Source organism: Neopararhizobium haloflavum, assembly GCF_002750855.1.
Classification (GTDB): Bacteria; Pseudomonadota; Alphaproteobacteria; order Rhizobiales; family Rhizobiaceae; genus Georhizobium; species Georhizobium haloflavum.
On the sequence record NZ_NWUC01000006.1, the window covers coordinates 56,798 to 111,743 of the forward strand.

Annotated in this window: 60 protein-coding genes (2 of these 60 cut by a window edge); 27 read left to right on the top strand and 33 right to left on the bottom strand. The window is 62.5% G+C overall.

The genetic code is table 11. The features are described from left to right. The 7 genes from CN673_RS13740 to CN673_RS13770 form a co-directional block, all read right to left on the bottom strand. Window positions 1-59, bottom strand: the start of a protein-coding gene (locus CN673_RS13740) for a chorismate mutase (RefSeq protein WP_099866955.1). The gene continues 274 nt to the left of window position 1, outside the view; the window shows 59 of its 333 coding nt (coding positions 1-59); its start codon is at window positions 57-59; its stop codon lies off the left edge, out of view. Next, window positions 60-1,613 carry a signal recognition particle protein gene (gene ffh / locus CN673_RS13745; protein ID WP_099866956.1) on the bottom strand — a complete coding sequence of 518 codons (1,554 nt, stop codon included), beginning with the start codon at window positions 1,611-1,613 and terminating at the stop codon, window positions 60-62. A 213-nt stretch (window positions 1,614-1,826) separates the two neighbouring features. Continuing rightward, window positions 1,827-2,339 carry a MarR family winged helix-turn-helix transcriptional regulator gene (locus tag CN673_RS13750; RefSeq protein WP_099866957.1) on the bottom strand — a complete coding sequence of 171 codons (513 nt, stop codon included), beginning with the start codon at window positions 2,337-2,339 and terminating at the stop codon, window positions 1,827-1,829. A 71-nt stretch (window positions 2,340-2,410) separates the two neighbouring features. Next, on the bottom strand, window positions 2,411-3,535 hold the full coding sequence (locus CN673_RS13755) for an ABC transporter permease (RefSeq protein ID WP_099866958.1): 1,125 nt from the start codon (window positions 3,533-3,535) through the stop codon (window positions 2,411-2,413). Beyond that, window positions 3,532-4,449 (bottom strand): ABC transporter ATP-binding protein, encoded by a 918-nt coding sequence (locus tag CN673_RS13760; protein WP_099866959.1) that lies wholly within the window; start codon window positions 4,447-4,449, stop codon window positions 3,532-3,534. The genes CN673_RS13755 and CN673_RS13760 overlap by 4 nt, the downstream gene beginning before the upstream one ends. Then, window positions 4,446-5,402 (bottom strand): HlyD family secretion protein, encoded by a 957-nt coding sequence (locus CN673_RS13765; protein ID WP_099866960.1) that lies wholly within the window; start codon window positions 5,400-5,402, stop codon window positions 4,446-4,448. Before CN673_RS13765 ends, CN673_RS13760 begins: the two co-directional genes overlap by 4 nt. Then, window positions 5,399-6,064, bottom strand: a complete 666-nt coding sequence (locus CN673_RS13770) for a CerR family C-terminal domain-containing protein (RefSeq protein ID WP_099866961.1) — start codon at window positions 6,062-6,064, stop codon at window positions 5,399-5,401. Before CN673_RS13770 ends, CN673_RS13765 begins: the two co-directional genes overlap by 4 nt. An 81-nt stretch (window positions 6,065-6,145) precedes the next feature. On the opposite strand from CN673_RS13770, the gene CN673_RS13775 reads away from it, so the two are divergent. The 5 genes from CN673_RS13775 to CN673_RS13795 all read left to right on the top strand — a co-directional run bounded on the left by CN673_RS13775 (window position 6,146) and on the right by CN673_RS13795 (window position 11,826). After that, complete coding sequence (locus tag CN673_RS13775; RefSeq protein ID WP_099866962.1) at window positions 6,146-7,225, top strand: MBL fold metallo-hydrolase; 1,080 nt, start codon at window positions 6,146-6,148, stop codon at window positions 7,223-7,225. 69 nt (window positions 7,226-7,294) lie between these two features. Further along, window positions 7,295-8,185: a diaminopimelate epimerase gene (gene dapF / locus CN673_RS13780; RefSeq protein ID WP_099866963.1), complete on the top strand. Its 891-nt coding sequence runs from the start codon at window positions 7,295-7,297 to the stop codon at window positions 8,183-8,185. After that, entirely contained in the window at window positions 8,182-9,465 is a 1,284-nt protein-coding gene (gene mtaB / locus CN673_RS13785) for a tRNA (N(6)-L-threonylcarbamoyladenosine(37)-C(2))-methylthiotransferase MtaB (RefSeq protein ID WP_099866964.1), read from the top strand. The genes dapF and mtaB overlap by 4 nt, the downstream gene beginning before the upstream one ends. A 250-nt stretch (window positions 9,466-9,715) precedes the next feature. Further along, entirely contained in the window at window positions 9,716-11,071 is a 1,356-nt protein-coding gene (ftsY, locus tag CN673_RS13790; RefSeq protein ID WP_442417534.1) for a signal recognition particle-docking protein FtsY, read from the top strand. A gap of 86 nt (window positions 11,072-11,157) precedes the next feature. After that, window positions 11,158-11,826 (top strand): septation protein A, encoded by a 669-nt coding sequence (locus CN673_RS13795; protein ID WP_099867173.1) that lies wholly within the window; start codon window positions 11,158-11,160, stop codon window positions 11,824-11,826. Here the strand turns inward: CN673_RS13795 and CN673_RS13800 are convergent. Genes CN673_RS13800 through ccmA form a run of 5 tightly spaced genes read right to left on the bottom strand, consistent with a single transcriptional unit; the run spans window position 11,823 to window position 14,725 of the window. After that, window positions 11,823-12,419, bottom strand: coding sequence for a DsbE family thiol:disulfide interchange protein (locus tag CN673_RS13800; protein ID WP_099867174.1), 597 nt, complete (start codon window positions 12,417-12,419; stop codon window positions 11,823-11,825). The genes CN673_RS13795 and CN673_RS13800 overlap by 4 nt on opposite strands. Window positions 12,420-12,453: 34 nt before the next feature. Beyond that, entirely contained in the window at window positions 12,454-12,621 is a 168-nt protein-coding gene (gene ccmD / locus CN673_RS13805) for a heme exporter protein CcmD (protein ID WP_099866966.1), read from the bottom strand. A gap of 8 nt (window positions 12,622-12,629) precedes the next feature. Continuing rightward, on the bottom strand, window positions 12,630-13,379 hold the full coding sequence (locus CN673_RS13810) for a heme ABC transporter permease (RefSeq protein WP_099866967.1): 750 nt from the start codon (window positions 13,377-13,379) through the stop codon (window positions 12,630-12,632). A 45-nt stretch (window positions 13,380-13,424) separates the two neighbouring features. Continuing rightward, entirely contained in the window at window positions 13,425-14,084 is a 660-nt protein-coding gene (gene ccmB / locus CN673_RS13815) for a heme exporter protein CcmB (protein WP_099866968.1), read from the bottom strand. After that, on the bottom strand, window positions 14,081-14,725 hold the full coding sequence (ccmA, locus tag CN673_RS13820; RefSeq protein WP_099866969.1) for a heme ABC exporter ATP-binding protein CcmA: 645 nt from the start codon (window positions 14,723-14,725) through the stop codon (window positions 14,081-14,083). The genes ccmB and ccmA overlap by 4 nt, the downstream gene beginning before the upstream one ends. A gap of 301 nt (window positions 14,726-15,026) precedes the next feature. Between ccmA and acnA the strand changes: the two genes are divergently transcribed. The 3 genes from acnA to CN673_RS13835 all read left to right on the top strand — a co-directional run bounded on the left by acnA (window position 15,027) and on the right by CN673_RS13835 (window position 19,439). Continuing rightward, the gene (gene acnA, locus CN673_RS13825) at window positions 15,027-17,717 is read left to right on the top strand and encodes an aconitate hydratase AcnA (protein WP_099867175.1); all 2,691 of its coding nucleotides are present in this window, start codon (window positions 15,027-15,029) and stop codon (window positions 17,715-17,717) included. A gap of 184 nt (window positions 17,718-17,901) precedes the next feature. Further along, the gene (locus CN673_RS13830) at window positions 17,902-18,639 is read left to right on the top strand and encodes a DUF1223 domain-containing protein (protein ID WP_245409911.1); all 738 of its coding nucleotides are present in this window, start codon (window positions 17,902-17,904) and stop codon (window positions 18,637-18,639) included. Window positions 18,640-19,037: 398 nt separating this feature from the next. Then, window positions 19,038-19,439, top strand: coding sequence for a DUF2794 domain-containing protein (locus CN673_RS13835; protein WP_099866970.1), 402 nt, complete (start codon window positions 19,038-19,040; stop codon window positions 19,437-19,439). Window positions 19,440-19,449: 10 nt separating this feature from the next. Here the strand turns inward: CN673_RS13835 and CN673_RS13840 are convergent, their stop codons facing one another. The 4 genes from CN673_RS13840 to CN673_RS13855 all read right to left on the bottom strand — a co-directional run bounded on the left by CN673_RS13840 (window position 19,450) and on the right by CN673_RS13855 (window position 24,393). Continuing rightward, window positions 19,450-20,022, bottom strand: coding sequence for a GNAT family N-acetyltransferase (locus tag CN673_RS13840; protein WP_245409912.1), 573 nt, complete (start codon window positions 20,020-20,022; stop codon window positions 19,450-19,452). 67 nt (window positions 20,023-20,089) lie between these two features. After that, on the bottom strand, window positions 20,090-20,824 hold the full coding sequence (locus CN673_RS13845; RefSeq protein ID WP_099867178.1) for a Bax inhibitor-1/YccA family protein: 735 nt from the start codon (window positions 20,822-20,824) through the stop codon (window positions 20,090-20,092). Window positions 20,825-21,082: 258 nt separating this feature from the next. Continuing rightward, window positions 21,083-23,662 carry an ABC transporter permease gene (locus CN673_RS13850; RefSeq protein ID WP_099867179.1) on the bottom strand — a complete coding sequence of 860 codons (2,580 nt, stop codon included), beginning with the start codon at window positions 23,660-23,662 and terminating at the stop codon, window positions 21,083-21,085. An 11-nt stretch (window positions 23,663-23,673) separates the two neighbouring features. Continuing rightward, window positions 23,674-24,393, bottom strand: a complete 720-nt coding sequence (locus tag CN673_RS13855; protein ID WP_099866971.1) for an ABC transporter ATP-binding protein — start codon at window positions 24,391-24,393, stop codon at window positions 23,674-23,676. Between the two features lie 88 nt (window positions 24,394-24,481). Between CN673_RS13855 and CN673_RS13860 the strand changes: the two genes are divergently transcribed. The 4 genes from CN673_RS13860 (at window position 24,482) to CN673_RS13875 (ending at window position 26,634) form a co-directional block, all read left to right on the top strand. After that, window positions 24,482-25,132 (top strand): arylesterase, encoded by a 651-nt coding sequence (locus tag CN673_RS13860; RefSeq protein WP_099866972.1) that lies wholly within the window; start codon window positions 24,482-24,484, stop codon window positions 25,130-25,132. Between the two features lie 102 nt (window positions 25,133-25,234). Continuing rightward, window positions 25,235-25,828 carry an RNA 2',3'-cyclic phosphodiesterase gene (gene thpR / locus CN673_RS13865; protein ID WP_099866973.1) on the top strand — a complete coding sequence of 198 codons (594 nt, stop codon included), beginning with the start codon at window positions 25,235-25,237 and terminating at the stop codon, window positions 25,826-25,828. 22 nt (window positions 25,829-25,850) lie between these two features. Then, window positions 25,851-26,153 (top strand): 4a-hydroxytetrahydrobiopterin dehydratase, encoded by a 303-nt coding sequence (locus tag CN673_RS13870; protein ID WP_099866974.1) that lies wholly within the window; start codon window positions 25,851-25,853, stop codon window positions 26,151-26,153. 76 nt (window positions 26,154-26,229) lie between these two features. Beyond that, window positions 26,230-26,634: a YkvA family protein gene (locus CN673_RS13875; protein ID WP_099866975.1), complete on the top strand. Its 405-nt coding sequence runs from the start codon at window positions 26,230-26,232 to the stop codon at window positions 26,632-26,634. A gap of 15 nt (window positions 26,635-26,649) precedes the next feature. On the opposite strand, the gene CN673_RS13880 is transcribed toward CN673_RS13875, so the two are convergent. Further along, window positions 26,650-27,228, bottom strand: coding sequence for a sigma-70 family RNA polymerase sigma factor (locus tag CN673_RS13880; protein WP_099866976.1), 579 nt, complete (start codon window positions 27,226-27,228; stop codon window positions 26,650-26,652). A gap of 360 nt (window positions 27,229-27,588) precedes the next feature. Here CN673_RS13880 and CN673_RS13885 point away from each other — a divergent pair, with 360 nt between their 5' ends. From CN673_RS13885 to CN673_RS13895, 3 genes are all read left to right on the top strand, one after another. Next, window positions 27,589-28,092: an invasion associated locus B family protein gene (locus CN673_RS13885; RefSeq protein WP_099866977.1), complete on the top strand. Its 504-nt coding sequence runs from the start codon at window positions 27,589-27,591 to the stop codon at window positions 28,090-28,092. Window positions 28,093-28,246: 154 nt separating this feature from the next. Beyond that, window positions 28,247-29,482, top strand: coding sequence for a dual-specificity RNA methyltransferase RlmN (gene rlmN, locus CN673_RS13890; RefSeq protein WP_099866978.1), 1,236 nt, complete (start codon window positions 28,247-28,249; stop codon window positions 29,480-29,482). A 9-nt stretch (window positions 29,483-29,491) separates the two neighbouring features. Then, window positions 29,492-29,998: a hypothetical protein gene (locus tag CN673_RS13895; RefSeq protein ID WP_099866979.1), complete on the top strand. Its 507-nt coding sequence runs from the start codon at window positions 29,492-29,494 to the stop codon at window positions 29,996-29,998. On the opposite strand, the gene CN673_RS13900 is transcribed toward CN673_RS13895, so the two are convergent. Continuing rightward, window positions 29,999-30,640, bottom strand: a complete 642-nt coding sequence (locus CN673_RS13900; RefSeq protein ID WP_099866980.1) for a LysE family translocator — start codon at window positions 30,638-30,640, stop codon at window positions 29,999-30,001. Between the two features lie 151 nt (window positions 30,641-30,791). On the opposite strand from CN673_RS13900, the gene CN673_RS13905 reads away from it, so the two are divergent. Further along, window positions 30,792-32,012 carry an argininosuccinate synthase gene (locus tag CN673_RS13905; protein WP_099866981.1) on the top strand — a complete coding sequence of 407 codons (1,221 nt, stop codon included), beginning with the start codon at window positions 30,792-30,794 and terminating at the stop codon, window positions 32,010-32,012. Window positions 32,013-32,021: 9 nt separating this feature from the next. Here the strand turns inward: CN673_RS13905 and CN673_RS13910 are convergent, their stop codons facing one another. Continuing rightward, window positions 32,022-33,257, bottom strand: coding sequence for a multidrug effflux MFS transporter (locus CN673_RS13910; protein ID WP_099867180.1), 1,236 nt, complete (start codon window positions 33,255-33,257; stop codon window positions 32,022-32,024). A gap of 11 nt (window positions 33,258-33,268) precedes the next feature. Next, window positions 33,269-33,751: a MarR family winged helix-turn-helix transcriptional regulator gene (locus CN673_RS13915; RefSeq protein ID WP_099866982.1), complete on the bottom strand. Its 483-nt coding sequence runs from the start codon at window positions 33,749-33,751 to the stop codon at window positions 33,269-33,271. A gap of 185 nt (window positions 33,752-33,936) precedes the next feature. Between CN673_RS13915 and typA the strand changes: the two genes are divergently transcribed. From typA to ppa, 3 genes are all read left to right on the top strand, one after another. Continuing rightward, window positions 33,937-35,757, top strand: a complete 1,821-nt coding sequence (typA, locus tag CN673_RS13920) for a translational GTPase TypA (RefSeq protein ID WP_099866983.1) — start codon at window positions 33,937-33,939, stop codon at window positions 35,755-35,757. 185 nt (window positions 35,758-35,942) lie between these two features. Continuing rightward, the gene (locus CN673_RS13925; RefSeq protein ID WP_099866984.1) at window positions 35,943-36,449 is read left to right on the top strand and encodes a GNAT family N-acetyltransferase; all 507 of its coding nucleotides are present in this window, start codon (window positions 35,943-35,945) and stop codon (window positions 36,447-36,449) included. A gap of 126 nt (window positions 36,450-36,575) precedes the next feature. After that, window positions 36,576-37,103: an inorganic diphosphatase gene (gene ppa / locus CN673_RS13930; RefSeq protein ID WP_099866985.1), complete on the top strand. Its 528-nt coding sequence runs from the start codon at window positions 36,576-36,578 to the stop codon at window positions 37,101-37,103. Window positions 37,104-37,190: 87 nt separating this feature from the next. On the opposite strand, the gene CN673_RS13935 is transcribed toward ppa, so the two are convergent. The 7 genes from CN673_RS13935 to hemC form a co-directional block, all read right to left on the bottom strand. Continuing rightward, window positions 37,191-37,481 (bottom strand): YggT family protein, encoded by a 291-nt coding sequence (locus CN673_RS13935; RefSeq protein WP_099866986.1) that lies wholly within the window; start codon window positions 37,479-37,481, stop codon window positions 37,191-37,193. A 90-nt stretch (window positions 37,482-37,571) separates the two neighbouring features. Then, entirely contained in the window at window positions 37,572-38,348 is a 777-nt protein-coding gene (locus tag CN673_RS13940) for a glutamine amidotransferase (protein WP_370853045.1), read from the bottom strand. Next, window positions 38,345-38,806 (bottom strand): tellurite resistance TerB family protein, encoded by a 462-nt coding sequence (locus tag CN673_RS13945; protein WP_099866987.1) that lies wholly within the window; start codon window positions 38,804-38,806, stop codon window positions 38,345-38,347. Before CN673_RS13945 ends, CN673_RS13940 begins: the two co-directional genes overlap by 4 nt. Before the next feature lie 191 nt (window positions 38,807-38,997). After that, window positions 38,998-40,941: a heme biosynthesis protein HemY gene (locus CN673_RS13950; protein ID WP_099866988.1), complete on the bottom strand. Its 1,944-nt coding sequence runs from the start codon at window positions 40,939-40,941 to the stop codon at window positions 38,998-39,000. 46 nt (window positions 40,942-40,987) lie between these two features. Beyond that, a complete protein-coding gene (locus CN673_RS13955) occupies window positions 40,988-42,199 on the bottom strand; it encodes a mitofilin family membrane protein (RefSeq protein WP_099866989.1) in 1,212 nt (403 codons plus the stop codon). A 78-nt stretch (window positions 42,200-42,277) separates the two neighbouring features. Then, a complete protein-coding gene (locus CN673_RS13960; protein WP_157928902.1) occupies window positions 42,278-42,997 on the bottom strand; it encodes a uroporphyrinogen-III synthase in 720 nt (239 codons plus the stop codon). A 4-nt stretch (window positions 42,998-43,001) separates the two neighbouring features. Continuing rightward, a complete protein-coding gene (hemC, locus tag CN673_RS13965) occupies window positions 43,002-43,931 on the bottom strand; it encodes a hydroxymethylbilane synthase (protein WP_099866991.1) in 930 nt (309 codons plus the stop codon). Window positions 43,932-44,027: 96 nt separating this feature from the next. Between hemC and tsaD the strand changes: the two genes are divergently transcribed. The 5 genes from tsaD to CN673_RS13990 all read left to right on the top strand — a co-directional run bounded on the left by tsaD (window position 44,028) and on the right by CN673_RS13990 (window position 47,609). After that, window positions 44,028-45,122: a tRNA (adenosine(37)-N6)-threonylcarbamoyltransferase complex transferase subunit TsaD gene (gene tsaD, locus CN673_RS13970; protein ID WP_099866992.1), complete on the top strand. Its 1,095-nt coding sequence runs from the start codon at window positions 44,028-44,030 to the stop codon at window positions 45,120-45,122. Next, window positions 45,119-46,120, top strand: coding sequence for an NAD(P)H-dependent glycerol-3-phosphate dehydrogenase (locus tag CN673_RS13975; RefSeq protein WP_099866993.1), 1,002 nt, complete (start codon window positions 45,119-45,121; stop codon window positions 46,118-46,120). Before tsaD ends, CN673_RS13975 begins: the two co-directional genes overlap by 4 nt. A gap of 65 nt (window positions 46,121-46,185) precedes the next feature. Beyond that, window positions 46,186-46,482 carry a YciI-like protein gene (locus CN673_RS13980; protein ID WP_099866994.1) on the top strand — a complete coding sequence of 99 codons (297 nt, stop codon included), beginning with the start codon at window positions 46,186-46,188 and terminating at the stop codon, window positions 46,480-46,482. A 2-nt stretch (window positions 46,483-46,484) separates the two neighbouring features. Further along, window positions 46,485-46,913: an EVE domain-containing protein gene (locus CN673_RS13985; protein ID WP_099866995.1), complete on the top strand. Its 429-nt coding sequence runs from the start codon at window positions 46,485-46,487 to the stop codon at window positions 46,911-46,913. Window positions 46,914-46,934: 21 nt separating this feature from the next. Next, complete coding sequence (locus CN673_RS13990) at window positions 46,935-47,609, top strand: class I SAM-dependent methyltransferase (RefSeq protein ID WP_099866996.1); 675 nt, start codon at window positions 46,935-46,937, stop codon at window positions 47,607-47,609. Here CN673_RS13990 and CN673_RS13995 read toward each other — a convergent pair. Next, window positions 47,600-48,145, bottom strand: coding sequence for a L,D-transpeptidase family protein (locus CN673_RS13995; RefSeq protein ID WP_099866997.1), 546 nt, complete (start codon window positions 48,143-48,145; stop codon window positions 47,600-47,602). The genes CN673_RS13990 and CN673_RS13995 overlap by 10 nt on opposite strands. Window positions 48,146-48,310: 165 nt before the next feature. Here CN673_RS13995 and CN673_RS14000 point away from each other — a divergent pair, with 165 nt between their 5' ends. The 3 genes from CN673_RS14000 to CN673_RS14010 all read left to right on the top strand — a co-directional run bounded on the left by CN673_RS14000 (window position 48,311) and on the right by CN673_RS14010 (window position 49,935). Beyond that, window positions 48,311-48,994 (top strand): response regulator transcription factor, encoded by a 684-nt coding sequence (locus tag CN673_RS14000; protein WP_099866998.1) that lies wholly within the window; start codon window positions 48,311-48,313, stop codon window positions 48,992-48,994. Window positions 48,995-49,013: 19 nt separating this feature from the next. Beyond that, window positions 49,014-49,472 (top strand): cyclic nucleotide-binding domain-containing protein, encoded by a 459-nt coding sequence (locus CN673_RS14005; protein WP_099866999.1) that lies wholly within the window; start codon window positions 49,014-49,016, stop codon window positions 49,470-49,472. Between the two features lie 73 nt (window positions 49,473-49,545). After that, entirely contained in the window at window positions 49,546-49,935 is a 390-nt protein-coding gene (locus CN673_RS14010) for a hypothetical protein (protein ID WP_157928903.1), read from the top strand. Window positions 49,936-49,997: 62 nt separating this feature from the next. On the opposite strand, the gene CN673_RS14015 is transcribed toward CN673_RS14010, so the two are convergent. From CN673_RS14015 to CN673_RS14035, 5 genes are all read right to left on the bottom strand, one after another. Next, window positions 49,998-50,186: a hypothetical protein gene (locus CN673_RS14015; protein ID WP_099867001.1), complete on the bottom strand. Its 189-nt coding sequence runs from the start codon at window positions 50,184-50,186 to the stop codon at window positions 49,998-50,000. Between the two features lie 63 nt (window positions 50,187-50,249). After that, entirely contained in the window at window positions 50,250-50,900 is a 651-nt protein-coding gene (locus tag CN673_RS14020; RefSeq protein ID WP_099867002.1) for an exopolysaccharide biosynthesis protein, read from the bottom strand. A gap of 60 nt (window positions 50,901-50,960) precedes the next feature. After that, window positions 50,961-51,770, bottom strand: coding sequence for an exodeoxyribonuclease III (locus CN673_RS14025; RefSeq protein ID WP_099867182.1), 810 nt, complete (start codon window positions 51,768-51,770; stop codon window positions 50,961-50,963). 66 nt (window positions 51,771-51,836) lie between these two features. Further along, window positions 51,837-52,526, bottom strand: coding sequence for an outer membrane lipoprotein carrier protein LolA (locus CN673_RS14030; protein ID WP_099867003.1), 690 nt, complete (start codon window positions 52,524-52,526; stop codon window positions 51,837-51,839). A gap of 65 nt (window positions 52,527-52,591) precedes the next feature. Further along, window positions 52,592-54,946, bottom strand: the 3' portion of a protein-coding gene (locus CN673_RS14035) for a DNA translocase FtsK 4TM domain-containing protein (RefSeq protein WP_370853046.1). 249 nt of this gene lie beyond the right edge of the window; 2,355 of the gene's 2,604 nt are visible here — the last part of the coding sequence; its start codon lies off the right edge, out of view — the gene reads right to left on this strand; the stop codon is at window positions 52,592-52,594.

Consider the following 54,946-nt stretch of genomic DNA (forward strand, 5'->3'; position numbering starts at 1 on the left):
TCGATCGAGCGCCGCAACTCACCGAGCTGCTCGACTGCTGATTTGCCGTTCACTGCCATCTATTTTTTCCTCCCCGGCAGGCCGGGAAGCCCACCGCCGCCAAGGCCCGGCAAACGCGGTCCACCAAGGCCCGGCAAGCCACCGCCCATTCCGCCCATACCCTTGCCGAGCCCGGATGCTTCGGCCTGTCTCTGTAGTGCCTCGAGCTGCTTGGGATCCATCTTCGACAGATCCGGCATTCCCGCTCCCCCCATTCCACCCATGCCGCCACCGAGACCGCCCATCATCTTGCCGAAAAGGCCCGCCTTCTTGCCCTTGCCACCCATCGCCTTCATCATGTCCGCCATCTGGCGGTGCATCTTGAGCAGCTTGTTGATGTCGGCCGACGTCGTGCCGGAACCGCTGGCGATGCGCTTCTTGCGGCTGTGCTTCAAGATGTCGGGATTGGCACGCTCCCTGGCGGTCATCGAGGAAATGATCGCCTGCTGACGCGCGAAAATCTTGTCGTCGAACCCGGCCGCCGCCATCTGGTCCTTCATCTTGCCCATCCCGGGCATCATGCCCATGATGCCGCCCATTCCGCCCATCTTCGACATCTGCTTGATCTGGTCGGACAGGTCGTTCAGGTCGAACTTGCCGGCCTTCATCCGGTCGGCCATCGCCTGGGCTTTTTCCTGGTCGATGGTTTCCGCGGCCTTTTCGACCAGCGAGACGATATCGCCCATGCCGAGGATGCGGTCTGCGACGCGCTTGGGGTGGAATTCCTCCAGCGCGTCCATCTTTTCGCCGACGCCGATCAGCTTGATCGGCTTGCCGGTGACGGCGCGCATGGAAAGCGCGGCCCCGCCGCGCCCATCGCCATCCATACGTGTCAGGACGAGACCGGTGATCCCGACGCGGTCGTCGAAATTGCGCGCAAGATTGACAGCATCCTGGCCGGTCAGCGCATCCGCGACGAGCAGGATCTCGTGCGGATTGGCGCGCTTCTTGATGTCGGCCATCTCGACCATCAAGGGCTCGTCGATATGCGTGCGGCCGGCGGTGTCGAGAATGACGACGTCGTGCCCGCCGAGCTTGGCGGCCTGAACCGCACGCGCCGCGATATCGGTGGGCGACTGGCCGGCAATGATCGGCAAGGTGTCGACATCGGTCTGCGTGCCGAGTTGCTTGAGCTGCTCCTGGGCAGCCGGGCGCCGCGTGTCGAGCGAGGCCATCAGCACCTTATGCTTGTCGCGTCGGGTCAGGCGCCGAGCAAGCTTGCCGGAGGTGGTCGTCTTGCCCGAGCCCTGCAAGCCCACCATCATGATGACGACTGGCGCAGGGGCGTTGAGATCGATCGTCACGCCCTCCGAGCCGAGCATGGCGACGAGCTCGTCGTGAACGATCTTGACGACCATCTGGCCGGGCTTGATCGATTTCAGGATTTCCGCACCGACGGCCTTTTCGCGCACCCGATCCGTGAAGTCGCGGACGACTTCCAGCGCCACATCCGCTTCAAGAAGCGCCCGCCGGACCTCGCGCAGCGCCGCCGAGACATCCTTCTCGGAGAGCGAGCCGCGGCCGGTCAGGCCGTTCAGAATGGAACCTAGGCGATCCTGGAGATTATCGAACATCGGTCAGTCCTTCAGCCTTCGACATACAGCTCCGAAGGTCGCGATTGCAGCGCCTGAATGCAAGCCAAAGCACAAAATCACCCGAGGGCGCATCGCGCTGTCGGGTGTTGACCTCCGGGCTCGCTTTCAGACGTTCATGGCCCCGGTCGGCTGCTTGGAGCTTTCACTCGTCGCTGGAATTTCGCTGGCTTGAACAGGAATTGACGGCAAATGTCAAGCCGGAACCACTTCTTTGGCCGCAGCGGACTGAGGCATCGGAGTGGTGTTGATCGTGTCGGCGGCTGCAGCCTCGTAGGCGCCGGCAACACGCGCCAGAACACGCAGAGCAACAACGATTTCCGTGATGTTGATGTCGCCGAGACGCTGGCGCAGAAGTGCCATCTCCCGCTCGTGCACCGTCTGGAAGAGACGAGACCCCTTGTCCGTCAAGCGGCAGATATAGGCACGGCTGTGGCGGCTATCGCGGCGACGCTCCACCATGCCGAGCACGATGAGGTCACTCATCGTGCGCTGCACGAACTGTCGCTTCATTCCGAGCATCCGTGTCGCGGTCGGCACGGTGAGAGGCCCGCTGGTATAGAGCACTTCCATCACATCGCGCTGCGCCACGGAAATGCCAGTGCCGGCCAGTTGCACCTCAAGCGTGCGCTGGATGTTGAGGTGGATCGGCCGGATCAGTCGCACGGCCTGGTAAAGACGATCCTGCTTGTCGAAGCGGCTCTGCATGCTTGCAACCGTAGCAATGGCGTTGTCACCGGACAATGGTACGTTAGAAGCAGCGCATAAACTCTGCGTGATCAGTCGAGTGTGCGACGGAACCGGGTCAGCGCGACGGCGGAGTAGATCAAGACAAAGGCGGCCAGGATACCGGTTTCGAAGGCCACCGCCGAAAACTCGGCCCCTTTCAGCATCACCGCCCGTATGACCCGCAGGAAATGGGTCAGCGGAAAGACTTCGCCTATCCACTGCGCCCAGTCGGGCATGCCGCGAAACGGAAACATGAATCCCGACAGCAGGATCGACGGCAGAAAGAAGAAGAAGGTCAGTTGCAAGGCCTGCATCTGGGTACGGGCGATCGTGGAAATGGTGTAGCCGAGCAAAACCAGCGCGAACACGAATATCAGCACTGCCGAGAGCAGCAGCCCGACGCTGCCGATGAATGGAATGCCGAAAAGCAGTCGCGCGGCCGTCAGAACCACGGCCACCTGAACGGCGCCGACGATGAGATAGGGCAACACCTTGCCGAGCATGATCTCGATCGGGCTGGCGGGCATCGCCAGCAGGTTTTCCATCGTCCCGCGCTCGCTTTCCCGAGTGAGCGCGATCGAGGTCATCATCACCATGGTCATCTGCAGGATGACGCCGAGCAGTCCGGGCACGATGTTGTACTGCGATATGCCTTCCGGGTTGTAGCGGCGATGAACGACGATCTCGATGTCGGACGGACGCGCGTTGACCGTCCCACTCTCCCGGGCAAGGGCCGACGCCGCAACCGTGCCGAGCGTCGATATGGCGCCGGATGCGGCTGCGGGATCGGTTGCGTCCGCCTCGATCAGAATGGTCGGATCGTCGTCGCGATCGACGCGACGCGCGAAATCGGACGGGATGGTGACGAGAAAGACGACAGCTCCCGACGCCATGAGTCGTTCACCCTCTTCCACTGTGCGCACGACATGGTCGAAACGATAATATCCGGTGATCTCCAGCGCGGAGATGACGGCGCGCGTATAGCGATCCTGGCTGGTTGCCACCACCGCGGCGGGCAGGGCCTTGGGATCGTTGTTGATCGCATACCCGAAAAGGACGAGCTGCATCAGCGGGACAGCGAGCATCATCGCGAAGGTGATGCGGTCGCGGCGCATCTGGATGAATTCCTTGACGAGCAATGCTCCGAGCCGGGTGAATGAGAAGAGACCGCTCATCGCATGTTGTCCTCGGCGCGGGACATGAACTGGATGAAGACATCCTCCAGGCTGGTCTCGCCTTCTTGGACCCTGACGCCGTCACGTGCCGCGACAGGCTCCAACGATCTTTCCAGCGCCGCACGATCCGAGCCGACGACATGCAATGTCGCGCCGAAAGGAGCGACCTGCTCGACGCCCGGAGCCGCCTTCAGACTTGCGGCGATCGCGGCGAGATCAGCGCCGGAAACGACGTAGGTGGCAAGCTTTGCATCCCGCACGACCTCCACAACGGTCCCGCTGGCGATGAGCTTGCCATAGGAGATGTAGCTGATGCGGTGGCAGCGCTCGGCCTCATCCATGTAGTGAGTGGAGACGAGAACCGTGAGTCCGTCAGCTGCCAGTCGATGGATCTCGTCCCAGAATTCGCGGCGCGCCTGCGGATCGACCCCTGCCGTCGGCTCGTCGAGCAACAACAGCCTCGGCTTGTGCATGATGCAGGCCGCAAGGGCCATGCGCTGCTTCCACCCGCCCGACAGCGTGCCGGCCATCTGCCGACGCCGGCTCGTCATGCCGAGTTCCTCCAGCGCTCGCTCGACATGCGCCTTTGCCGGTGCAAGCTCGTAGAGCCGGGCCACGAAGGCGAGATTCTCCTCGATCGTCAGATCCTCGTAGAAGGAAAAGCGCTGGGTCATGTAGCCGACCTCGCGCTTGATCTTCCTCGCCTCGCGCAGCAAGTCGTAGCCGAGCACACGGCCCTGCCCCGCATCCGGCGTCAGCAGCCCGCACATCATTCGGATCGTCGTCGTCTTGCCCGAGCCGTTGGGACCAAGGAAACCGACGATCTCGCCGCCCGCCACCGTCATGGAAACATTGTCGACAACCGTCTTGCCCCCGAAGCGCTTGACCAGCCCGGCGACCTCGATCGCGTTCATGACGTCGGAGCTCCGGCAAACGAAACATCAACGATCTGGCCGGGCTTCAGACCGGCTGCGGTGCCGTCGGGTCGGGCTTCCACGAGGTAGACGAGCTTCTGGCGCGCATCGATCGAATAAAGCACCGGCGGGGTGAACTCCGGCTCGGAAGCGATATAGCTGACCTTGGCGGACAATCCGGACGGGCAACCGTCGCAAGACACGGAGAGCACCGTTCCAACGGAGACAGAGGAAAGAGAAGGTTCCGGCAGGTATAGCTTCAGCTTGACCGCGCCATCCGGCAGCATTGAAACGACGGGTGCCTGCGGTCCCGCAACGTCCCCCGCCGCCCGAACGATATCGTCGACGCGGCCGGCTGCGTCGGCGCGCAATGTGCGCTCCGAGAGCTGCCACTCGGCCTGCGCGAGCGCCGCCCTCGCCCCGTCGCGCCGCATCGTCGCGGCCTCGATCGCCTCGATCCGGGCCGGAAGACGGGCGACCTCGAGATTGGCACGGGCGGCCGCGACCTCGGCTGAGGCCGTGCGGCGGGCCGTTTCCGCCTTGTCGAGTTCGGCCCGCGTGGCGATGCCGCGAGCTTCCAGGTCTTGGGTCCGGCCAAGCACTCGCTCCGCTTCCGCCAGCGCCGCCTCTGCCGAGGACAGCGCGGCCGCAAGGACGGCAATCTCTTCCGGCCGCTTGCCCTTCTTCAGATCGGCCAGTTCTGCCTGCGCTTCGGCATGCGCGGCGCGGGCGGCCGATACGGCGAGTTCGGCATCACGCTTTTGCAGCTCTGCCACGGCCTCCCCTGCCTCGACCCTGTCACCACGGGCAACGAGCACCGCCTCGACGCGGGCCACGTCGGTCGGCGCCAGCAGCGTATAGTCACCTTCGACATAGCCGACAGCCAGCGCGTCGGCTCCGGTGCAACTGGCAAGCAGCGATGCGACCAGCGGCAACGCGCACAACAAGCTCATGACACGCCCTCCTTGCGGGCAGCGATGATGGCATTGAGGTTGGCTTCGGCAATCTCGGCGATGGCTTCCGCCTCGCGATCCCCGAATGCGGTCCAGCCCATGCGCCGCCGGACCGCCTCACGAGCGATGCGGAAATAGACGATCTGACCGATCAGCGTGAACACAGTCAGGCGCGTGCGCTCGCTTTCGGCCGGCTCGCCGGTCACGCGCTCCCACACCGCACACACCCGCCGGTGCACCGGCTCGAACACGCCCCCATAGATCGTGTCGAGTGCCTCGCCGGGATGCTGGAGTTCGCGCAGCACGAACTGGACAATGCTGCCGGCTTGCTCGCTTGTCACCACGAAGCGAACCACACGCCGGATCGCCGCCGTCATTGCCATTCTGGCGAGCGGTGCCGGCAGACGCGAAACATCCGGTTTGAAGGCGTCACCGACGACCGCGTCGATCTGCGTCACGATGTGCTCGGCACAGGCGACATAGAGCCTGTCCTTGCCACCGAAATGATAAGCGATGGATCCGATGTTCGCGCTGGCAGCCGACGCGATCTCGCGTGTCGAGGTCGCCTGAAATCCCTTGTCGGCAAAGAGCCGAAGGGCTGCATCAATCAATGCGGCTTTCGTTTCTGCCGCGCTGGATCGCTGGGATATATCGTTGCTCATGCGATAGTTTAATCAATCGTTTGATTAAATGCAATAACAGAACCTCGACGCGCCGCGCCGCCGGCCCTAGGTTCCTCATCCATGAACCGTCGCCGTTTTCTCACATGGACTGGAATGTCGGCCGCCTTTCTCGGCGTCGCCGGGCTGGGCGTATCGCGCGCATCGGCAGGCAACCCCTATTACTCGGGTCCGCAGAGCGACCATTTCGATGGTCAGCGCTTCTTCAATCCTGACGGGATGGAGCCCGGCAGCTTTCTCGACCTGGTTCGTTGGCAGCTCGGCGGCGGAAAAATGCCATGGCCGGAGCGCTTCGAAAGCCCCTTTGCCCAAACCGTGCCGGAGCACCGTATCGAGGGAACATCCCTGCGCATCACCATGGTCGGGCATGCAACGCTGTTGATCCAGACAGCCGGCCTCAACATCCTGACCGATCCAGTATGGTCACAGCGCGCGAGTCCGGTACGCTTCGCCGGTCCGCAGCGCGTCAACGCGCCCGGCATCGCTTTCGATGACCTGCCGCCGATCGACCTCGTCCTGTTGTCGCACAATCACTATGACCATCTCGATCTCGACACGCTCGAACGGCTTCACGTCCACCACGCGCCTCTGATCGTCACGCCGCTCGGCAATGATGCCATTGTGCGCGCCCGCGTAGGGGATGCGCGCATTGCGGTGCGCGATTGGGGTGAAAGCATCGAGGTTGGCGGTGCCCGCATCCATGTCGAGCCTTGCCATCACTGGTCTGCAAGAGGGACGCGGGACCGGCGGATGGCCCTGTGGGCCGCGTTCGTCATGGAGACGGATGGCGGCTTGATCTATCATGTCGGCGATACCGGCTTTCATGACGGCATCAACTATCAGGCCGCAGCCCAAAAGCACGGCGGGTTCCGGCTCGCCATCCTCCCCTTCGGAGCCTATGAGCCGCGGTGGTTCATGAAGGGCCAGCACCAAAATCCCTCCGAGGCGGTGGAGGGGATGGTGCTCAGCCGATCGGCCCATGTTGCCGGCCACCATTGGGGCACGTTCCGACTGACCAACGAGGGCATCGAAGAGCCGGTGCAGGCGCTGCATGCAGCGCTGGACGCGAAAGACCTTGCCCGTGAGCGCTTTCGCCCGATGCGTCCTGGCGAGGTCTGGGACGTCCCAGATGCAGGCGCTTGAGCGCCGCGCACTGGTAATCCAAGCCCGTTTCGGCCATATAGACCGGAAAACGGAAGGCTTGTTTTTCCCATGAGCGCTGGCGTCCCCTTCGCCAAGATGAACGGACTGGGCAACGATATTCTCGTGGTCGACATGCGCGGCCGCGATGACCGCGTGACGCCGCAAGCGGCCATTGCGCTCGCCGCCGATCCCGCGACCCGGTTCGATCAGATCATGGCGATCCACGACCCTCGCCACGAATTGACGGACGCTTATGTCCGGATCCTGAACTGCGACGGGACCGACGCGCAAGCCTGCGGCAACGGCATGCGCTGTGTGGTCCAGGCGCTGGGCGCTGAAACTGGCAAGACACGGTTCACCTTCCAAACGGTCGCCGGCGTCCTGACAGCCGAGGAGCAGGATGGCGGTCTCATCTCGGTCGACATGGGAGAACCCGTCTTCGCCTGGGACAAGATTCCGCTATCGGAAGAATTCCGCGATACCAGGATGATCGAATTGCAGATCGGGCCGATCGAGGCACCGGTGCTTCATTCGCCGTCGGTCGCGTCCATGGGCAACCCGCATGCGATCTTCTGGGTCGATAGCGACGTGAGGTCGTATGAGCTGGAGAAATTCGGCCCGATTCTCGAGCACCATCCGATGTTTCCCGAACGGGCCAACATCTCCATCGCCCGCATGGTCTCGCGCCAGGAGATGGACCTGCGGACGTGGGAACGCGGCGCCGGACTGACGCGCGCCTGCGGCTCTGCAGCCTGCGCCGCCGCCGTTTCGGCCGTGCGCAAGCGCATGGCCGAGCGCACGATGACCGTCAACGTTCCCGGCGGGCCGCTTGTCATCACCTGGCGCGACGACAATCATGTCGTCATGACGGGTCCGGCCGAATGGGAGTTCGCCGGCACGCTCGATCCGCAGACCGGTTCATGGCAACGCCATCAAGAGCCGAGCGAGGCGGCGCAATGAGCGGGGTCGACGTCATCACGTTCGGCTGCCGGCTGAACACCTACGAATCCGAGGTCATGCGGAATGAGGCCGAGAAGGCGGGGCTGAACAACGCCATCCTCATCAACACCTGCGCGGTTACCGCTGAGGCCGTGCGCCAGGCGCGACAGTCCATCCGCAAGGCACGGCGCGACAATCCCAACGCCCGCATCATCGTCACCGGCTGCGCCGCGCAGACAGAGGCGGCGACCTTCGCAGAGATGGAAGAAGTCGATGTCGTGCTCGGCAACGAGGAAAAGCTGAAATATACGAGCTATCGAAAGCTGCCGGACTTCGGCGTCTCGGCGGAGGAAAAGACGCGCGTCAACGACATCATGTCGATCAAGGCGACGGCGCCGCAGATGGTCGACGCGATAGAAGGCCGCTCGCGCGCATTCGTCCAGGTCCAGAATGGCTGCGACCATCGCTGTACGTTCTGCATCATACCCTATGGCCGCGGCAATTCCCGATCGGTGCCGATGGGCGCGGTCGTCGACCAGGTCCGCCGCCTCGTCGGCAACGGTTATATCGAGGTGGTGATCACTGGCGTGGACGCGACCAGCTACGGCGCCGATCTGCCCGGCCAGCCTTCCCTCGGCAGGTTGGCAAGAACCATTCTCGACGAAGTCCCCGAACTGGCGCGGCTGCGCCTGTCATCCATCGATTCCATCGAGGCGGACCGGCACCTGATGGACCTCATTGCCGACGAGCCACGGTTCATGCCGCATCTGCACCTCTCGCTGCAGCATGGCGACGACATGATCCTCAAGCGTATGAAGCGGCGGCACCTGCGCGCCGACGCGATCCGCTTTTGCGAAGACGTACGCCGCCTCAGACCCGACATGGCCTTTGGCGCCGACATCATCGCTGGTTTCCCGACCGAATCCGAGGAAATGTTCGAAAATGCCCTGTCGATCGTCGATGAATGCGGCTTGACGCATCTTCACGTCTTTCCCTTCAGCGCTCGTGAGGGAACGCCGGCTGCGCGCATGCCGCAGCTCGATCGCGTGCTGGTCAAGGAACGGGCAGCCAGGCTGCGGGCCAAAGGCGAGGCAGCGCTCGAACGCCATCTTGACGGCATGACAGGCACCGAGCAGGTCCTTCTCATCGAAAAGCCGGGCGTAGGGCGGACTGAAAACTTCACGTTGACGAGACTTCCCGACGGCTCGGGCGAACCAGGCACGCTGAAGGCTGCCTTCATCACCGGCCATAACGGGCAGACGTTGACAGGCGAGGCCGTACGGCTTCAAGCCGCCGAATGACTTCAAGGATATCAAGCAGCTAATGGCTCTCGGCTTCATCAAGAAGGTTTTCTCGTTTGGCAAATCGAAAGGCGCTGCCGAGGAGGAGGGTCCGGCGTCGGAAGACGAACCGGTATCCACTCCCGCACCATCCGAGCCGCCCGCACCGATAGCACCGCCGGCGGCCGAGCATGTCCGACAGGCCTCTTTGCAACGCACTGCAGCCGCGCCTGAGCGACCTGAAGACGCGCATTTTCCGCATGATGGCGCGATGGCGTTCACGCCGGAGACGACTTCCACGAACCGGACCGCGCAAACGCAGAGCACTCCGATCGCTTCGACGGAAACCGCACCGGAAACAGCCGAACCGCAGGAAGAGACGATCGAGACGGGCGGCGAGGCCGTGACCGAGAGCGAATCGGACGCGGAAGAATCGCCGGAAGCGCCTGAGGTGCACGAGGCCAGCGAAGCACCTCAACCTTCCAGCGATGATGAGGACGTATCCGCCTCGCCCGAAAGCGAGCCTGCGGCGGAGGCTCGAGAGCCGGCGCCTGTGGCCGACCAGCCTCCCGCTGACACGCCTTCCGACCTGGATCAGGCATTGCCGACGCCGCCGGACGATCAGGCATCGCAATCCGACAGCGGGATCCGCATTTCACGCGGCGAAGCACGACAGTCCGACGCTCTTGCAGCGCCCGCGCCCCGGCTTTCCTGGTTTCAGCGGTTGCGCCAGGGACTGTCGCGCACGTCGGCCCAGTTGACCGACCAGATCGCCGGGATCTTCACCAAGCGAAAGCTCGACGAGGATACGCTCCAGGATCTGGAGGATGTGCTGATACAGGCCGACCTCGGGATCGAGACGGCGATGCGGGTGACCGACACGCTGGCCTCCGGTCGCTACGGCAAGAGCATCGAAGGCAAGGAAGTCGCCGCCATCATGGCCGGCGAGATCGAGAAGGTGCTTGCCCCGGTTGCCCAACCACTGGAGCTCGATCTCAGCCACAAGCCGCATGTCATTCTGGTCGTCGGCGTCAACGGCACCGGCAAGACGACCACCATCGGCAAGCTGGCCGCGAAGCTGACGCGCGGCGGGTTGAAGGTGACGCTGGCAGCCGGAGACACGTTTCGTGCCGCAGCGATCGAACAGCTGAAAATCTGGGGCGATCGTACCGGGGCCGATGTCGTCGCGTCGAAACTCGGAGCAGATGCGGCAGGCCTTGCCTATGATGCGTTCGAAAAGGCAAAGGCCAACGGATCCGATGTCATCATCGTCGATACGGCCGGACGGCTGCAGAACAAGGCCGAACTCATGGCCGAGCTCGAAAAGGTCGTCCGCGTTCTCGGCAAGCTCGATCCCGATGCGCCCCACACGGTCTTGCAGACACTTGATGCGACGACGGGTCAGAACGCGCTGAACCAGGTCGAGATCTTCCGCAACGTTGCTGGCGTCAACGGCTTGGTCATGACCAAGCTGGACGGCTCGGCGCGCGGCGGCATCCTTGTCGCCATCGCAGCCAAACACAAGCTGCCGGTCTATTTCATCGGCGTTGGTGAAGGCATCGACGATCTCGAGCCGTTCGAGGCGAAGGAATTCGCCGCGGCGATTGCCGGGACCCCGCTGAACTGAGCGAGATTGACGCGACGCCTTGCGCCGGCAGTGGCACGGACCATATGCAGGCCAGGCGAGCGACCAAGAGGACGATAAGGCCAACGATGACCATCCAGCCCGTGAAGCCCGCGACCCGGACGGAACCCCATCCGCTACTCAAACTGGCGCTGGAGCTCGGTCCGCTCCTTGTCTTCTTCTTCGCCAACTCGCGCGGCGAATGGCTGGCAGCCACATTCCCGCTGCTTGCTGATCTAGGTGATCCGATCTTCATCGCAACAGGGCTGTTCATGATCGCGACAGCGGTGTCCCTGATCGCATCCTGGCTCATGCTGCGCACCGTGCCGATGATGCCGCTGATCTCCGGGGTCGTTGTCTTCGTCTTCGGCGCGCTGACGCTCTATCTGCAGAATGAAACCTTCATCAAGATGAAGCCAACCATCGTCAACACGATGTTCGGCACGATCCTTCTCGGGGGACTCTTCTTCGGCAAGTCGCTGCTTGGCTACGTCTTTGACGCGGCCTTCCGCCTTGATGCCGAAGGCTGGCGCAAGCTGACGCTCAGATGGGGTGTTTTCTTCTTCTTCCTCGCCGTTCTCAACGAGGTGGTCTGGCGCTCGTTCTCGACGGATTTCTGGGTCGCCTTCAAGGTCTGGGGGACGATGCCCATCACCATCGCCTTCACCATGGCACAGATGCCGCTGATCATGCGCCACTCGCTGGAAGCGAAAGAGAAGGCTGCCAGGAAAGCGCTGGAAAAGCCGACGGAAGGTTAGGCGCCGCTGCGCGCTGCTTCGATTTCCGGCAGCAGCTCGTTGACATAGCTCTCTTCGGAGAACGGCCCGACCTTCTTGTAGATGATCGTGCCGTCGGCATCCACAAGATAGCTTTCGGGTACCCCGTAGACACCCCAATCGATCGCGGTACGTCCGGACTGATCGACGCCGACCGCATCATAGGGGTTGCCGAGTTCCCCGAGAAACCTGACCGCGTTCCCGTTGCGGTCCTTGTAGTTGATCCCGACGATCTTCACGCCACCCCGTTCGGCAAGGTCCATCAGCAGCGGATGTTCCTGGCGGCAGGGCACGCACCACGAAGCCCAAACATTGACGAGCGTGAGCGCCCCATCGATGGTTTCATCCTGCAGCGCGGGCACTGGCTGTCCATCGCGCATCAGCCCATCCAGCGCCGGCAGATCAAGCGCCGGCGCGTTCGCCCCGATCAGGGCCGAAGGAATTTCCGACGCGTCCCGGCCGGATAACAGTTGCAGCAGGAAGACGCCGGACAGTGCGGCGAAGATCAACAAGGGCAGAAACGCGACCCATCGCCCGCGCCCCCTTGCAGGCGCGGCATCGTCTGACTGCGGCATGTCGGAAGCCTGTTGGTCCTCGGCCTTCATCGTGTCAGCGGTCTTCCGCAGCGGCTGCGGACCGGCGCCGAACGCCGCGCGCCTCCAGTTCGGCAAGGTCGGCGCGGCGCCCACGCAGATCGAAGACAACCCATCCGATCAACCCGAGAAGAGCCACGGCCGTCGCCAGATAGGACGCGAAGATGTAGCCGAAATACGCCATCTCCTACCTCAGCGTCCGCGAGCGGCCTGGCGGCGCAATGCCGCCACCCGCCGACGCAGGATTTCGTTTCGCATGGCGGCCATGTGAAGCGTGAAGAACAGCACCGTGAATGCGAGGGCCATGACCAGCAAGGGGTATAGCATCGATGCATGAATGGTCGGGCCGTCGAGCCTGACCACGCTGGCCGGCTGATGCAGCGTGTTCCACCAGTCGACCGAGAACTTGATTATCGGGATGTTGATGAAACCCACCAGGATCAGGATCGCCGAAACACGCGCCGACTTCGAAGGATCATCCATGGCCCGATTGAGAGCGATCAGTCCGAGATACATAAGGAGAAGCACGAAAACCGACGTCAGCCTGGCATCCCAGACCCACCACGTTCCCCACATCGGCTTGCCCCAAAGCGAGCCTGTCAACAGGGCAAGCACCGTGAATATCGCGCCGATCGGCGCGGCGGCCCTGGCCGAAACATCGGCCAGCGGATGGCGCCACACGAGCGTGCCGATCGCCGATGCGGTCATCACCGTGTAACACATCATCGACAACCAGGCGGCGGGCACATGGACGAACATGATGCGGATCGTCGCGCCCTGCTGATAGTCCTCGGGAGCGAGAAAGCTCATCACCAGGCCGACGGCAAACAAAAGCGCCGTGACGCCGGCCAGCACGGGAAGCACGCGGCCAACAAACGCGATGAAGCGCGTTGGGTTGGCCAGGTCTCCAACCCTGGTAACGGAAAGACTGCTCTCGCTCATGCCGTGAGACATATCGTCAATTCTATGTATGGGCAATGAACCGCATCAATCGGTCGATGCGCGCAATGCCGCAGCGGCCGCCACCGGCCCGATAACCGAGAAAAGCAGCGTAATCGCGGTCAAAATAAGGAATGGCGGGAGGAACGGCGCGGGATCCTCGACAGCGGCATAGGCGGCGCTGACCCCGAAAACCAGGATGGGGATCGCCAGCGGCAGCACCAGGATCGATACGAGCAGGCCGCCCCGCGGCAGCGCGACGGCCACGGCCGCCCCGACAGCGCCGATGAACGTCACCGCCGGTGTTCCGACCAGGAGCGTCAACGTAGTTGCTCCGATCGCCAGCGGCTCGACATTCATGAAAAGCCCGAGCAAAGGCGACGCTGCAACCAGCGGCAAGCCACTCACCACCCAATGCGCCAGGCACTTGATAAGAACCGTCAGCGCGAGAGGGTGTTCCTGCATGAGCAGAAGGTCCAGCGTGCCATCCTCGCGATCGCCTTGGAACAGGCGATCGAGTCCCAGAAGCGCAGCGAGCAAGGCTCCGATCCACAGAATTGCAGGGCCGATACGCGACAGGAGATTGAGGTCGGGACCCACCCCGAAAGGCACGACGGCAACGACGGTGAGAAAGAACAGGACGCCGATGAGCGCGCCGCCGCCGGCGCGGATGCCGATCCTTATGTCGCGCCAGAGAAGAGCCCTCATGAGAGTGCTCCTTCGTCTTGCGCGCGGGCCCGCATCGACAACGTCGCCTGGCGTGCGATCGCCAGCGGCTGGTGGGTCGCGATGACGGCCAGTCCGCCATCATCGAGATGCCGGTTCACCATCCCCGCGAACGCCTCCTCGGCCGCAAGGTCGAGCGCGGCAGTGGGCTCGTCCAAGATCCACAGCCGGCGATGGGACAGCAACAGGCGAGCCATCGCGATGCGTCGCTGTTGCCCCGCGGAGAGATAGCCATATGGCAGGTGCAGGACATGATCGAGGTTCAGCACCGCGCAGGCATCGGCCACCGGCATCCGTGCTGCGTCCCCCTCCATCACCATGAACGTTTGCCAGAAGTCCAGGTTTTCGCTGACGGTCAGTTCGCGCTTCATGCCATTGCGGTGGCCGAGATAGTGACTGTTTTCGGCCAAAACGCCTGCTTCGGCGCCATGATCGCGCTCAAGCGCAATCAAGCCCGTATCGGCGCGCAAAAGGCCCGCGATCACGCGCAGCAAGGTGGATTTGCCGACGCCGTTCGGGCCTGTGACGATCAGCGCTTCCCCAGCGGCGAGCGAAAAGGACAAGCCCGAAAAGACCGGATCGCCGCCCCGGCTTGCGCCCAGATTTTCGGCCACAAGCCGCATGCGTGGTCCTTTTCCTTCGCCGCCGGAATCCAGGCATCGAGCCGTGACGCGAAAGCTTGCGTCACGCCATCGCTTTTCGCTGCGCGCGGTCTGGCACCTTCCTTAGAAATTATCTATAAGGCCTGCAACCACGCCAGCGGTCGGCGTGATCATCATCCTTGCGCCGAACATGATCGACCGAAAGGTTCAAAGATCACGGGCGGACAGCGGAAATGGCCGTACCCGCATCCTCGCGCACATCTTACGCGCACAGGTGTTCGCCCGGCAGCTTCGGCTGATCAGACGAAGACGGGGTTTACTCTTGTCCAAATCACTCGACAGCTTCAATTGCCGCTCCACGCTGAAGGTCGGCAACGCCGAATATGTCTATTTCGATCTCAAGAAGGCCGAAGAGAATGGCCTGACGGGCATCTCCGAGCTTCCCTTCTCCATGAAGGTGGTGCTTGAGAACCTCTTGCGAAACGAAGATGGGCGTTCGGTCACCAAGGACGACATCCTGAACGTCAAGCATTGGCTCACCGACAAGGGCACCGCCGGCAACGAGATCGCCTATCGGCCCGCGCGCGTCCTGATGCAGGACTTTACCGGCGTTCCGGCCGTCGTCGACCTGGCGGCGATGCGCGATGCGATGGCCTCGCTCGGCGGCGACCCCGAAAAGATCAACCCGCTCGTTCCCGTCGACCTCGTCATCGACCATTCGGTCATCGTCGATGAATTCGGCACGCCGCAGGCATTCGCACACAATGTCGAGAAGGAATATGAGCGCAACGGTGAACGCTACCGCTTCCTGAAATGGGGGCAGCAGGCATTCAAGAATTTCCGTGTCGTACCGCCCGGCACCGGCATCTGCCATCAGGTTAACCTCGAATATCTCGGCCAGTCCGTCTGGACGCGCGAGGAAGATGGCGAAATCACTGCCTACCCTGATACCTGCGTCGGCACGGACAGCCACACCACCATGATCAACGGCCTCGGCGTGCTTGGCTGGGGCGTCGGCGGCATCGAGGCCGAAGCGGCCATGCTCGGCCAGCCGATCTCGATGCTGCTTCCGGAGGTCATCGGCTTCCGGGTCACCGGCGCACTGAAGGAAGGCGTAACGGCGACCGACCTCGTGCTCACTGTCGTCCAGATGCTGCGCAAGAAGGGCGTTGTCGGCAAGTTCGTCGAGTTCTTTGGCCCCGGCCTCGACAACATGACGCTCGCCGATCGTGCCACCATCGGCAACATGGGTCCGGAATACGGCGCCACATGCGGCTTCTTTCCGATCGACGGCGAAACGACGAAATACCTCACCATGTCGGGCCGCGACGAGGATCGCATCGCGCTCGTTGAAGCCTATTCCAAAGCCCAGGGCATGTGGCGTGAATCGGGATCGCCCGACCCCGTCTTCACCGACATGCTCGAACTCGATCTCGGCGAAGTCGTTCCGTCCATGGCGGGTCCGAAGCGCCCGGAAGGCCGCATCGCACTGGAGAACATCGCATCCGGCTTCGCCAAGGCTCTGGAAGACGAGTACAAGAAGCCCGGCCAGATCGACAAGCGCTACCAGGTCGAGGGTGAGGATTTCGACCTCGGCCACGGCGACGTGGCGATCGCCGCCATCACCTCATGCACCAATACCTCCAACCCGTCAGTGCTCATCGGGGCTGGATTGCTGGCGCGCAACGCCGCCGCCAAGGGCCTCAAGACCAAGCCGTGGGTCAAGACCTCGCTGGCGCCGGGTTCGCAGGTCGTCGCCGAGTATCTGGAAAAGTCGGGTCTGCAGACCGAACTGGACAAGCTTGGCTTCAACCTGGTCGGGTTCGGGTGCACCACCTGCATCGGCAATTCCGGCCCGCTGCCGGAACCGGTCTCCAAGACCATCAACGACAAGGGTCTGATTGCTGCCGGCGTGCTGTCCGGAAACCGCAATTTCGAAGGCCGCATCTCGCCAGACGTTCAGGCCAACTACCTCGCCTCGCCGCCGCTCGTGGTCGCATACGCCCTTGCAGGTACGGTTCAGAAAGACCTGACCAGCGAGCCGATCGGCGAAGGCTCCGACGGCCAGCCGGTCTATCTGAAGGACATTTGGCCGACGACGCAGGAAATCCAGGACTTCATCATGAAGTACGTGACCCGCGAGCTGTTCGAGCGCAAATATGCCGACGTCTTCAAGGGCGATGAAAACTGGCAGGAGGTTCAGGCGCCGTCGGGCCAGACCTATGCCTGGGACGACGACTCCACCTACGTGCAGAACCCGCCCTATTTCGCGGGAATGGCCAAGGACGCGGGCGGCACGAGCGACATCGAGGGTGCCAGGGTCCTCGGCCTCTTCGGCGACAAGATCACCACCGACCACATCTCGCCGGCCGGCTCGATCAAGGCGCAGTCGCCGGCGGGCGAATACCTGATGGATCACGGCGTCAACGTCGCGGATTTCAATCAGTACGGCACGCGCCGTGGCAACCATGAGGTCATGATGCGTGGCACCTTCGCCAACATCCGCATCCGCAACCACATGCTCGGCGCCAATGGCAAGGAAGGCGGCTACACGATCCACTATCCTTCCAAGGAGGAGATGTCGATCTTCGACGCCGCCATGCAGTACAAGGAAGAGGGCGTGCCGCTCGTCATCTTCGCCGGTGGCGAATACGGCAATGGCTCGTCGCGCGATTGGGCGGCCAAGGGCACCAACCTTCTCGGCGTCAAGGCCGTGATCTCGGAGAGCTTCGAGCGCATCCACCGCTCCAACCTGGTTGGCATGGGTGTGATCCCCTTCGTGTTCGAAGACGGCACCACCTGGAAGTCGCTCGATCTGAAGGGCGACGAGCGGGTGAGCATCGACGGCTTGTCCGACATGAAACCGCGCGAGAAGAAGACGGCGAAGATCACCTATGGAGACGGAACGACCAGGGAGATCACCATTCTCAGCCGCGTCGACACGCTCGACGAGGTCAACTACCTGAAGAATGGCGGCATCCTGCAGACGGTTCTGCGCGATCTTGCAGCCTGATTACCTTCCGATGAAGAAAAAATGGCCCGCGGCATCGATGTCGCGGGCTTTTTTGCGACCGCCAGGCCCGAAAGGCGTCACCGCTTCGTGACTTTGCGTTGAACCCGGGGCGCGATACCGTCAGATTGCTATCCGGGCCTTTCCCGACCCTTCATTTCAACGACGAACTGCACGGCTCGAAGGTATGCTGTTTAAATCCGTGATCCCGGCAGTCCTCATTGCGATATCGACCAGCCTGACGATGCCGAAAGAGGCCGCGGCAGAAGACCATACCCCTATCGGCGTCGTCGAACTGTTCACCAGCCAGGGATGCTCCTCCTGCCCCCCGGCCGATGCCGTCCTGGCAGATATTGCAGCCGACGGTGAGATCCTCGCCCTCTCCTACCACGTCGACTACTGGAATTATCTCGGCTGGAAGGACACGCTGGCCACACCGGACAACAGTCAGCGCCAGCATGCCTACGCAAAGATGCTGGAACGCAAGAGCGTCTATACCCCTCAGGCGGTGATCAACGGGCGGACCCACCTTAATGGATCCGACAAAAATGGCATCATGGAAGCCGTCGACACCATGCGCCGGGAAGAAGAGGGAATGCGTGTCGACGTCAGCATCGACAGGTCAAGCGACTCGCTGACGATCGAGGTGGAGGAAGGGAGCGGCAAGGCCAATCTCGTTTTGCTCGTCTTCGACCGGGAAAACGTCGTGGCGATCGACGAAGGCGAGAACAGCGGTCGCGCCATCACCTACGTCAACAGCGTGCGCTCCATCCATGTGGTTGGCATCTGGAAAGGCAAACCGCTCACGCTGGAACTGCCCGCCTCGATCGTCGAGGATTGGAGCACGCAGAATTGCGCGGTCCTCGTTCAAACCATGGTCGAGAAGGGCGTTCCGGGCCCGATCATCGGCGCGGCCACCTTTTAGCGTCCCTCAACCCGAGCAGTCGCCGAAAGGCACAAAAAAAGACCGGCAACGGCCGGTCTCAATTTTGGGGTCTCGCTTCAGAAGGTTGGTTCGGCCCGGCGGTTTCGAGGGGCTGGGGGGCTTTGAATTCGAAAGTCGCCGAACCGAACCGTCTGAGGCAACGATCGCAAACTGCTCTTTGATTCTGGCGGCGATGGGGCTCAATTGCGGCCAAAAAGCGCTCTTGCAGGTTTGGCGATCAACTTGATTGCGTTGCGTTTCGCATTTCGTGACCGCAACTGCGGACCCGAAAGAGAGCCGATTTCCCTTATGAAACAATTCGCAGCGGGGGCGGTCTTGCATTTCCCCGTCCTGAAGGCACACTGTGCCATCGTTCGCGTTCCCGAAATGGAGACCCGATGACGGACAGTTCGGATCAGTCAGAGGCGACGCGTCGCGATGCCCGCCAGAGCGACCCGGTTCTCGTTGATATCAAGGACTACCGCTCCGCACCCGATCCGCTGCCCGTCACGTTCCATCGGCGAGAGCTTGATGCCATTTTGCGGGTCTACGGTCGAAACGTGGCCGAGGGAGAATGGCGCGATTACGCGATCGACCACCTGAAGGACAAAGCCGTCTTCTCCGTTTTTCGCCGCACCAGCGAAGTGCCTCTGTTCCGGATCGAGAAGGTCCCGCGCAATGCACGCAAGCAGGGGGCCTTCTCGGTCGTCAATGCCAGTGGTGCAATCTTGAAGCGGGGGCACGACCTCGAGGTGGTTCTGCGTCTCTTCGAGAAAAAGCCCAAACTGGTCCGCTACTGAACCCGCTGCATCAAGCCTTCGGGCCGGCATACGCCAGCGTTCCCGGATAGCGGTTGCGATCCGCCGGTTCGCTTGCACCGTCCCCCAGCGCCTTCTGCATGATGACCGTGTCGAGCCACCTGTCGAATTTGTAGCCCGTTCCCGGCATGCGGCCGATCATCTCGAATCCGGCCGAGCGGTGAACGCCCAATGACGCGGGGTGAGCGCCTCCGATGACGGCCACCATCTGACGGAACCCCAACTCTTCGCACTTCGCCAGGAGGGCATCGAGCAGACGCCTTCCAAGGCCAAGGCCTCGCGCACTCTCGGCGAGATAGATCGAGTCCTCGACGAGCCAACTGTAGGCCGGCCGTTCGCGAAAGGCGGAGGCGTAGGCATAGCCCTGAACGGTGCCGTCGGACTCCACGGCGACGAGATAGGGGCAGCCGCGTCTCGTGATGGCTTCCCAGCGGCGACACATCTCATCCTCGCTGGGCGGCACCAGCTCGTACGTCGCGACATCGTTCAAAACGCATGCGGCGTAGATAGCAGCGATCGCGGGAATATCCTGCTCGCCCGCGGCGCGGATCGTCATGGTCGTCATCTTCAGGGGTCCGGCTATGAAAAAGGGCGGCCCGATGGCCGCCCCTGGAACTGTCTGGATGGGATGATTACTCGCGGTTGCCCATGAACTGGAGCAGGAACATGAACATGTTCACGAAGTCCAGATAGAGCCGAAGGGCGCCCATGATGGCCTTGCGGCCGGCCACTTCGCGACCATCGCCTTCGTAATACATCGACTTGATCTCCTGCGTGTCGTAGGCCGTCAGGCCGGCGAACACGAGCACGCCGATCGCCGAGATGGCGAACTGCAGGGCACTCGACTGCAGGAAGATGTTGACGACCATCGCGATGATCAGACCGATGAGTCCCATGAACAGGAACGAACCCATCGCCGACAGGTCGCGCTTCGTTGTGTAGCCATAGAGCGACAGGGCGCCGAAGGCGGCTGCGGTGACGAAGAAGGTCTGCACGATGCTCTGGCCGGTGAAGACCAGGAAGATCGATGAGAGCGATAGGCCCATCAGTGCAGAATAGACCCAGAACGTGGTCTGCGCTGCGCTGACGCTCATCTTGTTGATGCGGAAGCTCAGGAAGAACACCATGCCGAGCGGCGCCAGCATGACGACCCAGCGCAACGGGCTTGCGTAGAGCAGCTGAGCGACAGCGGGATTTGAGGCAGCCAAGGCAAAGGTGCCATAGGCGGCAAGGCCCGTGATGGCGAGACCGAGCGCCATCAGATTGTAGACGCGCAGCATATAATCGCGCAGTCCCTGGTCGATCTCAGCTCCGGCCTGCGTGCCGACAGGCGCCGCACGGGTCTGGTAGTTTCGAAGATCAGCCATATTTTCCTCTTTCAAGCCCCGAAAGTTGCACGGTGTCGGGTCGGCCGATGGGTCGGCCCAGGCGCCGCTGCGGGGCTCCAGCATGCCTGTGGATAATATGAGCACTCCGTTGAGCGAGAGCAAGAGCCGTGACCCCGTGCGAAAGCGGTTTTCGCAAGGCCTGCCTGTCGGTTGGGGTCAACTTGTCGTCAACCGGGGAGCCTCTTCGCCCCAGGTTCCGGCCTGCCGGGGGCGCCATCGCGCACTTCCTGGGCAGACCTAGAGGTTGCGCAAGATCGGAGCGGCCTTTTGTCCCAGTACGCGCCACGTCCCGGCAAGGCCGATGCCGACCGTGACGACCAGCGCGATGGCCAGGGTCACGAGGGCGACGTCGGGCAGGAATGTCGAAGGTAGCGTCATGATCCTCGCGATGACGAACCAGGCCGCCACGCCGCCTGCGAGAAGCGCGAACAAACCAGTTGCCAGGCCGAGCATCAGATACTCGTAGGAAAATGCCCGGATAAGCGTGGTCCGCGTCGCGCCGAGCGTTTTCAGGACGACGGCGTCGTGACGCCGTGCGCGGTTGCCGGCCGCGAGAGCCCCTGCAAGGACCAGTACTGAAGCGACGAGCGCAACGGACGCTGCCGCTCGGATCGCCGTCGTCAGTTGCTCGAGCAGCCGATTGACGACATCGATCGCATCCTTCACCCGGACGCTGGTAATCGTCGGATAGCTGCTGGTGACACCGCGCAGTACCTCCGCCTCCCCGGCTCTGTCGAGCCCGGGATCGGTAAGCGTCGCGAGCCACGCATGCGGCGCGCCCGCGAACGTGTTGGGGGAAAAGACCATCACGAAATTGATCGACATCGATTCCCACTCGATATCCCGAAGATTGGCGATCCGCGCCGTGACTTCCCGGCCAAGAACGCTGACAGTGATCGTGTCGCCAACGCCGATGCCCAGTTCGCCGGCCTCCTCGGCGGAGAATGAAACGAGCGGTTCGCCGTCATATCCAGGTGCCCACCACTCTCCGTCAGTCAACCGCGCGTTCTCCGGCATATCTGCTGCATAGGTCAGCCCACGATCACCGCGAAGAACCCAGCGACCGCCTGGAGGCAGACCCTCAAGCTCCGGAACCACACCGTTGATCTGCGTTATCCGGCCGCGCAGCATTGGTACGGCATCGATCTGGCCCTGCGGCGCGGCTTGGCTGATGATGTCTCGGAACCCGTCGATCTCGTTGCTCTGGATATCGACGAAGAAGAAGTTCGGCGCGCGTTCCGGCAGATTGCCGGCGATCTCGCGCCTCAGATTGCCGTCTATCAGGGCCAGCGTGACGAGGAGTGCCAGACCAAGACCGAGCGACAGCACAACCGACGGCGTCAGGGCGCCCGGTCGATGGATGTTGCCGATGGCAAGGCGCAGTGCAGGCGAGCGCACCTGCGGCGCCCGCCGTGCCAGCGACTGAATGAGATATCCGACAAGACGCAGGATGACGAAGGCGAAGGCAACTGCCGCGATGAAGATCGCCGCGATGAGCCGGTCGTGCGCCGTCATGACCGCAAGCAGCGCAAGAATGACGATGAGCCCGGCGGCACCGAGCACATAGACGGGGCGTGGCCATCCTGCCGCGTCGAAACCCTGGCTGCGGAAAAGCGCCGTGGCAGGGACGTCCCGTGCGCGCCCGAGTGGCAGGATCGCAAAGGCGAAGGCGGTGAGCATGCCGAAGACAGCCGCCATGATGAGCGCGCCCGGATAGATCGAGACGTCGGCCGAGATCGGCAGGACGTCGACCAGGAATGCCTGCGCCACAAACGGCACGACGAGCCCGATCGCCAGCCCTGCGGCGATACCGATCGACGCGATCAGAGCGATCTGGATCAGGTAGATCAGCACCACGAAACGCCCGGCGGCGCCAAGGCATTTGAAGGTGGCGATCACGCTTCGCTTGGAGTCCATGAAGGCGCGCACGGCATTGGCAACCCCCACACCGCCGACAATGAGCGCCGTCAGTCCAACCAGCGTCAGGAACTGCGAGAAGCGCTCGACATTCTCCGTCAGTTGCGGTGACGCATGGGCGCTGGTGCGCACCGCCCAGCCGGCATCGCGATAGTCCTCCCGCGCCACGTCTCGCATCGCCTGAAGCTCGTCATAAGTGGCCGGCTCGAAGAGACGGACTTTGTAGACGTGCTCGACGAGACTGCCGAGTTGAACGAGCCCGGCCGCTTCGATCCCATCGAGGGAAATCAGGAAGCGCGGGGCGAACGCAAACGATTCCGAAAGAAGGTCCGGCTCGTTTTCGAGCGTCGCGCGGATCTCGAAGGTGGCATTGCCGAGGTCGATCCGGTCGCCCAGCGACAACCCGAGTCGGTCGAGAAGGATTGGAGCCACGACGGCGCCATAGGCCCCCTCGCTCAGACCGTGCCGGGCAGCAAAATCCATCCGTGGCGCCGTGACCAGTTCGCCGTAAAGCGGATAGAGGTCGTCCACAGCCTTGACCTCGACCAGCGACTGGTCGCTGCCGTCGGGCAGCCGCGCCATCGAGCGCAGATTGACGGACCGCGCGACTTCGCCAAGGCTTTCAAGATAAGCGATATCCTCCTCGCCGGCGGGACGGTTGTCGATCTCGAAGCGCATGTCGGCGGCCAGGATCGCCTGTCCTTCCGCAGCGATCGCTTCGGTGATCGAACGCGACACCGAGTTGACGCCGGCGATCGCCGCCGTTCCGAGTGCGATGCAGGCGAGAAAGATATAGAATCCGCCCAATCCGCCACGCATTTCCCGCAGCGCTAGACGCAGGGCCAGCCGGAATTGCGCGCCCCGTGGAGGCGGATTGGGTGCGATTGCGGCATTGTCCATCGAACCGGACGTCATGCGAACGCCCCGCGCGCCGGTGCCTCGACCGATGCGGAACGGCCATCGTCGATGATCTCTCCCGACCGTACCCGGATCTGACGACCGCATCGCGCGGCGAGGTTCACATCATGCGTGACGAGAACGAGCGTCATGTCGCGCTCGGCCTGTTGGGCAAAAAGCAGCTCTGCGATCTGCCGGCCGGTTTCCCCGTCGAGGTTTCCGGTGGGTTCGTCGGCGATCAGAAGCGCCGGTTGCGGCGCCAGCGCGCGGGCGATCGCAACGCGCTGCTGCTCGCCGCCCGACATCTCGCCAGGGTGATGGCTGAGCCGGTCTCCAAGACCAACTGCCTCCAGTTCGCGTCGAGCGACGTCGAATGCGTCGGCGCGGCCGGCAAGCTCCAGCGGCACGGCGACATTCTCCAAGGCGGTCATGTTGGGAATGAGATGAAAGGACTGGAAGACGATGCCGACATGGCGACCGCGGAAGTCGGCAACCGCATCCTCGCTCATCTGGTGGATGGGAGCGCCAGCAATCATGATTTGACCGCTATCGACTTTCTCCAGCCCAGCCAGCACCATGAGAAGCGTGGACTTGCCTGACCCCGATGGTCCCACGATGCCGACGGACTCTCCGGGCGTGATGGTCAGCGACATGCGTTTGAGGACATGAACGGCTGAGGCACCCGATCCAAGCGTGAGATCGGCGTCTTTGAGGTCGATGATGGCTTGGGACAAGAGATCGGCATCCTATATGTCGATGAAGGGACGGCTCGGTCGAGGCACTATACGGCGCTGCCAGACCAAAGGATTTAGGTGCGACATCATGCCAATTAAACCGCTCATCGCTTACCTCCTCTCTTTGTGTGTCGGCTTGATGGCGAGCGTGAGCATGGCACAGGGCGAGCCGCTGCAGATCGTCGGCTTCGGAGACAGCCTCATGGCGGGCTATCAGCTTCCTGCCGATCAGGCGTTCCCAGTCCGTCTCGAAGCGGCGCTGCGCGAGCGCGGTCACGATGTCGAGATCGCCAATGCCGGCGTTTCGGGCGACACGACCTCCGCTGGCCTTTCGCGGCTGGACTGGTCCGTGCCGGACGGCACCGACGGCGTCATTCTCGAACTTGGCGCGAACGATGCGCTGCGCGGCATCGACCCCGGAACGACAAAGGCCAATCTCGATGCAATGATCGCACGCCTTCAGGAACGCGGCATCGCCGTTCTGCTTGCCGGCATGGTCGCGCCGCCGAACATGGGCGGCGATTACGCCGAGCGGTTCAATCCGCTCTATGATCAACTCGCTGAAAAGTACGACGTGCCGGTTTATCCTTTTTTTCTCGAAGGCGTTGCTGCACAGGCCAGACTGAACCTCGACGACGGCATGCATCCCAACGAAGAGGGCATCGCCGTCATGGTCGAAGGTTTCCTGCCCATAGCCGAAGAATGGATTGCCACCCTCGAAAGCGGAACCAACGGCTGAATGACCAGTTGAAATTAGCTGTGAGGCCCGATTTTTGAGGTCTTGCCGGCCGGCAGGCCTCGTGATTCGCTGGGCTTGTCACATCGATTCGCGGAGGCCTCCATGCCGAGACTGTTTGCCGCCCTCGAACTCCCGCGCGACGCCACCCTGTCTCTTTCTCTCCTTCGTGGTGGCCTGCCCGGCGCCCGATGGATCGACGTCGAAAACTATCACATCACGCTGCGTTTCATCGGCGATGTTTCCGGACCGACGGCTGACGAGGTCGTCAACGCCTTCGACCGCATCCGGCGCAAGGAATTCCAGCTTCGCCTGCAGGGCATCGGGTCATTCGGGTCGAAAAAGCCGCATTCGATCTGGGCCGGCGTCACGCCCACCGCTGAACTGATGGCGCTGCAAGGAGAAATGGAGCGCATCTGCCAGCGGCTCGGCTTGCCGCCCGACCCTCGCAAGTTCAAGCCGCACGTCACGCTCGCCAGGCTGAAGACGGCGCGCGCCGGCGATGCAGTGCGCTATCTGGAGGGTCGTGGCGACTTCGTGACCATGCCCTTTGCGGTCGACCGCTTCGTACTGATGTCGTCACGCGAGTCGGTTGGCGGCGGGCCCTATGTCGTCGAAGAGAGCTTCCCGCTGGAACCTGTCGGCGCCGGCGCCCGTTCAGCTGCTGAAGACGTGCGGGCCTATTACGGTCCACTCTGACGAGCAGCGAAGGACGAGACCCATGACGGTCGCTAAGCTTGAAGACGACGATGTGTCTGCCCGGCTGACAAGGCTGGAGGGCTGGACCTGCTCCGACGACCGCAGGAAGATCGTTCGCACGTTCACCTTTCGCGATTTCAACGAAGCATTCGGTTTCATGACGCGGGTCGCGATCAAGGCGGAAAAACTGGACCACCACCCCGAATGGTTCAACGTTTACAAGACGGTGAAGGTCGAATTGACCACTCACGACGCGGATGGGCTGACAGACAGGGACTTCAAGCTCGCGGCCTTCATGGACGAGGCAGCCGGCTCGATCCAGTGACTGGCGGAAGTCTGGCCCAAACGCCATATGGGGTTGGGCCGGCGCGCTCGCCGGATCGTCAAACGGATAAGAAATTATGGACGACGTGAAGATCGGTGAAATTCTCAGCGGCTCCGACGAAAACGACCGCGCCGAGCAGGAACGCGATGTGCGGCACCGTTTTTGGCAGACCTTGAAACGGGCCGCCGGGCACGTGCCGTTCATGGAGGACCTCGTCGCAAGCTACTATTGCGCGATGGACCCGGCAACGCCGACACGGGTGCGCGGCACGCTGCTTGCAGCGCTGGCGTATTTCGTCCTGCCCCTCGATTTCGTGCCGGACTTCATAGCCTTGATCGGCTTTACCGACGACATCGCCGTTCTGGCCGCCGCCATCTCGGCCATCCGCGCCCATATCAAGCCGGCACATTACGACGCGGCCCGTGAAGCACTGCGTGTCGATCCGGATCTCACGACGGGATCGTCTCGCGCGCCTCGCTGAAATTGGTGCCCGGACTCAGATCAGATCGGTATCGATCGCCGGATCATTCTCCAGCGCGCTTTTGAGCCGTGCGAAAGCAAGCCGGATCCGCGATTTCACGGTACCCAAGGGCAGGTTTGTTCGCTCTGCGATCTGGCTGTGCGACAGGCCGAGAAAGAATGCCATGCGAACCAGTTCCAGCTGCTCGACCGGGAGCATGGCCATTGCACTGCGAATCCGGTCGTCGCGGCGCTCGGCGGCGATGACCTCGTCCGGCGCTTCCGGTTCGGCTGGACGCAGGGCGGGATCCTCTCCATCCAGCAGAGCGGAACGGTCGCGCCGCAAAGCGTCGATGCGCCGGTTGCGGGCCACGCGAAAAAGCCAGGTTGCGAGGGAGGACTTCGAATGATCGAAGAGGGCGGCCTTGTGCCACAGGACGATCATCACTTCCTGGGTCATTTCCTCGGCCTGCGCGTTCTCCATACCGAGGCGAATGAGATAGGCTTTGATGCGCGGCGCGAAATAATCGAAGAGTTCGCAGAAGGCGGCCTTGTCGCGATCATCGGCCACAGCGCGCGCCAACCGTGCAAAGCGCTGGTTCAACTCAACGGTCATGCAGTGGCAACGTCCTGATTACAAAGTCCAAGCGGGCGAGGTTGAGGCCATCTTTCCCGCATGCCGATCAGAGGTACACAGCTTTGGCCAAAGGTCAAACTCTTGCCGAATTCTTTCAGCCATAGTCGCGCGACAAAGGGGCATGCGCGGAAATGGCTGGACGATGGCTGTTCTTACCTCATGCCGAACCATCGTGGGCGGCCGCAAGCAGGCTGGCCCGTGACGGTGCGGAAATCGGAATATGCTTACGATTTGGTAACCGCGCTTAAGTAAACATGAATCGAATCGTGTGTGAGGCGTCGACTGGATCGGTCCCCACCGCGATCATCGGTGAGAGCAAGAGGCAACCGGCAGGATAAAATGTTCGTGAAGACACTCGTACCAGCAATCGCGATCCTGATGGCCACAAGCGCCGCGACGCTCGCGCAGTCGCCGACGCGAATGAACCAGCACAATGCGTGGGGCGCCTACTCTTATGACAGTTCGAACGGCAAGGTCTGCTATGTCCTGTCCGTGCCGACATCGTCCGAGCCGGCAAGCGTCGATCACGGCGACAACTTTTTCCTCATCTCGCAGCGCCCGGGCCAGAACGTGTCCTACGAGCCGCAGGCGATGATGGGTTATCCGCTGCGCGAGGCGTCGAAAGTCAATGTGACCGTCGACGGTCGCGCGTTCACGCTGTTCACACGTGGAAATTCGGCCTGGGTCGAGAATGCCGCTGAAGAACCGGCACTTGTGTCCGCCATGCGCGCCGGCTCGTCCATGACGGTCAGCGCGACGTCGGGACGCGGTACCAGCACGAGCTACTCCTATTCCCTGTCAGGCGTCACGGCCGCGCTCGACGAGATCGAAAACTGCGATTGATGCGTACGGACGCCCGCTTTCAGCGAGGGTGACCTCGCGCGGTATTCGTGTTAGACGGCGCGCCAACGCAAGAAATTGCCGATCACGCACTGCTCGATGCCCAGTTCTGGCGCGGGGCGGTGCGTCTTTGCATTTGCACCACGGATCTTGAACGATGGCTTTGACACTCGACCTCAAAGACGAGAGCACACGCGCCGCATTGGATGCGCGAGCCGCCCCGCGTCCCGAACTGCGCGAACTCATCGGCCTGTCGCGCTCCGAGATGGCAAACGCGCTGGCAGATGTCGGCGTGCCGGCCAAGCAGCAACGCATGCGCGTCAGCCAGTTGTGGAACTGGATCTACGTCCGAGGCGTCTCCGATTTCGACGACATGCTCAACATCTCCAAAGAGATGCGCGAACTGCTGAAGCGCCACTTCACCATCGCCCGCCCGGAAATCGTGGAAGAGCAAATCTCCACCGACGGCACGCGAAAATGGCTCATGCGCTTCCCGCCAAGGGGAGCGGGACGCCCTGTCGAGGTGGAGACGGTCTACATCCCCGAGGAAGGCCGCGGCACGCTGTGTGTCTCCAGCCAAGTTGGATGCACCCTGACCTGCTCGTTTTGCCACACGGGCACCCAGAAGCTGGTTCGCAACCTGACCACGGGCGAAATACTCGCCCAGATCCTCCTCGCCCGCGATCGGCTTGGAGACTTTCCCGACACGGAGACGGCTGAGGGTGCCATGGTGCCGGCGGACGGCCGCAAGGTGTCCAACATCGTCATGATGGGCATGGGCGAGCCGCTCTACAATTTCGAGAACGTCAAGCTGGCGCTGCTGATCGCTTCGGATGGCGACGGGCTTTCCATATCGAAGCGCCGGATAACGCTCTCCACGTCCGGTGTCGTTCCAGAGATCTACCGGACCGGCGACGAAATCGGCGTGATGCTCGCCATTTCGCTGCATGCCGTTCGCGACGAGCTGCGGGACGAGCTGGTGCCGATCAACAAGAAGTATCCGCTTGAAACGCTGATGCAGGCATGCCGCGACTATCCGGGGCTGTCGAATGCCAAGCGCATCACCTTCGAGTATGTGATGCTCAAGGGCGTAAACGACAGCCTGGCAGACGCCAAGGACCTGGTCCGCCTGCTGAAGGGCATTCCGGCCAAGATCAATCTCATCCCCTTCAATCCCTGGCCCGGTAGCGCCTATGAGTGCTCCGACTGGGAACAGATCGAGAAGTTCGCCGATTTCGTCAATCAGGCAGGGTACGCCTCGCCGATCCGCACGCCGCGTGGCCGCGATATTCTCGCCGCTTGCGGTCAGCTGAAGTCAGAATCCGAACGCCTCAAGAAATCCGAGCGCATGGCGCTGGAATCGATGATGATCGCCGGTCACGGCGCCGACTGAGGACCCCACGTGGACCGGTTTCTGCTATTTTTCTTCCGGCTGCTCACCATGGCGCTCGGCTTTTTCGTCGCCTGCATGGTCACCGGCACCGCCCTTGCCTTTCTGACTCGCGTCATCACGCCGGAAGATGTGCGCACGCTCGGCAGCAACGAGACCGTCATGGGCCTCATGGTCGGCATCCTCGCGGTTGCTGCCGTGGTCGCATATGCTGCGATGTTGCCTGCCATGTTCATCGTGCTCTTCGCCGAGATCCGCCGCAAGCGCGATTGGCTCTTCTATTGTGCATCCGGTGCGTTGATCGCCGTGCTGTGCCTCAGCTTCGTGCTTCTCAATCCCCAACAGGACAGCGCGCCCTCACTCCAGTTCTTTGCCATCGTCGTCGTTGCCGGCATGCTCGGCGGCGTCGCCTATTGGCTCGTGGCCGGTCGTCAGGCCGGCGGCTGGCTGCCACGCCAGATCAAGCGTGCCAGGCTCGAACGCAAAGCGCTTGAGGAAAGCGAACGCTCGGAAGGTTGATCAACGGCCCTGCGCCAGCAGGATACGGACTGCGAACGCCGAGAAAACGCCGGCGAAGCCGTAATCGACCAGACGCATCACCTTTGTATTGCGCTGCAGCCATGCCGAAAGCCCATCGGCAGCCCAGATGATCGCGATAACGATCGGCAGGCTGATGACGACGAACAGGAATCCCAGGAAGAAGAGTCGTGCGGCAACGTTCGGATCGCCCGCCGAAACGAATTGCGGCAGGAACGTCATGAAGAAAAGCGCGATCTTCGGGTTCAGCAGGTTGACGCCGAGACCCATTGCCCAGTCCGCGTAGAAGCTGCGCTTCATCGCGACGCCTCGCTTGACCGCCAGAGAAGATCCCCCTCGTATCGCCTGGTATGCGAGATAGAGCAGATAGCCGGCACCGAGCACTTTCAGCACCAGGAAGGCCGTCGGCGACGCGACGATCAATGCCGAAAGGCCCAACGCGACGAGCGTCGTATGCACGACGATGCCGCTCATCGCTCCAAGGACACAGGCAAAGCCCGCTCGGCGCCCATCCGACAGGGCACGGCTGATGAAAAGCGTCATGTCCGGGCCCGGCGTGATCGCCAGGAAGATCGAGGCGGCTGCAAAGGCGAGAAGTGTGGGTAGATCGGGAAGAAAGCTCATGACTGCGATCCGATATGTCTGACTGCACCATCCCTAGAGCCGCACGCGCTCAACTTCCACCCGAAACATACCATGTGGAGCGAACGCTTGTGTCGGCGCGCGTTCTGAATAAAGTGCGCCGCAAATTCGCCCCTGACACACGGAAGCTTCCATGACCGCACTGAAAGACGTCAAGAAGGTGGTTCTCGCCTATTCCGGCGGCCTCGACACCTCGATCATCCTGAAGTGGCTCCAGACGGAGCTCGACGCTGAAGTCGTGACCTTCACGGCCGATCTCGGCCAGGGCGACGAGTTGGAGCCGGCGCGCAAGAAGGCAGAGATACTGGGCATCAAGGAAATCTACATCGAGGATCTGCGCGAGGAGTTCATCGCGGATTTCGTTTTTCCCATGTTCCGTGCCAATGCGCTCTATGAGGGTGTCTATCTTCTCGGCACGTCGATCGCCCGACCCCTGATTTCCAAGCGTCTGATCGAGATTGCCGAGGAAACCGGCGCCGACGCAATCGCTCATGGCGCGACCGGCAAGGGCAACGACCAGGTCCGCTTCGAGCTGTCAGCCTATGCTCTGAACCCGAATATCCGCGTCATCGCGCCGTGGCGCGACTGGTCGTTCAAGTCCCGGACCGACTTGATCAACTTCGCCGAGCAGCACCAGATCCCGGTCGCCAAGGACAAGAAGGGCGAGGCTCCCTTCTCCGTCGATGCCAACATGCTGCACTCCTCGTCCGAGGGGAAGGTCCTGGAGGATCCCGCAGAGGAGGCGCCGGAATACGTCTACCAGCGCACCGTGTCTCCCGAGGACGCGCCGGACGAGGCGACCATCGTTGAAATCGGTTTCAAGAAGGGCGATCCGGTCTCGCTGAACGGTGAGAATCTCTCCCCGGCGACCCTTTTCCAGAAGCTCAACGAGCTTGGCCGGGACAATGGCATCGGCCGTCTCGACCTCGTCGAGAACCGCTTCGTCGGCATGAAATCGCGCGGCGTCTACGAAACGCCGGGCGGCACGATCCTGATCGCCGCCCACCGGGCGATGGAATCGATCACGCTTGACCGTGGCGCCGCGCACCTCAAGGACGAGTTGATGCCGCGCTACGCCGAATTGATCTACAACGGTTTCTGGTTCTCGCCCGAGCGCGAAATGCTGCAGGCAGCCATCGACAGAAGCCAGGAACATGTCGAGGGCACCGTGCGCCTCAAGCTCTACAAGGGCAACGTCATGACGATCGGCCGATCGTCGCCCAAGTCGCTCTACTCCGACGCGCTGGTGACCTTCGAGGATGACCGCGGCGCCTATGACCAGAAGGACGCCGCCGGCTTCATCCGCCTTAACGCCCTGCGCCTCAGGACGCTCGCCGCACGCGATCGCGGCTGATTGAACCGGCTACTCGGCCGGCGCTGCCTTCTCTGCCAGCATCTCGGCGGCTGCGCGCGTGCGCAGCCGCTTTTCTTTCAGGTGCCAGACATAGCCCATCACGGAAATCGCCGACATGGACGGCACGACGATCGCGATGGCAAGCACCGGGTGGCCGATCAATGCCGCTACCGTACCGCCGAGAAGCCCCGAGCCCATCTGGATGAACCCCATCATCGCTGATGCCGAACCGGCAATGTGCGGAAACGGCAGCAATCCTCCGATCTGCATATGCGGCATGATGAATGCGATGCCGAAGGCAGCAAAGGCGATCGGTGCCATGACCGTGAAGAACGATGCACCGAATATCGACAAGGCGCCGATCAGAAGTACCGCCCCGGTCGAAATGAAGCAGAGCCCGGGAAGCACCAGCCTTTCGGCGCTATGCCGGCGCATCAGGAGGCGCATCGTCACCGAGCCAAGAAAGAACGAGCCTGATTGCATCAGCATGCCAAAACCGAACTCAGTCGGTGTCAGACCGACTGTATCGATCAGTACGAAAGGCAGGATCGTTGCCTGGGCGTAAAGTGCCCCCACGGCAAAGCCGCAGACGATGCTGGCGGACAGGAACTCGGCGTTTCCAAGGACGGTGCGATAATTCTTGATCACTATGCGCGGTTCGGCATAGGCGCGGCTCGGCACGCTCGTCTCGCGCATCGTCAGGGCAAGGAGAAGCGATGAGACCACGCCGAAACCGACCATCAGGTAGAAGATCGCCTGCCATCCGGCGAGCGCGAGCGTGAAGCCGCCGAGCGCCGGCGACATCGCCGGTGCGATGGCAAGCATGATGCCTACCATGTTCATTATGCGCGCTGCCTTGTCGCCCGTGAACTGGTCGCGCACGATCGCCCGGGCGACGGTCACGCCCACCGCCGCGCCCGTTCCCTGTATCAGGCGTGCGACAAGCAGCATCTCGACGCTGACTGCGGTTGCGGCGAGAACGCTGCCGACAAGATAAACGCTCAGAAAGCCGAGCGCCGCGCGACGTCGTCCGAATGCATCGGACAACGGGCCGGCAAGAAGCTGGGCCACGGCAAATCCGGCAAAGTAGAACGTCAACGTCGATTTGATGGCCGCGTTGCTGCTGTCGAATGCCCGAACCAACTCGGGCATCGCGGGAGTGTAGAGAGCCATCGAGACGGGACCGATCGCGACAAGCAGCGCCGCGATCAAACTCGTATGCCGTTCGCTCATGCGGGCCGGCACCGCAGAAGCCGTCATGACGGTTCTCCCTCGCTGCGGCCCGGCTTGCCGCACCCCAGCCGGTTCTGAAGCCGCCCACGCATCGAGCGAATGACGCGCTCGAAGGCGTCGCGCTCCTCCTCCGCGATATCCGACATGATGTCGTCCAGCACCGAACGCGACACGACGCGTGCCTCATCGATCAACTGGTCGGCGGCATCGGTGACCTCGACGATCTTGGCTCGCCCGTCGTTCGGATCGGCGCGCCGGGTCAGCAGACCACGCTGCTCCAGGCGATCGATGTAGCCGCTGACGGTCATCGGCTCGACACCCAGCCGTTCGGCGAGAAGCGTCTGCCGTCCCCCGCCAAGAGCTGCGGCGTGGACGAGCGCACGCGCTTCGCCCGGCGTGACATCGAGGCCGCGTTCGGCGATTTTTCTCTCGACGGCCGCACGAAGCAGCCGGCCGAGATCGGTGATGACGAAGCCGAGCGAGTCGGGGTCGACGCTGCGAGACATTACAGATTCCGATCTGGATAGATGATAAGGGTTACTTAGCAATTATGCTGCACTGCCGCAAGTGGCGGGCCGACATGCGATGCCAGCATGGCGCAGGTCTTTCGCGCACGCAAAAAACCATGTAAGAGCGCGCCAATTGTTATGGCGCTCGCGAGTAGCGCCCCCAAACTCCGAGACATCATCCCATGAGCATGCGCAATATCGCGATCATCGCACACGTCGACCATGGCAAGACGACGCTTGTCGACGAACTCCTGAAACAATCCGGCGCTTTCCGCGAGAACCAGCGCGTTGCCGAGCGCGTCATGGATTCCAACGAATTGGAAAAGGAGCGCGGGATCACCATCCTGGCGAAGGCGACTTCGGTTGTCTGGAAGGATACGCGCATCAACATCGTCGACACGCCCGGCCACGCCGATTTCGGCGGTGAGGTCGAGCGCATCCTGTCGATGGTCGATGGCGCGATCGTGCTCGTCGACGCGGCCGAGGGCCCGATGCCGCAGACGAAGTTCGTGGTGGGTAAGGCTCTGAAGGTCGGCCTGCGCCCGATCGTCGCGATCAACAAGATCGATCGGCCCGATGCGCGCGCCGACGAGGTCGTCAACGAGGTATTCGATCTGTTCGCAGCACTCGATGCGACGGATGAGCAGCTGGACTTTCCGATTCTCTATGGCTCCGGCCGCGCCGGCTGGATGAACACCGACCCCGCCGGCCCGCAGGACCAGGGTCTTTCGCCCTTGCTCGATCTCGTGCTCGACCACGTGCCCGAGCCGACGGTCGCCGAGGGCCAGTTCCGCATGATCGGCACGATCCTCGAGGCCAACCCGTTTCTGGGCCGGATCATCACCGGGCGCATACACTCCGGCACGATCAAACCGAACCAGGCCGTCAAGGTGCTCCATGCCGACGGCAAGCAGATCGAGTCCGGTCGCATCTCCAAGATCCTCGCCTTCCGCGGTATCGAGCGCCAGCCGATCGACGAGGCCAAGGCCGGAGACATCATTGCCATAGCAGGCCTTTCCAAGGGCACCGTTGCCGATACGTTCTGCGATCCTTCCGTGACGGAACCCCTTCAGGCCCAGCCGATCGATCCGCCGACGGTCACGATGTCGTTCATCGTCAACGATAGTCCGCTGGCCGGAACCGAAGGCGACAAGGTGACCTCGCGCGTGATCCGGGACCGTCTCCTGAAAGAGGCTGAAGGCAACGTTGCGCTGAAGATCGAAGAAGCCGACGACAAGGATTCCTTCTATGTCTCCGGTCGCGGCGAATTGCAGCTCGCCGTGCTCATCGAGACGATGCGCCGTGAGGGCTTCGAACTGGCCGTATCGCGACCGCGTGTCGTCATGCAGAAAGACGATAGCGGCCAGCTTCTTGAACCCATCGAAGAGGTCCTCATCGACGTCGACGACGAGCATTCCGGCGTCGTGGTCCAGAAGATGTCGGAACGCAAGGCGGAGATGGTCGAACTCAAGCCCTCCGGCGGCAACCGGGTGCGTCTGGTCTTCCATGCGCCTACGCGCGGCCTCATCGGGTATCAGTCGGAGCTTTTGACCGACACGCGCGGCACGGCGATCATGAACCGGCTGTTTCACTCGTATCAGCCGTTCAAGGGCGAGATAGCCGGCCGGGTGCAGGGCGTCCTTCTGGCCAATGAGCCCGGCGAGGCCGTGGCCTATGCGCTGTTCAACCTGGAAGACCGCGGCCCGATGATCATCGATGCCGGCGAAAAGGTCTATGCGGGGATGATCATCGGCATTCACACACGCGACAACGATCTGGAAGTGAATGTCCTGAAGGGCAAGAAGCTGACCAACATGCGTGCCTCGGGCAAGGACGAGGCGGTGAAGCTCACCCCGCCGATCAAGATGACCCTCGACCGGGCCCTTTCATGGATTCAGGACGACGAACTCGTGGAGGTGACGCCGAAGTCGATTCGTCTGCGCAAGACCTACCTCGATTCCAACGAGCGCAAGCGATTCGAAAAGACCAGGGCCACCGCCTGAGCAGTCCCAGCTCGTCCAGAAGTGGGAGTGGCCGTGCCGATTTCGGACAGGTCGCTCCCCTTGCCGGAAGCCTTAAGAAAGCGTTAATCTCTGCCGAACACCTGCAGGCAAACTATCTGTGGGGATCGACGTTTCGGATGATGATGGCACTTCGTCGCCTCGGCCGAAACAGCTAGGATTCGGCCATGAAGACGCTCTCCATCGATGTGCGGCATGCAGAACCCGCCGATGCGCTCGCCATCGCCGAAACGCATCGGGCAGCGTGGTCGCATGCCTATAGCGGCATCATCCCGTTCCGCACGCTCCGGGTGATGATGGAGCGGCGAAACGTCAAATGGTGGCAGCGCGCCATTCGCGGCTCCACCAGCATCCTCGTTCTCGACGTCGGGGGCACGATTGCCGGCTATGCGACGCTTGGCCTCAACCGGGCCCCGGCGTTGCCGCAGGAGGGCGAGGTCTATGAACTCTATCTCCGGCCGGAATACCAGGGCATCGGCCTCGGCAAACGACTGTTCGGCGAAGCACGGCGACTTCTGGCATCTCTTGGATGCCGTGGAGTCGTGGTTTGGACACTGGAGGAGAACGATCGGGCTCTCCAGTTCTACCGCCTGACTGGCGGGCGAGACGTTGCCGAAGGCTCGGAAACATTCGACGGCAAAATGCTGAAGAAGGTTGCCTTCGTCTGGCAGTAAGCCCGCATCCATCGGCTTGCCGGCGTTACGGTGTCTAACCAAAGTTTGGTTGCGCCGCAGCACATTAGCATGTAATTGCCGGGCCAATCTCCGAGACAGAAGACGACCAACAAATTGAGAGTTTCCATGCGCCTGGACGCCATCGCCATCGGCAAGAATCCGCCCGAGGATATCAACGTCATCATCGAAGTCCCGGTCGGCGGTCAGCCGATCAAATATGAGATGGACAAGGAGGCCGGTACGCTCGTCGTCGATCGCTTCCTGCACACGCCAATGACCTATCCGGGCAATTACGGCTTCGTGCCGCACACGCTTTCGGAAGACGGCGATCCGATCGATGTGCTGATCTGCAATACCCGTCCGCTCCTGCCGGGCTGCGTGATCAACGTGCGCCCCATCGGGGTTCTCCTCATGGAGGACAATTCCGGCAAGGACGAGAAGATTATCGCCGTGCCGATGCCCGCCCTGACCAAGCGCTATGAAAAGGTTCTCAACTATTCCGATCTGCCCGAGATCACGCTGAAGCAGATTCAGCACTTTTTCGAGCACTACAAGGATTTGGAACCAGGCAAGTGGGTGAAGATTGGCGACTGGCAGACCGCCGATGCCGCCAAGACCTATATCACCGAGGCGATCGAACGCGCCAAGGGCTGATGGGTCGCGTGCCCCGCGGCAAAGGCCGCTGAAGACAAGCGCCCCACATCAGCCCCGGAAAAGCCGGTGATGTGGGGCGAATGTCCATCAGATGACTGCCGGCGCGATGCTGTTCCACATCAGCGACCGGATGAAGAAGATGATCAGCAAGAGAACGATCGGAGAGATGTCGAGACCACCGAGGTCCGGCAGTATCCTGCGGATCGGCCGGAGCGCAGGCTCGGTCGCGCGATAAAGAAATTCTCCAACGGTGCCGACGAAGCGATTGTTCGAGTTCACCACATTGAATGCGTAGAGCCATGAGAAAACGGCGCTCGCGATAATGATCCAGGTATAGATGCTCAAAGCCAGATCGATGGTCTGGAAAACGGCCAGCATGTCAGTCTCCATTGCGCAGTGGACCGACATGTATCCACTTGCGCAACGGGCGGCAAGGGCGGCATCCGGTCGGTGTCTGGATGCCTCGGTCTAGCGGCCCTGAACGCTGCCACGCCGGACGATACCGGCCTCTTGCGACAATTGCCGCAGGAAGATCAGGTCAAGAAAATCAGCGAGCCACTGACGCAGGGGACCATCGTGAACCAGGCGCCCATGCAGGTGGTCGCGGCCCTTCTGCGCGTTGGGAAGTTCAAAGCGATGGGCGCCATGAACGACCCATCGCTGCATCATCGCGCGGGTCAACTCACCGTGGAATTGCACTGCCCAGGCATTATCACCATAGCGAAACGCCTGATTCTCATATTCGTCGGCTGTCGCAAGCAGCGTTGCGCCCGATGGCAGATCGAAGCCCTCGCGATGAAAATGATAAACCATGGACGGCCAGCGCATCAGCGCCTCGCCCGCCGCCGTCGGCCGGAGCGGATACCAGCCGATTTCCGTCAGCCCGTCGGGATGCGCACTGACACGCCCGCCAAGCGACTTGACCAGCATCTGCGCGCCCAGGCAGATGCCGAGATATGGCTTGTCCTCCCGCAAAGGGACGTCGAGCCAGTCGATTTCGCGTCGAACGGCCGGGTCATCGTCGTTCGCACTCATCGGGCCGCCGAAGACGATCGCGCCCGCATGCGCATCAAGGGTATCGGGGAGGTCGTCGCCGAGAACCGGACGGCGAACATCAAGGGAAAAGCCAGCTTGCAGCAACATCTGGCCAACACGACCGGGACTGGAGCGCTCCTGGTGTAGAACGACCAGTACGGTCCCACGCGCACCGTTTGCACCGGAGTGTATCACATCATGCATCATCATTCGCCGCGGCCGTCCTCGACGCGCTGACGCGCCCATACCCTCTGCCGCGCCGATACACCGAGCAATTCGGCAATGCGCCAGACCACATTTTCTTCCAGCTCGTGGCGCTCGCCGTCAGCGTAGACGACTTCCCACAACAGTTCGACGAAGTCGACGCGCTGGTCGCTGTCGAGCGACCGCTTCAGCACGCTGGTGAAGGCATAAAGATCGACGGCTTCGTCATCGGCCAACTCACCAGCCTTCAAGACCGCTTCGAGTTCGGCGCCTTTAAGCTTGTAGGCCGAAGCGATGATGTCCTTGAGCTTGCGTCTCTCCGACTTGCTGACCACCCCATCGGCATCGACGACATGGAAGAACAATGCCGCCGCCGCAACGCGCGGGTCGTCTCGCGTAAATCGCGACGGGCCGCGGTCATGGCCAGACATGGAATGCAGAAGTTTCTGCAGCCGTTCAAGCATGAGGTCCCCTTGCAACTCCCTCCTGCAACCGTGAATTCATTTCCATGGCCACAGCGGCGGTGGATCGACCTGCGGCGACCGCCCCAATGAAGGACCGAGAGCAATCGCCGCCAGACCTGACGAGGTCTAGACTCTTTCATGGCCATGGAAAAGCGTCCTGCGGCAAAGGCGCGCAGGACGCTCGGCTCCGATCAGAACAAGCGAAACTTGGAGCCGCTCGTCGTGGTCTGCTGCGTCTCGCGATTGACCCCCGGGTCGTCGATCCGATGGGTCAGGAAGCGTTGCTCCTTCTCCTGATCGCTATCGATCGGACCCGACTTGCCTGCCGCTTTGGGGGGAACGGATGCCGCCCCGGCACTGGTGGTCGACTGGGCTTCAGGCGGTCGGTCCGTGGCCACGGCGCCTGCACCGCTGGCCTTCACTGCGTCGTTTTTGGCGCCATCGCGCCGCGGCTTTTGCAAGGGAATGACGACAGCCCCCTTGTCGGCGCCTTCTTCAGGCCCGCCCGCCTTGGCCGGCTCGGCAGGCTCGGGGGACGCGACGACGGCTTGCGGCACAGCCGGCTGGGCAACGATCGGCTCGGCCGGCTTTTCAGTAGGCTGCTCCTGATCAGAGGCGACCGGACCTTCCGGCTTGACAGTATCTGTCACCGCGGCCTTGTTCGTCGCCTCACTGGCGGGACGCTCTTGCCTGTTCTGCTCCGGCGACTGCTTCTCAGCCTTCGGCCAAGCAGGCGACTGAGGTGCCGGGCCCTTCGGCTTGGCGGGCTCGACGGGCGGCAGGCTGCGGATGGCTTCATCCGCATCGCGGGCATCGTCGCGTTTGTCATCGATCTGATGCCCGCCGATCTGCTCGACCGGGACCTTCCAGACAAAGGCGTCGAGCTCGCCCGTCACCGGAGATATCGGCGCCCAGTTTTCGGAAACATACCCATCGGCAGTCCAGACCGGATCACGATCGGCCCTGAGTGCCTGAGCCATCCAGTGACGAACGCGGCCCTGATCACCCGTATCAGCCTCCTCGATATCGGCGAGCAACAGATAGATGCCTTCGCGCGGATGCTGACGCAACGCGGCCTCGGCCCGCTCCCGCGCCAGTTTGTGGTCGTGGGCATCGAGCGCTGACTGGGCAACGATGCGCAACGATTCAAAGTGGTTGGGGCGCAAGGTCTCGAGCCGCTTGGCTCGCTTGAGGCGATCCTGCACCGAATCGCCTACCCGGGCGCGCACATAGCTGTCGGCGATCTCTGGGTGCGGATTGGTCTTCCAGGCCTTTTCCAGAATCTTCGATCCGCGGCGCAGGTCGTTGAGGCGAAACAGCGCCTTCGCCGCAGTAACCGCTGCCGGAACGAGCGTTGGAGCGAGCCGATTGGCTTCCTGCGCATCGATGCTCGCTTGGCGTGGATCGCTTTCGAGCGCGCTTATTGCGCGGCCGGTCAGGAGAACGGCGCGCTTTCGGTCGGAAGCCGTCTTGTCGATGGACCGGTTGCTGCGTTGCTTTTCGAGCAGCTTGATCGCCTGATCATAGTTGCCGTCGCGGGACCGATACTCGAGCGCGGCCTGACCGGCCCATGGGAGATGCGGCGCCTTCTCCACGGCGCGTTCGGCATAATGCTGTGCCGCTTCGTCCGAACCGAGACGACGCGCTTCCAGGTAAAGCCCTCGCAGGCCAAGGGCACGCGTTTCCGGGTTCTCCGCCATCGCTTCGAACTTGGCGCGCGCATCGTCGTGCCTGCCCTCGATCATGTAGGTCTGCGCTTCCAGGACGTGGATCAGTGGCTCCTTGTCGGCACTCAGAAGGGATCGCGAACGACGTGTCATTCGACGCGCCAGCATCGCATCCCCGGCACCGGCTGCGATCAACCCACTCGACAGCGCCTTGTAACCCTGGTCGCGTTTGCGGTGACGAAAATAGCGGCGAACGGACTCTGGCGACGAGAAGGCCGCCTTTATCAGCCACAACACGAGAACGATGGCCGCGAGCAAAGTCGTCAGCCCAGCAATACCGGCGAGCAGAGACATCTCCACACGCTGTCCCTGCCAAACCAGGATCATCTCTCCCGGACGATCGGCGAGCCAGGCAAAGCTCAACCCCAGTGCCAGAATGACTGCGACGAAAAACAAAATCCGGATCATGCGCCCTGTCCCTTGTGGCCTGCCGCGCTCAGCGTCAATGCGAAGCTCAGTTTGTCGTTGCCGTTGCGGCGTCGGTAGCGGCCGACAACGCATCGTTCAGGATCGTCTCAGCCTGGCCGCGCGCCCGTAGGTCCGCGACATAGCCCTCCGAAACAGCCTTGGCGGCGTCCGGCAGCGTTTCCCACTCGCCGACCGCAGCATCGAAGTCGCCGTCATTCACCCGCGCTTCCATGCGCGACACGACGGCCTTCACACTTGAACCCTCGACATCGCCGGTCGGCCGAACTGTGACGATGGATTGCGCGCTGTTCATCAGTCGGTCCAGCACGCCATCGCTGTTTCCAGTGACGGCAGCCGCGATCATCGCGCGCGCAACATCGGGAAACTGATTAACGAGCTGCATGCGCGTTGGCACGCCCTCTTCGGCGGCGCCCGCCAAGGCCTCGACAGCCGGATCGTCAGGCGAAACGGCGGAAAACGCATCAAGTTCCGCTGCGAAAGGGCCACCGCGATCGATCGCACTCTTGAGCTCGGCGGCCGCGAACGCCCTCGCCACTTGCTCCTGCGCGGAATTGTCGGCCAGTTCCGCCTCGATCGCCTCCACGCGGGCCAGAATGTCGGCCGAAGAAGCCTCCTGCGCCTCGCCGGCCGCCACCAGTTCGCTCCTCAGCGCGTCGATGTCGCCACCACCCTGCGCATCGGCAGCACTTTCTTCCAAAGCGGCCAGACGTTCCTCCAAACCGGACAGGTCGATCTCGCCGGAACCACCCTCAAGGGCGCCCAGTGATTCCGAAAGGTCGGCGATCTCGGATGCCAGGGCAGCTATCCGCTCGTCCTGCGCCGAAACGGCGCCATTTTCCTCGACGGGCTCAACGACCAACCACTGCAATGCCGTCATACCGGCAAAGACGATCAGCCCGCCGACAATTCCGGCAAGCACGAAGCCGGACCGTGAGCGGCGTTCAGCGCCGGCTTGTCGCTGCGCAGCCGGCGGCACGGAAGTCGTATGAGTCGCAGCCTTGACCGGTTGCGCGGTCGACCCGGTCTGCATCGTGCCGGATGCTGCGGGCGTGGCCTTTGCCTCGGGCGCTTTCGCCCTGGCGGCTGGCCTTGCCGGCAGGCTGACGCCGGCGACGTGCTCCGCGGACTGCGACACGGCCGCCGAACCTTTCTGCCTCGGGACAGCCCGCTTGGTGGTCCCTTCGCCTGTGCGGCGCGTGGTCTTCGACGTGCGGCGCTGCGACGTGCCCTTGGCCATGCAAAATCCCCATCGGTCTCTAAATTACGGGCCGATCATAGAACGGACGACAAAGAAACGAAAATCCATAAACGGTGATCAGCCGCCTTGGTTCCGGTTTGAGCTCAGCAACTCCAACAGAGCGGGCTCGCACGGTGTGCGGCTCCAAAGGGCTTTCAGCCGCATCGCTGTCGGCAGGCCCGCTGCGACGTTTTCGCTCAGACAAGCGATCATGGCCGCATCGAAACCGGCGGCCGGGTGGCGGGCAGCGATTTCGGCGAAACGCTCAGCCGCTCTCCGCGAATAAAGCAAGACGGCGTCGATCCGACCCGAACGCAGAGCATCGATCTCGTCGGGACCGTAGTCGATGTCGATTGTGTCGTAGACATCGATCGTCCTGAAGTTGACGCCAGCTGCCATCAATGCCCTCTCGAACACCGGAGAGCGCACGCGGCCGGCCAGATAGGTGAGCGGGCCATTCGATTGATCGCGCCGCGCAACGAGCATTGCGGAAAGGCCTGCGCCGTCACCCGGTCCGTCCATGACGTTGCGAAATCCGGCATTGCGCGCTTGATCCGCCGTAGCCTTCCCAACCGCCCAGATGACGATGTCGTGACTGGCGCGATCCGAAACCGCCCTGATCGCCGCAGCACTCGTCACGACGAAATCGCCCGAACCGGGGCATGCCGCGGCGTTCACGCCGGCCATGAGCGGCTCCGTGCGCGACAGGGGCATCGCGATCGCCGTATGACCCAGCGCTTCGAGACGTTCGGCGGTTTGGCTCGCGCCCGGCTCGGGCCGCGTCACGAGAACACGCATCACATCAGGTCCAGTCGGCGAAGAAGTCCGGTCCCGCCCTTTCGCGCACCGTCTGGCCCGCTTCACGGCCGATCGCGGCCGCATCGCTCGCCTTGCCACTACCGGAGATGGCATGGGCCTCCCGTCCATCCGGCGTCAGGATCAACCCCGAAAAGGCAATGTCATCGCCCTCGACACGCGCCAGCCCCGCAATGGGCGTGCGGCACGAACCGTCGAGTGCGGCAAGGAAGGCACGTTCGCACAGGAGCGCCGCATGCGTCGGCCGGTGATCGACAGGCGCAACGAGCCGCGCAACATCCGTGTCGTCGATTCGGCTTTCGATACAGATCGCGCCTTGGCCGGGCGCCGGTGGAAAAACCTCCGGGTCCAGAACATCCGTGGCGACATCCTCCATATTCAGACGCTTCAGGCCGGCATACGCCAGCAGCGTCGCATCCACTTGCCCTTCACGCAGCTTGCGCAGCCGTGTTTCCACCAGACCGCGATAGGTGATGACCTTGATGTCCGGCCGCATCCGGCGAATGAGCGCCTGACGGCGCAGCGAGGCCGATCCGACGACCGCGCCTTTCGGCAGATCGTGAAGGGATGGAGCGTCGCGGGCAATGACGGCATCGCGCACGTCTTCCCGCTCGACGAACGCCGAAAGGTGCAGCCCTTCGGGCAATGTCGTCGCCATATCCTTGGATGAATGGACGGCGAGATCGAGCCGACCATCGGCCAGCTGTTCCTCCAGTTCCAGGGTGAACAGCCCCTTCCCGCCGATCTCCGAAAGCGGTCGGTCGGTGATGCGGTCCCCTTTGGTCGAGAGCACCACGATCTCGAAGGCGGACGACACCATGCCATGCGCCGCCGCCAGCCTGTCACGCACTTCATGCGCCTGTTTCAGCGCCAACGGGCCGCCGCGCGTGCCGATCCGGTATTGTTTCGTTTGCATCCGTCTCCGTCCGTGTTACCGAGACGACAGGTAACTGGCTTTGCCCACCCTCGCAATCATTGCGACGATCCGACCCGATCCTTGATTATTGGCACGATGACTGACCGCCTCCTCATCCTCGGTATCGAGACGAGTTGCGACGAGACCGCAGCCGCCGTCGTATCGCGCCGAGAAAGCGGAGAGGGCAAAATTCTTTCCAATGTCGTGCTGAGCCAGCTCGATGAGCATGTTCCCTATGGCGGCGTGGTGCCGGAGATCGCAGCGCGCGCCCATGTGGCGGCCCTCGACGGGCTCATCGCCGAGGCGATGCGGCAGGCGGACGCGACCTTCGACGACCTCGATGCCATCGCCGCGACCACCGGCCCCGGTCTCATCGGCGGACTGATCGTCGGACTTATGACCGGCAAGGCGATCGCCTCGGCTGCCGGCAAGCCGCTCTTCGCGATCAATCATCTGGAAGGCCACGCGCTGACGGCGCGGCTGACCGACGGGCTGGATTTTCCCTATCTCCTTCTTCTCGTTTCTGGCGGACATACCCAGCTCATCCTGGTGCGCGGCGTCACCGCATACGAACGCTGGGGCACGACGATCGACGACGCGCTGGGCGAAGCCTTCGACAAGACGGCGAAGCTGCTTTCATTGCCCTATCCAGGCGGTCCGGCCGTCGAGGCGGCGGCGCGGGCGGGTGATCAGGCGCGCTTCAAACTGCCGCGGCCGATGCGCGGCGATGCACGTCTCGACTTTTCCTTTTCGGGGCTGAAAACGGCCGTACGGCAGCAGGCGAGCGCACTCGCTCCATTGAGTGAGAAGGATGTCGCGGATGTCTGCGCGGCATTTCAACATGCCGTCACGGAAACGCTGGCCGAAAGGATTGCCCCCGCGCTGACAAGGTTCAGGGACCTGTTCGGCGACCAGCCCCATCCCGCGCTCGTCGTCGCCGGGGGTGTCGCGGCGAATGCGGCGATTCGAGAGACGCTCACGAGGCTTTGTGGGACGCACCGCTTCCAGTTCGTCGCGCCGCCCCACGCCCTGTGCACCGACAACGCGGCGATGATCGCCTGGGCCGCAGCAGAACGCCTTGCAGCCGGGTTCGATCCGCAATCGATGGACGTCGCTCCACGCTCTCGCTGGCCGCTCGACAGCAACGCCGAGCCGGCCCTTGGGTCTGGAAAACGAGGCACCAAGGCATGAGCGGGATCGCCGTCATCGGCGCGGGAGCATTCGGCACCGCCCTTGCCTGCGTCATCGCCCGCAGCCGCAAGGAGCCCGTCACGCTGCTGGCGCGCGATCCGCTCCACGCCGAAACCATGCGCTCGACCCAACGCAATGAGAAAGCGCTGCCTGGAATCAAGCTGCCTGAACACGTGATCGCGACGGCCGATCCGGATCATCTCACCGGCGCGCGGCGGATTCTCCTGGCCGTTCCTTCTCAGGCGCAGGCCGAGGTCACGGCGCGTGTGATGCAATCCATTTCTGGAGATGCCGAATTCGTCATCTGCGCCAAGGGGCTGGAGCGCACCTCCGAGGACACCTTGTCGCACGTTGTCGGCGCAACGGCGCCGGGTCATCCGGTGACGATCCTTTCAGGGCCCGGCTTCGCCGCCGACATCGCGCGGGGCTTGCCGACGGCGATGACCGTCGCCAACACAAATCGCCAGCGCGCCGAACAGACTGCCGCCGTCCTGTCGGGCGACACCTTCCGGCTCTACGCAACCGACGATGTCACCGGCGTCGAACTCGGAGGGGCGCTGAAGAATGTCCTGGCGATTGCGAGCGGCATCACCGAAGGGGCCGCACTCGGCCAGTCGGCTCGCGCTGCACTGATCGCCCGCGGGCTCGCCGAGATGACGCGCTTTGCCGTCGCCCACGGCGCCCGCGCCGAAACCATGAGCGGCCTGGCAGGGCTTGGTGATCTGGTGCTGACCGCGACAAGCACCCAGTCACGCAATTACCGCTACGGCGTGGCGTTGGGACGGGGGGCCAGGCCCGCTGACCTGATGCGACCGGGCGAGCCCCTTTCGGAAGGGGCCTTCACGGCAGCCGTCGCTGCGACCATCGCAAGACGACGCGCTATCGACATGCCGATCACCACCACGGTGGCTGATATCGTTGACGGAAGGCTCACGATCGGCGACGCCGTCGCGGCGCTGATGCGCCGCCCGTTGCGCCACGAGAGTGACAGCGTCTGAGGGTTGACGGGTCGCCCGTGCCACGCCATCAACGCACTCGACGTCATATCATCTAAGGGTCGCTCATGTATTTCGCCGTTATCTGCCGGGACAAGCCTGATGCATTGCAACTGCGCCTCGACACACGACCGACGCATCTGGAGCATCTGAACCGGGTGAACGAAAGCGGTGCGCTCAAGGTCGCAGGTCCGCTGCTCGGCGATGATGGAAAACCGATGGGCAGCCTCCTCATCGTCGAAGCCGATGATGCCGAAGCCGCCCGGAAACTGGCTGAAGCTGATCCCTATGCCAAGGCCGGTCTTTTCGAAAGCGTCGAGATTCGCGCCTGGAACTGGGTGTTCAACGCCCCGTCGGAGGCTTGAGGATGGCTTATTGGCTGTTCAAATCCGAGCCGTTCAAGTGGTCCTGGGACGACCAGAAGAAGCGCGGGGAGAAGGGCGAGGAATGGGACGGAATCCGCAACTATCAGGCGCGCAACAACATGCGCGAAATGAAGCTGGGCGACAAAGGCTTCTTCTACCACTCCAATGAGGGCCTGGAGGTCGTCGGCATCGTCGAAATCTGCAAGGAAATCCATCCCGATTCCACGACGGACGACGAACGTTGGGAATGCGTGGACATCAAGGCTGTCTGCGACATGCCGAAGCCGGTTACACTCAAGGATGTGAAGGCCAGCGAAAAGCTGGCCAAAATGGCGCTGGTCACGTCGATGCGCCTTTCGGTTCAGCCGGTGACGAAGGATGAGTATCTCGAGGTGTGCCGGATGGGCGGGCTGGACAAGCCACCGCTCTGAGCGTCCCCGGAGGCGTGCGTGATGAGCATCGACGACGCGCCCGACGCATTCATCCGCGCCAACACGGCCCTGATGGCGCCGCCCCATGTGCCGGAAATCCGACTGCATCTGGCCGAAGAGGCCCACGACCTCTGGCTCAAGACGGAAGAGGAGTTGGGCGTCATTGGCCTGCCACCGCCATTCTGGGCCTTTGCCTGGGCCGGCGGCCAGGGGCTGGCCCGCCACATCCTCGATCATCCCGAGATCGTCAAAGGCCAGGACGTCCTCGATTTCGCATCCGGCTCGGGGATCGTCGCGATCGCGGCGGCACGGGCGGGAGCACGCAGCGTAACAGCCGCCGACATCGACCCATGGGCGGCGTCCGCGTGCCGTCTGAACGCAGCCGCCAACAATGTCGATATTCACACCATGGTTGGCGATCCGCTTTCGCAGGACGCTGCGCGGTGGACGACAGTGCTCGCCGGGGACGTCTTTTATGATCGCACCATGACGGATGCCATCCTGCCATGGCTCGACCGGATCGCATCTCGTGGAGTCCCAATCTTCATCGGGGATCCTGGACGGGCTTACCGACCGGCCGACCGGCTGTCAGCCTGCGCGACCTACGAGGTTCCGGTGCTCCGCGCACTGGAGGATTCGGAGGTGAAGCGAACGACCGTTTGGGCTTACCGCACCAGCAAAAGCGGTCAGGCATAGACAGTGCGCAGAACCGTCCCCGGCTTCAGCATCGGCAATATCCGCACCAGATCGCGGTATCGAAGTGCGACGCAGCCTTCGGTTGGCGCGTACCCCGGACGGGCAAGATGCATGAAGATCGCGGAGCCGCCGGCGCCACGGCGTTGCGTGATGTTCCAATCCATCACCAAGACGATGTCGTAGAGGTGATCCTCTCTGCGCATCGTTTCGTGGCTGGCCGCGAATGGCAGGCGAACCAGTCGATTGTAGGCACCATGATAGGGTGCGTCGCACCATCCCATGTCATCGCGGATCGGCCGCATCGGTAACGCGGTCAAAGGGCGCGGCACGCGATCCGACCGATAGAAGCCCTCGACGAAACGCATGGTTGCGACGGGCGTCGCGCCGTCCCCTTCACGCTTGCGGCTTGTCATGCCGCTTCTGCCGATTGCAGCCCGAAATGTCAGGCCATCGGCCCACAGCACGCCGCGCGTCGAACACCCCGGCTCGACACGAAGCGCCAACGCATACAATGCGCGGTCATCCGAAGCCGTCATTAACCGTCAGTTCCTGTTCGTAAATGGTTTCAAAGCAAGGCGAACCAATCATTTACCCGGAGCAAGTCACCGCACCGACCGCACAATTACCACTTTGCGCTGAGAGACAAAAAGCCTAAACATCAACCGAACTGGCCTTCTGCCTGGGACAACAGGAGTATCCGCATGACAGCCCGCACCATCCTGATCGTGGACGATGACGAGGATCTGCGCGAGACCCTGACAGAGCAACTGTCGCTTTATGACGAATTTTCGATCATCGAGGAGTCAACGGCGACAAAGGGCCTTCAGACGGCGCGAGCGGGCCAGATCGATCTGTTGATCATGGATGTCGGCCTGCCCGACATGGATGGCCGTGAGGCCGTCAAGATCCTGCGCAAGGGTGGCTTCAAGCCGCCGATCATCATGCTGACGGGTCATGACACCGATTCCGATACCATACTCGGGCTGGAATCGGGTGCGAACGACTATGTCGTCAAACCCTTTCGCTTCGCCGTTCTGCTCGCCCGTATCCGTGCCCAGCTGCGCCAGCACGAACAAAGTGAGGATGCCACTTTCACCGTAGGTCCTTACACGTTCAAGCCGAGCCAAAAGCTGCTGACCGATGAAGCCGGTGCCAAAATCCGGCTGACCGAAAAGGAATCGGCCATCATCCGCTATCTTTATCGGGCGGATCAGAAAGTCGTCACCCGCGACGTCTTGCTTGAGGAAGTGTGGGGTTACAATTCAGGGGTCACCACACACACGCTGGAAACCCATGTCTATAGGTTGCGCCAGAAAATCGAACGAGACCCGTCCAATGCCGAGATCCTCGTAACCGAGAGCGGCGGCTACAAGATCGTTCCCTAACGGGTGGAGTACGCCGTCGATGGCGCTCAAAGACGACATCGCGCTTTTGTCCACGGTGCCTCTCTTCGCAGATCTCGGGGAGGAGCAACTGCGACTGATCGCCTTCGGCGCCGAACGCCGGCGCGTACCTGGCGGCCAAACGCTCTTTCGGCAGGGCGCACCGGCAGATTGTGCCTATATCGTCGCCGGAGGCCGATTCTCGCTCACACGCTCCACCCGAGAGCGCAAGGACCTCAAGCTCGGTGAGGCGACGAAGGGCGCGCTGCTCGGCGAGATCGCGATGATATCGCTCGTCGAGCGCAAGATGACCGCGGTCGCCGCCGAAACCAGCGAAGTCATCCGCATCACGCGGCCGCTCTTCAGCCGCATGCTGGAAGAGTATCCTGACCTTGCCGTGATGATGCACCGCCGCATCTCGGCGAACCTTGGCAGGATGGTGGGTGAGCTGCTGGCGATCGCTCCACGCCTGAGGGGCTGACATCGCCGCCTTTTCCATGAACGAATCGTCTTCGGAAGCGTTTGGGGAACAGACCCAAGCCATGGAGTGGATGATGCCCGAACGTACCGACACCTTGCGTTCCGTACCCGATCCGGTGGACGCGAAGCCGACCAGTCGCAAGGAAGATTACAAGGCCTATGCCGAGCGCGACATTGACGAGGGCTGGCCCTACAGCGACGAACCCGGCAATGAGCAGGCCCGCCTCGACGCGAACCGCCCCTATGCGGCGGAAGATGAGACACCTGTCGCCCTCGACGGTGCCGTTGAGGGGTTCCATGTCGAAACAGCGCCGGTCGGCACGCCAACTCCCGCGCCTGACGATGCGCAAGACGACGAGACGGTACGCAAATACATCGATGACCAGGACCGACATGATCGCGGCGCGCCCGGTGACGAAAGCGCCGACCCGGAAGTCGACCCTGAGCCGAAACATCGGCCATAGTTAAAAAAATACCACCGCCGGCATCCGCCGGCGGTGGTATTTTTTGGACGGGTGGGCGAACGTTATTTCTTGTTGCCCGTCGGCTTTGAAGGCTGCGTAATGGAAACCGGATCGCTGGCCGGAAAACTGTCTTCCAGCCCCTCCTCCAGCTCGTCATCCTTCTCTTGACGTTCCTTGTTCCGGTTTGCGGCGTCTTCGGGCTTGCGCCCCTCATTCTGCCTGGCGCGATCGCGGTCTGTCTGTGCGCTCATGAATGCACCCTCCTTTTTGCTGGACTGGAGGGATAACGTTCCAAGAACCGACGCGTTGCGTCGTCATTGATCGATTGCATCCAGCCCTTCACTGACGAAAAAGCCCAGGATCCATCCGCCGCCCACGAGCGCCAGCGCACCAAGAATAATCAGGACGCCGTCCTTGGCCACCAGGCCCATGGCGATGAGCGTGACCGTCGCGGCCAGCAGCGAGGATGAAAACGGCACCAATTCGAGGAACGGCATCGCCAGACCACAGGCGACGCACAGGAGTTCCGGCAGGATCGAGATCGGATGCCGCACGAGAAAGGTCAATCGCGGCTTGGTCAGCCGATCGATCAAGGCGACGGGACGAGACAGAGCATCGAGCGCCCTGTTGAACCTGCCACGGCCGATCGTGCGCCGCATGATCCAATGCGGCAGCCAGACATGGCTGCGGCCGAACACCATCTGCGCTGCAATCAGAGCGATGATCAGGCCTCCGATCGACGACAGGCCCGGTATCCCGCTGAGCGGACTGACGATGATCACCGCCGGCACCAGAAGAAGTGGCCCGAAAGAGGCCCGGCCAAGCGACTGGGCTATGTCATTCACCGAGAGTGTGTCGCCGCTTCCCGCATCCCGAATGCAGTTGATGATCGCCGTCAGGATCTGCTCGTCGTTGTCGGACGGGCGCGAGCGGGCGAACTCTGCCGCATCGTCGTTCTCGCTCATGAAGTGGGATGTCCGTTGTTAGCCGCGGTCGGGACCCTTGTAGCCTTGTCGACCAATCCGCTACAGCCCGAAACGAGCAATCACGGGGACGTGATCCGAAGGCCGCTCCCAACCGCGTGCCGCCCGCAGGACATCGATCCCCGTCAGGTCACCGGCGAGATCCGCCGAGGACCAGATATGGTCGAGCCGCCGTCCACGATCCGACGCTTCCCAGTCTCGCGCGCGATAGCTCCACCATGTGAAGATTTTCTCTTCGGGCGGGATATGCCGGCGAACGAGATCGACCCAGGCACCCTTGGACTGGACGTCCTTCAGCCCATCGGTCTCGATCGGCGTGTGGCTGACGACCTTCAAGAGTTGCCGGTGTGACCACACGTCTGTCTCGAGCGGCGCGATGTTGAGATCGCCGACGAGGATCGAGGAGATTCCATCTGCTCGCTCGCGTTCTGAATGCAGCAGCCGCATCTCGTCGAGATAAGCGAGTTTGTGCGCGAATTTCGGGTTCACCGCCGGATCGGGAACGTCGCCGCCGGCCGGCACATAGAAATTGTGCAAACGGATTTTCTTCACGCCAGCGGCAATGACGACCGAAGCATGCCGCGCATGCCCCACATCGCCGTAGTCCATCCGCTCTTCCGCCAGGATCGGCGTTCGCGAAAGCGTGGCGACACCGTGATAGCCCTTCTGTCCATGCGCGACGATGTGTTCGTAACCGAGCTTGCGCAGCCGTTTGAAAGGAAAGGCATCATTCGGACATTTCGTCTCCTGCAGACACAGCACGTCAGGCTGATGTTCAGCGAGAAATGCCTCGACCAGCGGCAAGCGAAGGCGAACGGAATTGATGTTCCACGTGGCGATGGAAAAGGGCAAGGAAAACACCTCGAACAGGAAAGACGAGGGTCGTCTAGCCCGTATCGCGCCGCGCTGGCAACAGGGCTAGTTGCGCATCGTTCCGCCACGCAGCTGGTCGTATGGCACCTGGAAGACGTTGGACGCGAATTGGACGCCGGTCTGAACGTTCATGATCATCACCGTCGTCTCTTTGCCCTGGGCGTCGACCATGGTCCATTGTTTCAGCTCGTAGCTGTTAGGATCGAACATCATGGTAATGGTCGAATCCCCGAACATCGACTTGTCGCCAAGGACGATTGTGATGAGATCCGGCTGAACATCCACAGATTTGACCATCGAGCCTGACAGATCGATCCGCTCGGACAGCAGAAGATTGAGCGGGGTCTTGGAAAGCGGATAGACGTCCCATGTGTTGAGCTTGGTGTTGCCGATGACCACGGACTCGCCGTCCGAGATCATGCGCACGGGAGATGGCTGCTCGTAATTGAAACGCATCTTTCCGGGGCGGGAGATGTGAAAGGTGCCGCCCGTTTGTTCACCGCGTGGCCCGAACTGAACGAAATCGCCCGTCATCGTCTTTACCGAGGAAAAGTGGTCGGCGATGTTTTGTGCGATTTCCTGCTGCGACTGGGCTTGCGCGGGTGTGCTGGCAATCAGCGCTGGCGCGCCGACGAGACCGAGCGCGACGACGGCGCCGGCAATGCCGAGAAACCGGCGGCGGACAATCGTTGGCTGCCGGTCTCGTGCGCTATGCGGAGGGGTCTGTTTCGCCATTGTTCTTCTCCTGATCTATCGCTTCCGTGCCGACCAAAGGCGGCGGCACTATGACTGCCCCTCACTCACCGCCCGACTATCTCGTCTTCCGTCGGCACCAGAATCTCACGCTTTCCGGCATGGTTTGCCGGACCGATGACGCCTTCCTGCTCCATCCGCTCGATCAATGAGGCCGCGCGGTTGTAACCGATACCGAGCCGCCTCTGGATATAGGACGTCGATGCCTTTCCGTCACGCAGAACGACTGCGACGGCCTGGTCGTAGGGATCGTCCGACCCCTCCAGATTGCTGGTGCCCGCTGGCCCGCCATTGTCCGAGCCTTCCTCGTCGTCTTCCGTGATCGCGTCGAGATACTCCGGCACGCCCTGCGTCTTGAGATGCGCGACGACATCCTCGACCTCGTCGTCCGACACAAACGGGCCGTGAACGCGCTGAATACGGCCGCCACCAGCCATATAGAGCATATCGCCCATGCCAAGCAGCTGCTCGGCGCCCTGCTCTCCAAGGATCGTCCGGCTGTCGATCTTCGACGTCACCTGGAACGAGATGCGTGTCGGGAAGTTCGCCTTGATGGTCCCGGTGATGACGTCGACCGATGGCCGCTGCGTGGCCATGATGACGTGGATTCCTGCAGCGCGCGCCATCTGCGCCAGGCGCTGCACCGCGCCTTCGATGTCCTTGCCTGCCACCATCATGAGGTCGGCCATCTCGTCGATGATCACGACGATGTAGGGCATGGCCTCCATGTCGAACTCTTCCGTCTCGTAGACGGCTTCTCCGGTGTCTCGGTCAAATCCGGTCTGGACCGTGCGCGTGATCGTGTCGCCCTTCCTCAACGCCTGTTCGACACGCGCGTTGAACCCGTCGATATTGCGCACACCGAGCTTTGACATCTTCTTGTAGCGCTCTTCCATCTCTCTGACGGTCCATTTCAGCGCCACAACGGCCTTCTTCGGATCCGTGACGACGGGCGTCAGGAGGTGGGGAATGCCATCATAGACCGAAAGTTCCAGCATTTTGGGATCGATCATGATCAGCCGGCATTGTTCGGGCGCCATCCGGTAGACAATCGACAGGATCATCGTGTTGATGGCCACCGATTTGCCCGACCCGGTCGTGCCCGCGACCAACAGGTGCGGCATTTTCGCGAGGTCGGCGATCACCGGCTCGCCGCCGATCGTCTTTCCGAGCGACAGCGCCAGCTTCGCCTTGCTCGCCTCGAAGTCGCGGCTCGCCAGCAATTCCCGCAGATACACCGTTTCACGCTTTGAATTCGGCAACTCGATGCCGATGGCATTGCGCCCCGGAACGACCGCAACGCGGGCCGCGATCGCGCTCATCGAACGTGCGATGTCGTCGGCCAGTCCGATGACGCGTGACGATTTGATGCCCGGCGCGGGTTCGAGTTCATAGAGGGTGACCACCGGGCCAGGCTTGACCTGAATGATCTCGCCCTTGACGCCGAAATCCTCCAGCACCCCTTCGAGCATCCTGGCGTTCTGCTCCAGCGCTTCGGTCGACAGGCTGGAGTCACGAACGACGTTCTTCGCTTCGTTGAGCAGGTGCAGCGCCGGCAGGTCGAAGCCGTCGTTCTTGATGAGGGTCGGCTGAGCCTCGCGGCCAACACGGCCACCCGGTTTCGGTCTGGCGGCCGGCTGGGCGACGCGTGACGGTTGGGCAACGGCTGCGGGCGCTGGCTTGGGCTTTTCGACAGGCGCCCAGTCCTCCGCCGGGTCGACGGAAAACGGCAGGTCGTCATCGTCGAACTCCCCGTCGACCTCGTCGACGAATCGCGGGGCGCGCACGCCCGCTGGACGATCGTCTTCGTCATCAAGCTCGATCGAGGGCGCATCGGTGACGACCCGGCCGGCAAATTCGGGTTCGCGGCGCCCATCGAGCGTCACGAAATCCTCACCGTTGAAATCGTAGGGCTCTTCGAAATGATCGCGCTCGCGGCCAGTCTGTTGGCCACCGATGCGCCCACCGGTCACCCGACGCATCTGAGCGCGGGCCGAATACCACCAATGGGTCAGCGCGCCGAGGGCAAGGAAGCGCTCGGCTTCTTCATCCTCTTCGTCTTCCTCGTCATAGACGTCCTCGTCCTCGAAATGCTCGTCGTCGATGTCGACCGGCTCGCGCCTGTCGATCAGCGCGGCGCCGTACATCGAGAGCCAGATCGCCGGAAAGACAAGAACGATACCGACAAGGAAGGAATAGATGCCGGAGGGATAGCCGCCGGTCAGGCCGCCGGGAATTCGAAGCACCATGTCTCCGATGACGCCGCCAAGTCCGTTCGGCAACGGCCAGTGCACAGGCGGAGTAATGCAGCTGAGCACCGCCGAGATCAGCGCTGCCCCCAGCAGCCAGGAGAAGAGGCGTTTGGCAAAGGGTACGAGCGGGCGGCCACGCACCATGAAGAC

Excerpts from the sequence above, each read along its gene's own strand:
- ffh (WP_099866956.1), bottom strand. The coding sequence starts at position 1,613 with ATGTTCGATAATCTCCAGGATCGCCTAGGTTCCATTCTGAACGGCCTG.
- CN673_RS13750 (WP_099866957.1), bottom strand. The coding sequence starts at position 2,339 with ATGCAGAGCCGCTTCGACAAGCAGGATCGTCTTTACCAGGCCGTGCGA.
- CN673_RS13755 (WP_099866958.1), bottom strand. The coding sequence starts at position 3,535 with ATGAGCGGTCTCTTCTCATTCACCCGGCTCGGAGCATTGCTCGTCAAG.
- CN673_RS13760 (WP_099866959.1), bottom strand. The coding sequence starts at position 4,449 with ATGAACGCGATCGAGGTCGCCGGGCTGGTCAAGCGCTTCGGGGGCAAG.
- CN673_RS13765 (WP_099866960.1), bottom strand. The coding sequence starts at position 5,402 with ATGAGCTTGTTGTGCGCGTTGCCGCTGGTCGCATCGCTGCTTGCCAGT.
- CN673_RS13770 (WP_099866961.1), bottom strand. The coding sequence starts at position 6,064 with ATGAGCAACGATATATCCCAGCGATCCAGCGCGGCAGAAACGAAAGCC.
- CN673_RS13775 (WP_099866962.1), top strand. The coding sequence starts at position 6,146 with ATGAACCGTCGCCGTTTTCTCACATGGACTGGAATGTCGGCCGCCTTT.
- dapF (WP_099866963.1), top strand. The coding sequence starts at position 7,295 with ATGAGCGCTGGCGTCCCCTTCGCCAAGATGAACGGACTGGGCAACGAT.
- mtaB (WP_099866964.1), top strand. The coding sequence starts at position 8,182 with ATGAGCGGGGTCGACGTCATCACGTTCGGCTGCCGGCTGAACACCTAC.
- ftsY (WP_442417534.1), top strand. The coding sequence starts at position 9,716 with ATGGCGTTCACGCCGGAGACGACTTCCACGAACCGGACCGCGCAAACG.
- CN673_RS13795 (WP_099867173.1), top strand. The coding sequence starts at position 11,158 with ATGACCATCCAGCCCGTGAAGCCCGCGACCCGGACGGAACCCCATCCG.
- CN673_RS13800 (WP_099867174.1), bottom strand. The coding sequence starts at position 12,419 with ATGCCGCAGTCAGACGATGCCGCGCCTGCAAGGGGGCGCGGGCGATGG.
- ccmD (WP_099866966.1), bottom strand. The coding sequence starts at position 12,621 with ATGGCGTATTTCGGCTACATCTTCGCGTCCTATCTGGCGACGGCCGTG.
- CN673_RS13810 (WP_099866967.1), bottom strand. The coding sequence starts at position 13,379 with ATGAGCGAGAGCAGTCTTTCCGTTACCAGGGTTGGAGACCTGGCCAAC.
- ccmB (WP_099866968.1), bottom strand. The coding sequence starts at position 14,084 with ATGAGGGCTCTTCTCTGGCGCGACATAAGGATCGGCATCCGCGCCGGC.
- ccmA (WP_099866969.1), bottom strand. The coding sequence starts at position 14,725 with ATGCGGCTTGTGGCCGAAAATCTGGGCGCAAGCCGGGGCGGCGATCCG.
- CN673_RS13830 (WP_245409911.1), top strand. The coding sequence starts at position 17,902 with ATGCTGTTTAAATCCGTGATCCCGGCAGTCCTCATTGCGATATCGACC.
- CN673_RS13835 (WP_099866970.1), top strand. The coding sequence starts at position 19,038 with ATGACGGACAGTTCGGATCAGTCAGAGGCGACGCGTCGCGATGCCCGC.
- CN673_RS13840 (WP_245409912.1), bottom strand. The coding sequence starts at position 20,022 with ATGACGACCATGACGATCCGCGCCGCGGGCGAGCAGGATATTCCCGCG.
- CN673_RS13845 (WP_099867178.1), bottom strand. The coding sequence starts at position 20,824 with ATGGCTGATCTTCGAAACTACCAGACCCGTGCGGCGCCTGTCGGCACG.
- CN673_RS13850 (WP_099867179.1), bottom strand. The coding sequence starts at position 23,662 with ATGGACAATGCCGCAATCGCACCCAATCCGCCTCCACGGGGCGCGCAA.
- CN673_RS13860 (WP_099866972.1), top strand. The coding sequence starts at position 24,482 with ATGCCAATTAAACCGCTCATCGCTTACCTCCTCTCTTTGTGTGTCGGC.
- thpR (WP_099866973.1), top strand. The coding sequence starts at position 25,235 with ATGCCGAGACTGTTTGCCGCCCTCGAACTCCCGCGCGACGCCACCCTG.
- CN673_RS13870 (WP_099866974.1), top strand. The coding sequence starts at position 25,851 with ATGACGGTCGCTAAGCTTGAAGACGACGATGTGTCTGCCCGGCTGACA.
- CN673_RS13875 (WP_099866975.1), top strand. The coding sequence starts at position 26,230 with ATGGACGACGTGAAGATCGGTGAAATTCTCAGCGGCTCCGACGAAAAC.
- CN673_RS13880 (WP_099866976.1), bottom strand. The coding sequence starts at position 27,228 with ATGACCGTTGAGTTGAACCAGCGCTTTGCACGGTTGGCGCGCGCTGTG.
- CN673_RS13885 (WP_099866977.1), top strand. The coding sequence starts at position 27,589 with ATGTTCGTGAAGACACTCGTACCAGCAATCGCGATCCTGATGGCCACA.
- rlmN (WP_099866978.1), top strand. The coding sequence starts at position 28,247 with ATGGCTTTGACACTCGACCTCAAAGACGAGAGCACACGCGCCGCATTG.
- CN673_RS13900 (WP_099866980.1), bottom strand. The coding sequence starts at position 30,640 with ATGAGCTTTCTTCCCGATCTACCCACACTTCTCGCCTTTGCAGCCGCC.
- CN673_RS13905 (WP_099866981.1), top strand. The coding sequence starts at position 30,792 with ATGACCGCACTGAAAGACGTCAAGAAGGTGGTTCTCGCCTATTCCGGC.
- CN673_RS13915 (WP_099866982.1), bottom strand. The coding sequence starts at position 33,751 with ATGTCTCGCAGCGTCGACCCCGACTCGCTCGGCTTCGTCATCACCGAT.
- typA (WP_099866983.1), top strand. The coding sequence starts at position 33,937 with ATGAGCATGCGCAATATCGCGATCATCGCACACGTCGACCATGGCAAG.
- CN673_RS13925 (WP_099866984.1), top strand. The coding sequence starts at position 35,943 with ATGAAGACGCTCTCCATCGATGTGCGGCATGCAGAACCCGCCGATGCG.
- ppa (WP_099866985.1), top strand. The coding sequence starts at position 36,576 with ATGCGCCTGGACGCCATCGCCATCGGCAAGAATCCGCCCGAGGATATC.
- CN673_RS13935 (WP_099866986.1), bottom strand. The coding sequence starts at position 37,481 with ATGCTGGCCGTTTTCCAGACCATCGATCTGGCTTTGAGCATCTATACC.
- CN673_RS13940 (WP_370853045.1), bottom strand. The coding sequence starts at position 38,348 with ATGATGATGCATGATGTGATACACTCCGGTGCAAACGGTGCGCGTGGG.
- CN673_RS13945 (WP_099866987.1), bottom strand. The coding sequence starts at position 38,806 with ATGCTTGAACGGCTGCAGAAACTTCTGCATTCCATGTCTGGCCATGAC.
- CN673_RS13950 (WP_099866988.1), bottom strand. The coding sequence starts at position 40,941 with ATGATCCGGATTTTGTTTTTCGTCGCAGTCATTCTGGCACTGGGGTTG.
- CN673_RS13955 (WP_099866989.1), bottom strand. The coding sequence starts at position 42,199 with ATGGCCAAGGGCACGTCGCAGCGCCGCACGTCGAAGACCACGCGCCGC.
- CN673_RS13960 (WP_157928902.1), bottom strand. The coding sequence starts at position 42,997 with ATGCGTGTTCTCGTGACGCGGCCCGAGCCGGGCGCGAGCCAAACCGCC.
- hemC (WP_099866991.1), bottom strand. The coding sequence starts at position 43,931 with ATGCAAACGAAACAATACCGGATCGGCACGCGCGGCGGCCCGTTGGCG.
- tsaD (WP_099866992.1), top strand. The coding sequence starts at position 44,028 with ATGACTGACCGCCTCCTCATCCTCGGTATCGAGACGAGTTGCGACGAG.
- CN673_RS13975 (WP_099866993.1), top strand. The coding sequence starts at position 45,119 with ATGAGCGGGATCGCCGTCATCGGCGCGGGAGCATTCGGCACCGCCCTT.
- CN673_RS13980 (WP_099866994.1), top strand. The coding sequence starts at position 46,186 with ATGTATTTCGCCGTTATCTGCCGGGACAAGCCTGATGCATTGCAACTG.
- CN673_RS13985 (WP_099866995.1), top strand. The coding sequence starts at position 46,485 with ATGGCTTATTGGCTGTTCAAATCCGAGCCGTTCAAGTGGTCCTGGGAC.
- CN673_RS13990 (WP_099866996.1), top strand. The coding sequence starts at position 46,935 with ATGAGCATCGACGACGCGCCCGACGCATTCATCCGCGCCAACACGGCC.
- CN673_RS13995 (WP_099866997.1), bottom strand. The coding sequence starts at position 48,145 with ATGACGGCTTCGGATGACCGCGCATTGTATGCGTTGGCGCTTCGTGTC.
- CN673_RS14000 (WP_099866998.1), top strand. The coding sequence starts at position 48,311 with ATGACAGCCCGCACCATCCTGATCGTGGACGATGACGAGGATCTGCGC.
- CN673_RS14005 (WP_099866999.1), top strand. The coding sequence starts at position 49,014 with ATGGCGCTCAAAGACGACATCGCGCTTTTGTCCACGGTGCCTCTCTTC.
- CN673_RS14010 (WP_157928903.1), top strand. The coding sequence starts at position 49,546 with ATGCCCGAACGTACCGACACCTTGCGTTCCGTACCCGATCCGGTGGAC.
- CN673_RS14015 (WP_099867001.1), bottom strand. The coding sequence starts at position 50,186 with ATGAGCGCACAGACAGACCGCGATCGCGCCAGGCAGAATGAGGGGCGC.
- CN673_RS14020 (WP_099867002.1), bottom strand. The coding sequence starts at position 50,900 with ATGAGCGAGAACGACGATGCGGCAGAGTTCGCCCGCTCGCGCCCGTCC.
- CN673_RS14030 (WP_099867003.1), bottom strand. The coding sequence starts at position 52,526 with ATGGCGAAACAGACCCCTCCGCATAGCGCACGAGACCGGCAGCCAACG.